The organism is Serratia sp. DFXYC6, from assembly GCF_057196085.1.
Genome location: NZ_JBXUNV010000002.1, coordinates 567,804 through 619,955 on the forward strand (window position 1 = coordinate 567,804; position 52,152 = coordinate 619,955).

37 protein-coding genes, 1 rRNA gene and 1 riboswitch (1 of these 39 cut by a window edge) are annotated in these 52,152 nt (G+C 62.0%); of the genes, 18 read left to right on the top strand and 20 right to left on the bottom strand.

Features of this window, described 5'->3' with window-relative positions:
• Both ubiA and ubiC read right to left on the bottom strand, forming a co-directional pair.
• Nucleotides 1–340: the beginning of a 4-hydroxybenzoate octaprenyltransferase gene (gene ubiA, locus AC2CGQ_RS16130; RefSeq protein ID WP_004936728.1), read on the bottom strand. It extends 533 nt beyond the left edge of the window; 340 of the gene's 873 nt are visible here — the first part of the coding sequence; its start codon is at nt 338–340; its stop codon lies beyond the left edge, outside the window.
• Nucleotides 341–357: 17 nt separating this feature from the next.
• Entirely contained in the window at nt 358–873 is a 516-nt protein-coding gene (gene ubiC, locus AC2CGQ_RS16135) for a chorismate lyase (protein ID WP_015379228.1), read from the bottom strand.
• A gap of 392 nt (nt 874–1,265) precedes the next feature.
• Between ubiC and AC2CGQ_RS16140 the strand changes: the two genes are divergently transcribed.
• The 3 genes from AC2CGQ_RS16140 to AC2CGQ_RS16150 are packed head-to-tail and all read left to right on the top strand — an operon-like array spanning nt 1,266 to nt 4,680.
• Entirely contained in the window at nt 1,266–2,648 is a 1,383-nt protein-coding gene (locus tag AC2CGQ_RS16140; RefSeq protein WP_015379229.1) for an MFS transporter, read from the top strand.
• 24 nt (nt 2,649–2,672) lie between these two features.
• Nucleotides 2,673–3,674, top strand: coding sequence for a LacI family DNA-binding transcriptional regulator (locus AC2CGQ_RS16145; RefSeq protein ID WP_015379230.1), 1,002 nt, complete (start codon nt 2,673–2,675; stop codon nt 3,672–3,674).
• Between the two features lie 22 nt (nt 3,675–3,696).
• Nucleotides 3,697–4,680, top strand: a complete 984-nt coding sequence (locus AC2CGQ_RS16150) for a nucleoside hydrolase (protein WP_088381960.1) — start codon at nt 3,697–3,699, stop codon at nt 4,678–4,680.
• A gap of 55 nt (nt 4,681–4,735) precedes the next feature.
• Here the strand turns inward: AC2CGQ_RS16150 and malM are convergent, their stop codons facing one another.
• The 4 genes from malM to AC2CGQ_RS16170 form a co-directional block, all read right to left on the bottom strand.
• Entirely contained in the window at nt 4,736–5,641 is a 906-nt protein-coding gene (gene malM, locus AC2CGQ_RS16155) for a maltose operon protein MalM (RefSeq protein ID WP_021505144.1), read from the bottom strand.
• 97 nt (nt 5,642–5,738) lie between these two features.
• Entirely contained in the window at nt 5,739–7,028 is a 1,290-nt protein-coding gene (locus AC2CGQ_RS16160; RefSeq protein ID WP_015379233.1) for a maltoporin, read from the bottom strand.
• A 32-nt stretch (nt 7,029–7,060) separates the two neighbouring features.
• Nucleotides 7,061–8,170: a maltose/maltodextrin ABC transporter ATP-binding protein MalK gene (malK, locus tag AC2CGQ_RS16165; protein ID WP_004936708.1), complete on the bottom strand. Its 1,110-nt coding sequence runs from the start codon at nt 8,168–8,170 to the stop codon at nt 7,061–7,063.
• Nucleotides 8,163–9,134, bottom strand: a complete 972-nt coding sequence (locus AC2CGQ_RS16170) for an alpha-amylase family glycosyl hydrolase (protein ID WP_015379234.1) — start codon at nt 9,132–9,134, stop codon at nt 8,163–8,165. Before AC2CGQ_RS16170 ends, malK begins: the two co-directional genes overlap by 8 nt.
• Before the next feature lie 358 nt (nt 9,135–9,492).
• Between AC2CGQ_RS16170 and malE the strand changes: the two genes are divergently transcribed.
• From malE to malG, 3 genes are read left to right on the top strand one after another with little or no spacing between them, the layout of a single operon-like run.
• Nucleotides 9,493–10,686, top strand: coding sequence for a maltose/maltodextrin ABC transporter substrate-binding protein MalE (gene malE / locus AC2CGQ_RS16175; RefSeq protein WP_004936701.1), 1,194 nt, complete (start codon nt 9,493–9,495; stop codon nt 10,684–10,686).
• Nucleotides 10,687–10,743: 57 nt separating this feature from the next.
• Complete coding sequence (gene malF, locus AC2CGQ_RS16180) at nt 10,744–12,321, top strand: maltose ABC transporter permease MalF (protein ID WP_085337205.1); 1,578 nt, start codon at nt 10,744–10,746, stop codon at nt 12,319–12,321.
• An 11-nt stretch (nt 12,322–12,332) separates the two neighbouring features.
• Complete coding sequence (gene malG / locus AC2CGQ_RS16185) at nt 12,333–13,223, top strand: maltose ABC transporter permease MalG (protein ID WP_015379237.1); 891 nt, start codon at nt 12,333–12,335, stop codon at nt 13,221–13,223.
• Between the two features lie 211 nt (nt 13,224–13,434).
• Here the strand turns inward: malG and psiE are convergent, their stop codons facing one another.
• Entirely contained in the window at nt 13,435–13,842 is a 408-nt protein-coding gene (gene psiE / locus AC2CGQ_RS16190) for a phosphate-starvation-inducible protein PsiE (protein WP_015379238.1), read from the bottom strand.
• A gap of 224 nt (nt 13,843–14,066) precedes the next feature.
• On the opposite strand from psiE, the gene AC2CGQ_RS16195 reads away from it, so the two are divergent.
• Complete coding sequence (locus AC2CGQ_RS16195) at nt 14,067–15,503, top strand: capsule assembly Wzi family protein (RefSeq protein WP_033631963.1); 1,437 nt, start codon at nt 14,067–14,069, stop codon at nt 15,501–15,503.
• Between the two features lie 62 nt (nt 15,504–15,565).
• Here AC2CGQ_RS16195 and pgi read toward each other — a convergent pair whose 3' ends face one another.
• On the bottom strand, nt 15,566–17,212 hold the full coding sequence (gene pgi / locus AC2CGQ_RS16200; RefSeq protein ID WP_172574990.1) for a glucose-6-phosphate isomerase: 1,647 nt from the start codon (nt 17,210–17,212) through the stop codon (nt 15,566–15,568).
• 229 nt (nt 17,213–17,441) lie between these two features.
• Between pgi and AC2CGQ_RS16205 the strand changes: the two genes are divergently transcribed.
• The 5 genes from AC2CGQ_RS16205 (at nt 17,442) to AC2CGQ_RS16225 (ending at nt 28,968) form a co-directional block, all read left to right on the top strand.
• Nucleotides 17,442–19,250 (top strand): cation:proton antiporter, encoded by a 1,809-nt coding sequence (locus AC2CGQ_RS16205; RefSeq protein ID WP_004936687.1) that lies wholly within the window; start codon nt 17,442–17,444, stop codon nt 19,248–19,250.
• A gap of 52 nt (nt 19,251–19,302) precedes the next feature.
• Nucleotides 19,303–19,497: riboswitch (Lysine riboswitch) on the top strand.
• Nucleotides 19,498–19,604: 107 nt separating this feature from the next.
• The gene (gene lysC / locus AC2CGQ_RS16210; RefSeq protein ID WP_004936686.1) at nt 19,605–20,972 is read left to right on the top strand and encodes a lysine-sensitive aspartokinase 3; all 1,368 of its coding nucleotides are present in this window, start codon (nt 19,605–19,607) and stop codon (nt 20,970–20,972) included.
• Nucleotides 20,973–21,116: 144 nt separating this feature from the next.
• A complete protein-coding gene (gene panS / locus AC2CGQ_RS16215; RefSeq protein ID WP_160125800.1) occupies nt 21,117–22,034 on the top strand; it encodes a ketopantoate/pantoate/pantothenate transporter PanS in 918 nt (305 codons plus the stop codon).
• 385 nt (nt 22,035–22,419) lie between these two features.
• Nucleotides 22,420–24,099, top strand: a complete 1,680-nt coding sequence (locus AC2CGQ_RS16220; RefSeq protein ID WP_021505153.1) for a ShlB/FhaC/HecB family hemolysin secretion/activation protein — start codon at nt 22,420–22,422, stop codon at nt 24,097–24,099.
• Nucleotides 24,100–24,144: 45 nt separating this feature from the next.
• Nucleotides 24,145–28,968, top strand: coding sequence for a hemagglutinin repeat-containing protein (locus tag AC2CGQ_RS16225; protein WP_484593752.1), 4,824 nt, complete (start codon nt 24,145–24,147; stop codon nt 28,966–28,968).
• A 45-nt stretch (nt 28,969–29,013) separates the two neighbouring features.
• On the opposite strand, the gene AC2CGQ_RS16230 is transcribed toward AC2CGQ_RS16225, so the two are convergent.
• From AC2CGQ_RS16230 to AC2CGQ_RS16255, 6 genes are all read right to left on the bottom strand, one after another.
• A complete protein-coding gene (locus AC2CGQ_RS16230) occupies nt 29,014–30,663 on the bottom strand; it encodes a Na/Pi cotransporter family protein (protein ID WP_004936675.1) in 1,650 nt (549 codons plus the stop codon).
• Between the two features lie 207 nt (nt 30,664–30,870).
• Nucleotides 30,871–31,863, bottom strand: a complete 993-nt coding sequence (locus tag AC2CGQ_RS16235) for an ABC transporter ATP-binding protein (RefSeq protein WP_033631956.1) — start codon at nt 31,861–31,863, stop codon at nt 30,871–30,873.
• A 4-nt stretch (nt 31,864–31,867) separates the two neighbouring features.
• Nucleotides 31,868–32,653 carry an ABC transporter permease gene (locus AC2CGQ_RS16240; RefSeq protein WP_004936668.1) on the bottom strand — a complete coding sequence of 262 codons (786 nt, stop codon included), beginning with the start codon at nt 32,651–32,653 and terminating at the stop codon, nt 31,868–31,870.
• A 17-nt stretch (nt 32,654–32,670) separates the two neighbouring features.
• Nucleotides 32,671–33,516, bottom strand: coding sequence for an ABC transporter permease (locus AC2CGQ_RS16245; RefSeq protein ID WP_004936665.1), 846 nt, complete (start codon nt 33,514–33,516; stop codon nt 32,671–32,673).
• Complete coding sequence (locus AC2CGQ_RS16250; RefSeq protein WP_484593753.1) at nt 33,513–34,322, bottom strand: alkaline phosphatase family protein; 810 nt, start codon at nt 34,320–34,322, stop codon at nt 33,513–33,515. The genes AC2CGQ_RS16245 and AC2CGQ_RS16250 overlap by 4 nt, the downstream gene beginning before the upstream one ends.
• 11 nt (nt 34,323–34,333) lie before the next feature.
• A complete protein-coding gene (locus AC2CGQ_RS16255) occupies nt 34,334–35,395 on the bottom strand; it encodes an ABC transporter substrate-binding protein (RefSeq protein WP_033631954.1) in 1,062 nt (353 codons plus the stop codon).
• A 193-nt stretch (nt 35,396–35,588) separates the two neighbouring features.
• On the opposite strand from AC2CGQ_RS16255, the gene AC2CGQ_RS16260 reads away from it, so the two are divergent.
• Nucleotides 35,589–36,299, top strand: a complete 711-nt coding sequence (locus AC2CGQ_RS16260) for a UTRA domain-containing protein (RefSeq protein ID WP_197776035.1) — start codon at nt 35,589–35,591, stop codon at nt 36,297–36,299.
• Nucleotides 36,300–36,337: 38 nt separating this feature from the next.
• Here the strand turns inward: AC2CGQ_RS16260 and metH are convergent, their stop codons facing one another.
• Nucleotides 36,338–40,033 (bottom strand): methionine synthase, encoded by a 3,696-nt coding sequence (gene metH, locus AC2CGQ_RS16265; protein WP_208020760.1) that lies wholly within the window; start codon nt 40,031–40,033, stop codon nt 36,338–36,340.
• A 196-nt stretch (nt 40,034–40,229) separates the two neighbouring features.
• Between metH and iclR the strand changes: the two genes are divergently transcribed.
• From iclR to AC2CGQ_RS16290, 5 genes are all read left to right on the top strand, one after another.
• Nucleotides 40,230–41,060, top strand: a complete 831-nt coding sequence (gene iclR, locus AC2CGQ_RS16270; protein WP_021505158.1) for a glyoxylate bypass operon transcriptional repressor IclR — start codon at nt 40,230–40,232, stop codon at nt 41,058–41,060.
• Nucleotides 41,061–41,312: 252 nt separating this feature from the next.
• Nucleotides 41,313–41,852, top strand: a complete 540-nt coding sequence (gene gntK, locus AC2CGQ_RS16275; protein WP_004936645.1) for a gluconokinase — start codon at nt 41,313–41,315, stop codon at nt 41,850–41,852.
• Entirely contained in the window at nt 41,849–43,186 is a 1,338-nt protein-coding gene (gene gntU / locus AC2CGQ_RS16280) for a gluconate transporter (RefSeq protein WP_015379253.1), read from the top strand. Before gntK ends, gntU begins: the two co-directional genes overlap by 4 nt.
• Nucleotides 43,187–43,284: 98 nt before the next feature.
• Nucleotides 43,285–45,099, top strand: a complete 1,815-nt coding sequence (gene edd / locus AC2CGQ_RS16285; RefSeq protein WP_484593754.1) for a phosphogluconate dehydratase — start codon at nt 43,285–43,287, stop codon at nt 45,097–45,099.
• 54 nt (nt 45,100–45,153) lie between these two features.
• Nucleotides 45,154–45,795 (top strand): bifunctional 4-hydroxy-2-oxoglutarate aldolase/2-dehydro-3-deoxy-phosphogluconate aldolase, encoded by a 642-nt coding sequence (locus AC2CGQ_RS16290; RefSeq protein ID WP_004936635.1) that lies wholly within the window; start codon nt 45,154–45,156, stop codon nt 45,793–45,795.
• Between the two features lies 1 nt (nt 45,796).
• Here AC2CGQ_RS16290 and aceK read toward each other — a convergent pair whose 3' ends face one another.
• From aceK to rrf, 5 genes are all read right to left on the bottom strand, one after another.
• The gene (aceK, locus tag AC2CGQ_RS16295; protein WP_033631950.1) at nt 45,797–47,551 is read right to left on the bottom strand and encodes a bifunctional isocitrate dehydrogenase kinase/phosphatase; all 1,755 of its coding nucleotides are present in this window, start codon (nt 47,549–47,551) and stop codon (nt 45,797–45,799) included.
• A gap of 69 nt (nt 47,552–47,620) precedes the next feature.
• A complete protein-coding gene (gene aceA / locus AC2CGQ_RS16300) occupies nt 47,621–48,928 on the bottom strand; it encodes an isocitrate lyase (RefSeq protein WP_004936630.1) in 1,308 nt (435 codons plus the stop codon).
• Between the two features lie 41 nt (nt 48,929–48,969).
• Nucleotides 48,970–50,568, bottom strand: a complete 1,599-nt coding sequence (aceB, locus tag AC2CGQ_RS16305) for a malate synthase A (protein WP_015379256.1) — start codon at nt 50,566–50,568, stop codon at nt 48,970–48,972.
• A 374-nt stretch (nt 50,569–50,942) separates the two neighbouring features.
• The gene (gene metA, locus AC2CGQ_RS16310) at nt 50,943–51,872 is read right to left on the bottom strand and encodes a homoserine O-acetyltransferase MetA (RefSeq protein WP_004936623.1); all 930 of its coding nucleotides are present in this window, start codon (nt 51,870–51,872) and stop codon (nt 50,943–50,945) included.
• A 200-nt stretch (nt 51,873–52,072) separates the two neighbouring features.
• A 5S ribosomal RNA gene (gene rrf / locus AC2CGQ_RS16315) occupies nt 52,073–52,152 on the bottom strand; the annotation flags it as partial.

A 52,152-nucleotide genomic window follows, 5' to 3' on the forward strand; every position in this document is an offset into this window, starting at 1 on the left:
GCGTCAACACCAGGCAGAACGAGATCAGCACCAGCACCACGAACAGCACCTTGGCCTCTTTCGCGCTCACCCGGCCGCTCGGCATCGGCCGCCCGGCGGTGCGTTTCACGTAGCCGTCCACCGCGCGATCGGCATAGTCATTCACCACGCAGCCGGCGGCGCGCATCAGGAACACGCCGAGCACGAACACCAGCAAAATCGACAGCGGCGGCACGCCTTTTCCGGCCAGCCACAGTGCCCACAGCGTCGGCCACAACAGCAACAGCGTGCCAATCGGTTTATCAATGCGCATCAAATGGCTGTAAGCCCGCCATTTACTTTGAGTCACGCTTCCCTCCAACGTCTTGCTCTCCTCTCTTATGCGGGGACCGCTGAATACAGCGGCGAAGCCGGTAAAAACAGTTCGGTCAGCAGCAGCGGCTTGCCCGCCAGCCGCAACCGTGAACGACGCGCCCACAGCGCATCCTGTCGGCCGATATGGATATAGTCGCGGGTCAGATCGCCGCTGCTGAACAAATAGCGCCCCAGCGGCAGCGTCCCCAGATCCACCAGCGCCTGGTCGGGGCCGGTCAGCGTATGTTCCGGGATCACCGTGCGCCCCAGCAGCCAGGGCTGGCCGTCGCCCAGCAGCACCACTTCGCGCAGCCAGTAGCGCGGGCTATCGGGCAGGTGGTTCGCCTCGTCGCCCAGCGCCTCGCGCGTGACGAAGCATTCGCGCTGCGGTTCAACGCGCACCTGGGCGCAATGGCGTTCAAATCGTCGGGTCATGGAGCCTAACTCCATCAGCCAGTCGCTGACGGCGGCGGGCGCCGGAGGATCCTGTTCGGATAACCACTCCAGCGGCGGCAGGATGGAATCCCTGATGCCAGACATTGCTTTACTCCTCGCCTGAACCGCAGCCGGTACGGCGCGCCAGACGATACAAACTGTTAACAGGCCCCCATTGTAGCGCAGAAATGCGAAAGCGGCAGGCTGATTCGTGGCGAAAACGGCAGGTCTGTCGGCCGGAAAAACCGGGGTTCTGTCATCTTTTTGCCATCCGCATTCTCTATCTTCATTTCCCGGCGCGCTGACGATTCTGTGATCGCCCGCAAAGTTTCAGCTTCCTCGCGTTGTGTTATCTACGCGCGTAGATACCCTGATACGGCAGCGTTGAATCGCCATGCGTCCGACATGATTTGTCGGCACACCTTTGTTGCCGGCACCAGGGAAACCATCTTTAACCGCGCCCCTCCAGGCGCAGAATAAAAGAGGATAGCACTGCCATGAGCGAAACAACGCTTGCCCCTTCACAGACCGCCGACGCCGCGCTGGCGGCCGATGAACGCCTGGCAACCAAAGAGGGGCGCAGCCAATTTTGGCGCGCCACCTTCTCCTGCTGGCTCGGCACCGCCATGGAATACGTCGACTTCGCGCTGTACGGCCTGGCGGCCGGCATGGTGTTCGGCGACGTGTTCTTCCCCGAAGCCACGCCGCTGGTGGCGTTGCTGGCCAGCTTCGCCACCTACTCCGTCGGCTTCGTCGCGCGGCCGATCGGCGCGCTGGTGTTCGGCTGGATCGGCGATCGCAAAGGCCGCCGCGTGGTGCTGATCACCACCGTGGCGCTGATGGGCCTCTCCACCACATTGATCGGCCTGATCCCGCCCTATGCGCAAATCGGCGTCTGGGCGCCCGCCTGCCTGGTGATCCTGCGCTTCGCGCAGGGGTTCGGCGCCGGTGCGGAGCTGTCCGGCGGGGCGGTGATGCTGGCGGAATACGCGCCGGCCAAGCGGCGCGGGCTGGTGGCGTCTATCATCGCCATAGGCTCCAACAGTGGCACCCTGCTGGCGTCGCTGGTGTGGCTGCTGGTATTGCAGCTCGACAAGGAAGACCTGATGAGCTGGGGCTGGCGCATTCCGTTCCTCGCCAGCATCCTGATAGCCGGGGTGGCGCTGTATCTGCGCCGCCACGTGCGGGAAACGCCGGTGTTCGAACGCGAGCTGCAGCAAAACCACCAGCGCATGCTGGACGCCGCCCAGGCCGCGCCGGATACGCGCAGCTACCTGCAGCGCACCAAGGCGTTCTGGGTGATGCTCGGCCTGCGCATCGGCGAAAACGGCCCCTCCTACCTGTGCCAGGGCTTTATCGTCGGCTACGTCGCCAAGGTGCTGATGGTCGATAAATCGGTGCCGGCGCTGGCGGTGCTGATCGCCTCACTGTGCGGTTTTCTGGTGATCCCGCTGGCCGGCTGGCTCTCCGATCGTTTCGGCCGCCGCATCACCTACCGGTGGTTCTGCCTGCTGCTGGTGCTGTACGCTTTCCCGGCGTTCTGGTTGCTCGACAGCCGTGAGCCGGCGATCGTCATCTCGGTGATCGTGGTCGGCATGTGCATCGCATCGCTGGGGATCTTCGGCGTGCAGGCGGCCTACGGCGTCGAACTGTTCGGCGTGAAGAACCGCTACTCCAAAATGGCGTTCGCCAAGGAGCTCGGGTCGATCCTCTCCGGCGGCACCGCGCCGCTGATCGCCACCGCGCTGCTGTCCGGTTTCGGTCACTGGTGGCCTGTCGCCTGCTATTTTGTTGTAATGGCGGCCATCGGCTTAATCACCACCTTCTTTGCTCCCGAAACCCGCGGCCGCGATCTCAACCTGCCGCAGGATGCCGCGTAGCGGGAAGGCGAACAGGACCTCAATTTGGATAATCACTCCGCGCGCCGCGTTACCCGCGCCGACGTGGCTCGCATAGCGGGCACCTCCGTCGCCGTGGTCAGCTATGTGATCAACAACGGTCCGCGCCCGGTGGCGGAAGCCACCCGGCTACGCGTGCTGGCGGCGATCGAGCAGACCGGCTACCGGCCGAACGACATCGCGCGAGCGCTGGCCTCCGGCAGCACGCAAACCTACGGGCTGGTGGTGCCGGATATTTCCAACCCGTTCTTCGCCACGCTGGCGCGGGCGCTGCAGCAGGAGGCCTTCAGCCGCGGCCGCGTGCTGCTGCTGGGCGACGCCGGCGACGACCGGCAGCGCGAATATGAGCTGATCAACAACCTGCTGCGCCGCCAGGTCGACGGCCTGCTGTACACCAGCGTCGATCGCCATCCGTGGTTCGATCTGATCCGCGCCTCCGGCACGCCCTGCGTGATGATAGATACCATCGACAGCCAGGCCGGCGTCTGCGCCATTCGCGTCGACGAGCGCGACGCCGCCTGCCAGGCGACCCGCCATCTGCTGCAGCACGGCTATCGCGATATCGGCATTTTTATCGGCCCGCTGACCATGCTCAACGCACAGGATCGCCTGAACGGCTGGCGCGATGCGCTGCTGGAAGCGGGCATCGCGCCGCGCGACGAATGGATTTTCGAGGTGCCCTACACCCGCCAGGGCGGTTACCAGGCCACCCAGCGCCTGGTGCAAGGCCCGCGCCCGCGCGCCGTTTTCACCTCTAACGAGCAGCAGGCGCTCGGCTGCCTGTCGGCGCTGGCGGAACATGGGCTGCGCGCGCCGGGCGATCTGGCGCTGATCTGTTTTAACGGCACGCAGCAATCCGAATTCAGCGTGCCGCCGCTCAGCGCGGTCGAGCAGCCGATCGACGCCATGGCCAAGCGGGCCATCGCCATGCTGGCCGCCGGCGCCGCGCCCGCCGAGCTGCATGAATTCGCTTTTCAACTGCGCATCCGCCACTCGTGCGGCTGCTAGCGGTTTTTCAGGACACCTTACTATGCGTTTAATCATTGATTGCGATCCCGGCAACGGCGTTCCCGGCGCCAACGTCGATGACGGTCTGGCGCTGGCTCTGGCGCTGGCGGCCAAACCGCAGCTGCAACTGGAGCTGATCAGCATCGTGGCCGGCAATACCCCGCGTGAAGTGGGCTTCGCCGTCGCCTCCGATCTGCTGGCGCAGAGCGGCTACCGGGTACCGGTCGCCCTCGGCGCGGCGCGCGCCCTGAGCGAGCCGCCGGAGCCGTGGCGCGCCCATCTGGACCGCCCGATCGCCGATCCGCAGCTGGCGGCGCTGTGGCGCGACTTGCCCGCCCCCTCGCTGGCCAACGCGCCCGCACCGGACGCCGCCATCGCCATCGGCGAACTGATCTGCCGGCATCCCGGCGAGATCACGCTGGCGGCGATCGGCCCGCTGACCAACGTTGCGCACGCCATGCAGCTTTACCCGCAGATGGCGCAGGCGGTGAAAGAGATCGTGATCATGGGCGGCGTGTTCAACGTCGAAGGATACATCAAGGACACCAATTTTGGTTTGGATCCGGAAGCGGCGCGGCTGGTGTTGAACAGCGGTGCCAATATCACGCTGGCGCCGCTGGACGTCACCACCCAGACCATGCTGACCCAGGCGGATCTGGCCGCGCTGACCCAGCCGGATACCCCGCTATGCCGTTATTTGCGCGCCACCACGCAGCCGTGGATCGACTATTCGCGCCATACGCGGCGCCTGCCGGGCTGCTGGATCCATGATGCGCTGGTGATCGCCTGGCTGCTGGAACCGCAGTTGGTCACGACCGAAATGTTCCATGTGGATGTGGCGCTGGAAGGGGCGTTGACGCGCGGCAGCTCACGCCGTTGGCGGCCGGGCGGCCTGCGCCTGACGGTCGGTATGCCGCCGCCGCAGGGCAAGCCGGTGCGCATCATGCAGCAGGTGGACAACGCCCGTCTGCTGGCGTTGATCGGCGCAACGCTGGCGCGCGGATGAAAAAAGGTGCGCCAAGGCGCACCAATCATCGAGCCAGCATCGGCAGCGCCGGGTGTTACCCCTTGCCTTTAACGCTGCTGATAAACGTTTTACGCGCAGTGGTAGAGCCCAACTTCTCGGCCTCATTCATCAGCTTCAGCGCCTTATCGATATCGCCCGCCTTCACCGCCTGCTTGATGCCGTTATTAAAGTAGCTTTCGGTATCGTTGAGCATCGGCTCCGCCGGTTTCTCCGGCGTCGGCATCGGTGCCGCCGCCGCGGCCGGGGTGCTCGACCCCACCACCACCGGCGCCACGGTCGGCGCAGGCTGCAGCATGCCGATCATCACGTTGCCGGTGCCCTGTTCAGCGGTGACCTTAAGCTTCAGCGTGCCGGTCGTCGCGTGGCCGGCGATCGGATCCGGGATATCCGGCACCGCGTTGCCCACCCCCTGCGCATAGGCCTTGGCCGGGTTGGTCAGCTGCGTAGTTTTCACCAAATCCTGGCGAGTGGTGTACACCAGCAGGTAAATCTGTTTTTGACCGAGCGCCGGCGTCAGCTTCAGCGTGCCTTCGAGACGATCGGAGGACATCGCCCCCGGCGGCTGGTAAGGGAAATAGCTGCTCGGGTAATACGCCGCCGGGCGCAGATGCTCGTCCAGCACCAGCACGCTCGGCGCGTACAGCGAATTGTTTTTGGCGAGGCTGCTCAGCGTCACTTCCAGCGAACCGCGATCGGCCGGCAACGTATAGGCGGCGATCGCCCCCTGGATCTCGCCCTGATTGAGCTGCGGGCTGACGGCGTCGAGCTTCACCTCTTGCGACACCGGCGGCTGCAACGGCTGCCACGGCAGGCTTTGCAGCGTGGCGGCGCTGATGGCCGGCGCGACGGAAACGTTGGCCGGCGTATCGGCATTGGCCGCCAAAGGCGCGCCGACGGTCAGCGCCAGCGACAGGCAGAGTGACAGCAGATTCTTTTTCATCGTTATATCCTCTTTCAGCGCCGCGATGGTTCAGGCAAGAGATCCGGCCGCGGCGAATGCGATTGGGGGAGAGCCTGCGGCCCTCCCCGTCCTGTCGTTACCACCAAATTTCCATCTGGGCGCCGAAGGTGACTTCGTCATCCTTGCCGCGGCTGAAGGTATGCATGCTGGTGTCGTTGTAAGCGGTGCCGGCGTTATACCCGGTATCATCGCCGGTGGCGTAGCCCCACTTCTCATCCCACTTGGCGTAGGTGGCGAACAGGCGGATGGCCGGACGCGACCAGATGCTGTTGCCCGCCTGCCATTGCTGCGCCAGGGTCACTTTATACTGGCCGTTGCGATCGCCGGTGCGCTGGGATTTGACGTTGTCATAGCCGGCTTCCAGCAAGGTGCTCATGATCGGCGTCCATTTGTACATCGGGCGTACGCCCACGGTGTACCAGGTGGTGCCGTTGTTGTTGTCGCGGTCGATGTCCTGGAACATGGCGACGTACATCAGCGCCCATTGATCGTTGAAGTCGATGGCGCCGTGATCCAGCACGCGGATCATCTTGCCGTTGTTATCGATGGTGGCGCCTTCGTTGCGGCCGTTGTTCTGCGAGGTCATCGAGTCGGTGGCGTACTGCAGCACGAACTTGTTGTAACCGTTCAGGATGCTCTGCGTGTGTTCCGCGGTGAACATCCAGCCGTCTTTGCTGGCGCCGTCCGCCAGGCGGTAGTTATCCTGCGCATTGGCGCGGCCGTAGTCCACGCCCAGCTCCAGGGTGCCGCCCGGGTTCAGCTCCAGGCCGGCCAGACGCAGGTCGAAGGTATCGTTGACGGTCGGACGCTGTTTCCATTCGTTATCCAGATAGCCGTAAGAGCCGCCGGATTCGGAGTTGCGGGTCACGGCGGCGGACAGCTTGCCGAAGCCCAGATCGATGTTTTCCAGACCGGCGCCCGGGCCGGAGATATCCCAGTAGTAGAAGTCGATCATGTGAACGTCATGACGCTGATAGAAACGCTTACCGGCCCACAGCGTGGAGCCCGGCAGCCAGTCGATCAGGTTTTTACCCTGCACGTTGACTTCGCGGAAGCCCGGCGTCACGTCTTCCCAGTCGGAACGTTGCGAGACCGAATAGGCCAGGTTGGTGTCGAAATAGAAGCTCTTGTCGCCTTCTTTCCACACTTCCTGCCCCAGTTTCAGTTCGGCGTAGGTTTCACATTCGTTGCCGAGACGGTATTTGCTCGCGGCGCCGGTGGCCTTGAAGCACTGTTGCTCACCGCCGCTGCCGGTCCAGCCGATGCCGGAACGGGCGTAACCGTGAAAATCCACGGCCAGCGCCTGAGTAGAGAGAACACCGGCGGCGACAGCCAGTGCCAGAGGAAGTTTGCGCAGAGTAGTCATCATTATTCTCCTGTTATACCGACTTTGATGCTTTAAACGCCCGGCTCCTGGTGCAGCCGTTTACATGCCGTACCGTCTTCACGGAACAGGTGGCAACGATGAGGCGGCAGGCCGATGGCGAATGTGGCACCTTCTTCTACCAGCACCACGTCGTTCTGGCGGTACACCAGGTTTTGACGGATGGCCGGGATTTGGATGTGGATTTGCGTCTCGTTGCCGAGCTGCTCCACCACCTGTACGTCGCCGGTAAGCCGCACTTCAGAGGCTTCGCCGGGCAGCAAATGTTCGGGGCGAATGCCCAGTGACAGGTTGGCGCCGGGCTGAACGCCCGCGCCTTCCACCGGCAGCCAGACCAGTTGACGGTTGGGCAGTTCGACCTGCACCTGTTGCGGCTGCGCAGCGGTCACCTTGACCGGCAGGAAGTTCATCTTCGGCGAGCCGATAAACCCGGCGACGAAGCGGTTGGCCGGGTAGTGGTACAGTTCCAGCGGCTTGCCGACCTGCGCCACGCGACCGGCGTCGAGCACCACGATCTTGTCGGCCAGCGTCATCGCTTCGACCTGATCGTGAGTGACGTAAATCATGGTGCGCTGCAGGCGCTTGTGCAGACGGGAGATCTCGATGCGCATCTGCACCCGCAGCGCGGCATCGAGGTTGGACAGCGGTTCGTCGAGCAGAAACACGTCCGGCTCGGCCACCAGCGTGCGGCCGATCGCCACGCGCTGACGTTGACCGCCGGACAGCGCCTTCGGCCGCCGATCGAGCAGGTGCGCCAGCTGCAGCACCTCGGAGACCTGGTTCACCCGTTGATTGATTTCCGCTTTCCTGGCGCCGGCCAGCTTCAGGCCAAACGACATGTTGTCCGCCACCGACAGGTGCGGATACAGCGCGTAGGACTGGAACACCATGCCGATGCCGCGCTCGGAAGGCGGCACCTCATTCATCCGTTTCTCGCCGATCAGCAGGTCGCCGGAGGTGATGTCCTCCAGCCCGGCGATCATGCGCAGCAGCGTCGATTTGCCGCAGCCCGACGGCCCGACGAACACCACAAACTCGCCGTCTTCGATGGTCAGATTGACGTCTTTGGAAATCACGGCCTCACCGAAGGCCTTATAAACGCTGCGCAGTGTCACGCTAGCCATGCGTTACTCCCCTGCTTTCGCAGTTAACATGTCGTGTGAAAATGGCGGAGGCAAAGCCCGCCAAAACCCATTGATGACCCTCTTGCTGCGCGCCGTGCTGCCATGCCAACGGCAAGGTCGCCTCAGACGGCGCGGCCGCCTGAGTATAAGGCTGCAGGTTTATCAGCGCTTCAAGGCATTGATCCTGATGGGTAATAAGTAAGCGCACCACGCCGTCCCGCTGGCTGACCGCGTTCAGCTCGCCGCGCTGGATGAGCGGCGAACGGCGCAGAGCCAACAGCGCCTGGCAGTAACGTAAGGTGGAGTGGCTGTCGTGCTGTTGGCGGCTGATGGCCAATGCGCGGTGTTCGATCGCCACCTGCTGATACCAGCTGATCTCCCCGGCGGTGACCTGTTCGGGGGCTTCATGCCACGGCATCGGCGTTTGCGCGCCGCGCGGATCCTGCAGGCCGGCGGCATGCGGCAGCCCCAGCTCTTCGCCCTGATACAGGCAGATCGGCGCCGGCAACATCGCCAACAGCGTCAAAAAGGCGGCGGCGGAACGCAGATCGCCTTGCCCCCAGCGGCTGACCACTCTTGGCTGCTCGGCGTCCCCGGTGCTCCACAGGCTGTCCGCCAACGTGGCGCGGCGGGCGTGCAACACCGCCGCCAGCTTCTCCGCGCTGAACGGCATCACGTCCAGCGCCAGCGCGCCGTGGGCGAACCGCTGCGGCGCGACGGCATTGCGAACGCGGTTGGCTTCATCGCCGTACCACAGCGTCAGCCCTTCGCCCGTCACCGTCGCCTCGGCCTCCGGCGCCAGCGTCTGCGGCAGCAGCAGGCCGTCGATCGACAGCGCTTTCAGGTACGGCAGCGCCGCCAGCATGCCGTGCGCGTCGCCCACGCCGTCCCCGTTTCCGTCACGGAAACTGGCCGGATGGATCCGGTACAGGGTGGGCTGAGTGGCGATAGGCATTGACGACATAAATCCGGTATCCCTGCTGCGCGTGGCGTTAAAAATCGATGTGCCGATAGTGCGGGAGTCACCGGAAAGGGTAATCATCCGTAACAGGATTTTTCATGGGGGAGGAGGCGGGAGGATGAGAGAACGACCGCGGCGATGAGAAGTTCCGCGCTTAAGGCAAATCTGTGATCCGGCTGGCAAAAATCGCCCCCCTATTGTGTGCCTGACGCCACAGAATAGAGCACAACGTTAACTGGATCACACTCCTCATCTCAGGGGCGTAGAGGGGGGGAGGATGAGAATATGTCGCGTTGTGACCCACTATTACCGCGAAACGTCTCTCCTTGATTTATGTGCCCACAAAAAGAAGGACTGGATTATGACTCGCAGCATTACCCTCGCCCGCACGCTGGCGCTCTCGGCACTGGCCACCCTGGTGCTCTCTTCTTCCGCCTTCGCCAAGATTGAGGAAGGCAAACTGGTTATCTGGATCAACGGCGACAAGGGCTATAACGGCCTGGCGGAAGTCGGCAAGAAATTCGAAAAAGACACCGGCATCAAGGTCACCGTCGAGCACCCGGACAAACTGGAAGAAAAATACCCGCAGGTGGCCGCCACCGGCGACGGTCCTGACATCATTTTCTGGGCCCACGACCGCTTCGGCGGCTATGCGCAGTCCGGCCTGTTGGCCGAAATCCACCCGTCCAAAGCCTTCCAGGACAAGCTGTTCCCGTTCACCTGGGACGCCGTGCGCTATGACGGCAAGCTGATCGGCTACCCGATCGCCGTCGAAGCGCTGTCGCTGATTTACAACAAGGACTTGGTCAAACAGCCGCCGAAGACCTGGGAAGAGATCCCGGCGCTGGACAAACAGCTGCGCGCCGCCGGCAAGAGCGCCATCATGTGGAACCTGCAGGAACCCTACTTCACCTGGCCTATCATCGCCGCCGACGGCGGTTATGCCTTCAAGTATGAGAACGGCAAATACAACATCAAGGATGTCGGCGTCGCCAACGCCGGTTCGCAGGCCGGCCTGCAGTTCATCGTCGATCTGGTGAAAAACAAGCACATCAACGCCGATACCGATTACTCGATCGCCGAGGCCGCGTTCAACAAAGGCCAGACCGCGATGACCATCAACGGCCCGTGGGCCTGGAACAACATCGAGCAGAGCAAAATCAACTACGGCGTGACGCTGCTGCCGACCTTCAAAGGCAAACCGTCCAAACCGTTCGTCGGCGTGCTGACCGCCGGCATCAACGCCGCCAGCCCGAATAAGGAGCTGGCGACCGAGTTCCTCGAAAACTACCTGCTGACCAACGAAGGGCTGGCGGACGTCAACAAAGATAAACCGCTGGGCGCGGTGGCGCTGAAGTCCTACCAGGAAACGCTGGCCAAAGATCCGAAGATCGCCGCCACCATGCAGAACTCGCAAAACGGGGAGATTATGCCGAACATCCCGCAGATGAGCGCCTTCTGGTACGCCGAACGCAGTGCAGTGATCAACGCCGTCAGCGGCCGTCAGACGGTGAAAGCCGCGCTGGACGACGTGCAGACCCGCATCACCAAGTAACGACGTCGTGCGGGGTGCCGTGGCGCCCCGCCATTGCTTCACAGAAAGGAACGCCCTATGCAATTCGCTCACGCCGGGACGCCTGCGCGTAAAAAATCGAAGTGGTGGCAAAGCGACGCGCTGAAATGGCTGTTGGTCGGCCTGTTCAGCCTGGTGACCTGCTACCTGATTGTGTTGATGTATGCACAGGGTGAATACCTGTTCGCCATCCTGACGCTGATCCTGGTCAGCGCCGGACTTTACGTCTTCGCCAACCGCCGCGCCTACGCCTGGCGCTATGTGTATCCCGGCGTCGCCGGCATGGGATTGTTCGTCCTGTTCCCGCTGATCTGCACCATCGCCATCGCCTTTACCAACTACAGCAGCACCAACCAGCTGACCTTTGAGCGCGCGCAATCGGTGCTGATGCAACGCCAGTTCCAGAGCGGCAAAACCTTCACCTTCGGCCTCTACCCGGCGGAAAATCAGCAATGGCGCCTGCAATTAACCTCGCCGGACAGTGAACAGCCGTTGATTTCCGAGCCTTTCCACCTCGACGCCGCTGCGCCGCAAACCCTGACATTGACCACGCAGAGCGCCGCGCCGCAGGGCGAACGCGCCACGCTGCGGGTGATCACCCAGAACCGGCAAGCGCTGAGCCAGCTGGTGGCGCAACTGCCCGACGGCGGTGAATTGCGCATGAGCTCCCTGCGCCAGTTCTCCGGCACCCGCCCGCTGTATGCGTTGGACCAAGACGGCAGCACGCTGACCAATAACCAGACTCAGGTGCGCTACCGGCCGAACGGCGACATCGGCTTCTATCAGGCGATCAACGCCGACGGCGGCTGGGCGCAGGAAACCCTGAGCCCCGGCTATACCGTCACCACCGGCTGGAAAAACTTCCTGCGGGTGCTGCAGGACGAAGGCATCAAGAAACCGTTCGTATCGATCTTCATCTGGACCATCGTGTTCTCGGTGATGACGGTGATCCTCACCGTGGCGGTCGGCATGGTGCTGGCCTGCGTGGTGCAGTGGGAGGCGCTGAAAGGCAAGGCTATCTACCGCGTGCTGCTGATCCTGCCCTATGCGGTACCGTCGTTCATCTCGATCCTGATCTTCAAAGGCTTGTTCAACCAGAGCTTCGGCGAGATCAACATGATGCTCAGCCACCTGTTCGGCATCAAACCGGCCTGGTTCAGCGATCCGCTCACCGCCAAGAGCATGATCCTGATCGTCAACACCTGGCTCGGCTACCCGTACATGATGATCCTGTGCATGGGGCTGCTGAAGGCGATCCCGGACGATCTGTACGAGGCCTCGGCGATGGACGGCGCCAACCCGTGGCAAAACTTCTTCCGCATCACCTTCCCGCTGCTGATCAAGCCGCTGACGCCGCTGATGATCGCCAGCTTCGCCTTCAACTTTAACAACTTCGTGCTGATCCAGCTGCTGACCAACGGCGGCCCGGACATGATCGGCACCACCACGCCGGCCGGCTATACCGATCTGCTGGTCAGCTACACCTACCGCATCGCCTTCGAAGGCGGCGGCGGGCAAGACTTCGGCCTGGCGGCCGCCATCGCCACGCTGATCTTCCTGCTGGTGGGCGCGCTGGCGATCCTGAATTTGAAAGCCAGCAAGATGAACTTCGATTAGGGAGAATAACGATGGCCATGGTTCAACCCAAATCCCAGCGCTTGCGCCTGTGGATCACCCATATCTTGATGCTGTGCTTTATCGCCCTGATCATGTTTCCGCTGCTGATGGTGGTCGCCATCTCGCTGCGCGCCGGCAACTTCGCCACCGGCAGCCTGATACCGGAAACCCTCTCTTGGGATCACTGGCGGCTGGCGCTCGGCTTCAGCGTCACCCACGCCGACGGCAGCGTGACGCCGCCGCCGTTCCCGGTGCTGCTGTGGCTGTGGAACTCAGTCAAAATCGCGGCGATCACCGCCATCGGTATCGTGACGCTGTCCACCACCTGCGCCTACGCCTTCGCCCGCATGCGTTTTCGCGGCAAGAGCACGCTGTTGAAAAGCATGCTGATCTTCCAGATGTTCCCGGCGGTGCTGTCGCTGGTGGCGCTGTACGCCCTGTTCGACCGCCTGGGCCAGTACATTCCGTTTATCGGCCTGAACACCCACGGCGGCGTGATTTTCGCCTACATGGGCGGCATTGCGCTGCACGTCTGGACTATCAAAGGCTATTTCGAAACCATCGACAATTCGCTGGAAGAAGCGGCGGCGCTGGATGGCGCCACGCCGTGGCAGGCGTTCCGTCTGGTGCTGTTGCCGCTGTCGGTGCCAATTCTGGCGGTGGTGTTCATTCTGTCGTTTATTGCCGCCATCACCGAGGTGCCGGTGGCGTCGCTGCTGCTGCGCGATGTGAACAGCTACACGCTGGCGGTGGGGATGCAGCAATATCTCAACCCGCAGAACTACCTGTGGGGCGACTTCGCCGCTGCTGCGGTGCTGTCGGCGATACCGATTACCGCCGTGTTCCTGCTGGCGCAGCGCTGGCTGGTGGGCGGCCTGACGGCCGGCGGCGTGAAGGGGTAATTTGTGCCACTGCAGTGCGTTTGATGTTTTTCCTTATCTTTTACCCTATGGATTTCAAGTTACAGCTAGGCGACCAGCTCGCTAAGCCCAGGCGCTTACTTCAGTAAGTAACTGGGGTTAGCGAGTGCAGTCAACAACGCTGTCGCTTGAAAGATGACGGGTAATTATATCCTGTGTCTTTGGCGGCCTTTGGCCGCCATTTTTATCTCAGCTACTCCCGTTTCAGCCGGTCGGTGTTGGCCAGATAGAGCGTCACCACCAGCACCAATATCGCCGCGGCGTAGATCAGGGTGTCGATGGGATTTTTGTGATCCACGATAATCAAACGAATAATCGCGGTAATGCCGATATAAATAAAATAGCGCAGCGGGAAATGATAACCCGACTCAAAATACTTGACGATCAAGGCGATAAATTCAAAGTACAGAAAATAAATCACGATGCCTTCAATCAACAGGTAAGAGGACGACTCTTCGCTGTTAATAAATAACACCTTCGCCAGATGGATGGTCTCCTTGACCAGAAACACCACCAGAATTGCCGCCAGCAGCAACAAGCCCACGTTCAGCACCCGCTGCAGCCCCTTCGCTATCATGATCGAACGCGACGTTTTTGCCATAAAACCTCTCCTGAATACCGCTTATATGATTCAACCGTGCCAATATAGGCATTGTCCTAAAAATTCCGCCCTTCGCGAAAGCACTTTAAACCCCATTTAATTCATCACGTTATAATAAGATGTTTCTGGCTTATAGATTTGTAGCAAATCGAAATGTCAACTATCATGGGTCACAGAGATCTTTACATAAAACCAATAACCTCGAATTAACAAGGGAATTCTTTATGCGCGCTAAACTTAACGGACTGGTCGCTGCAGGCCTGTTTACCTGTGCATTGTCCGGCCACGCCGCCGGCCTGGTAGCCCCTGACAACGATCTGCGTAACGATCTCGCCTGGTTGTCTGACCGCGGCGTCATCAACGTCAGCCTGTCCACCTGGCCGCTGAGTCAGGAAGAGATCAGTTCCGTTATCGCGCAGGCCAAACCGGTGACCAACACCGAGAAAAACGTCATCGACCGCGTGCAACGCCGCGTTGACGCCCTGAAAGCCAACATCCGCGTCAGCGGTTACGCCTCGACCGATAAACCCGGCACCCCGCAGGGCTTCGGCCAAAACGAGTACGCCGACGATCGCCTGACCATCGGCGCCGGCGCCAACGGCGAGTTCTGGGACGTGCGTCTGCAGGGCTCGGTGGAAGGCGATCAGCGTGTCAGCGACGGTTCCAAATTCAACATGAACGGCTCCTACGGCGCGGTGAAGATCTGGAACCAATGGCTCTCCTTCGGCGAGGTTTCCCAGTGGTGGGGCCCGGGTTACGACGGCAGCCTGATCCGCTCCGACGCCGCGCGCCCGGTCGCCGGCTTTATGCTGCAGCGCGCCGACCAATCGCCGTTTGAAACCCCGTGGCTGTCGTGGATCGGCCGCTGGCAATACCAGCTGTCCGCCGGCCAGCTGTCGCAGTACAGTTCTGTACCGCACACCAAACTGATCGGCGGCCGTTTCACCATGATGCCTACCGACTTCGTCGAGCTGGGCGCATCGCGCATCATGCAGTGGGGGGGGAAAGGCCGTCCGCAGTCATGGAGTTCATTCTGGGATGCCTTTAGCGGTAACGATAACGATGACTCAGGTCAGGGCAACGATCCGGGCAACCAGCTCGCCGGTTTCGACTTCAAGCTGAAAATGCAGCCGCTGATCGGCCTGCCGGTCAGCCTCTATGGCCAGTTGGTCGGCGAAGATGAAGCCGGCATGTTGCCGTCGAAAAACACCTATCTGCTCGGTCTGGAAGGTCACCCGGAATGGGGCCCGACCACCATCAACTGGTATATTGAAGGTTCCGATACCCGTTCGGATATGAGCCGTAAAAACTACGTGTACAACCACTACATCTACAAAGGCGGCTACTATCAGCAGGGCTACCCGCTGGGTCACGCGATGGGCGGCGACGGCCAGATGCTGTCCGGCCGCGTCGAGCTGGTGCTGGACGACAGTCAGCGCTGGAGCACCCGTCTGGTATACGCCAAGGTGAACCCGCTGAGCCAAAGCATCAACCAGGCGTTCCCGAAATCCGATACGCTGAAGGGCGTCCAGGTCGGTTGGGGTTACACCTTCCCGTCCCAGGTTAAGTTCGATACCAGCCTGTGGTACACCGACAACGATCACAGCACCGCCGACGACGTGGGCGCTGGCGTCAGCTTCGAAGTGCCGATCAACCTGTAATTTTTTGCAGACGTAAAAAAACCCGCCGCGGCGGGTTTTTTTATTGGCTTCAGCTCAGACGCTTAGCGCCATTCCTTGAAGCGGTTGATCAGCGCATTGGTCGAGCTGTCGTGACTGCTGATTTTCTCGCTGCCCGCCAGCTCCGGCAGGATGCGGTTAGCCAGCTGTTTGCCCAGCTCCACGCCCCACTGATCGAAGGTGAAGATGTTCAGGATCGCGCCCTGGGTGAAGATCTTGTGCTCGTACAGCGCGATCAGGCTGCCCAGGCTGAACGGGGTGATTTCACGCAGCAGGATCGAGTTGGTCGGCCGGTTGCCTTCAAACACCTTGAACGGCGCCACGTGCTTGACCTGCTCAGGGGTTTTGCCCTGCGCCGCGAACTCGGCTTCCACCACTTCCAGCGATTTGCCAAACGCCAGCGCTTCGGTCTGAGCGAAGAAGTTGGACAGCAGTTTGGCGTGATGATCGCCCAGCGGGTTATGGCTGATGGCCGGCGCGATGAAATCGCACGGCACCAGCTTGGTGCCCTGGTGGATCAGCTGGTAGAACGCGTGCTGGCCGTTGGTGCCCGGCTCGCCCCAGATGATCGGGCCGGTCTGGTAATCCACCGGGTTGCCGTTGCGATCGACGTACTTGCCGTTGGATTCCATGTTGCCCTGCTGGAAGTAAGCGGCAAAACGGTGCATGTACTGATCGTACGGCAGAATGGCTTCGGTTTCGGCGCCGAAGAAGTTGTTGTACCAAATACCGATCAGCGCCAGCAGAACCGGCAGGTTTTTCTCCGCCGGCGTTTCGGCGAAGTGCTTGTCCATAGCGTGCGCGCCGCTCAACAGCTGCTCGAAGTTGTCATAACCGATGGACAGCGCGATCGACAGGCCGATCGCCGACCACAGGGAGTAACGGCCACCGACCCAGTCCCAGAATTCGAACATGTTGTCGGTATCGATGCCGAACTCGGCTACCGCTTTGCCGTTGGTGGACAGCGCGGCGAAGTGCTTGGCCACGTGCTGTTGATCGGCGGCGCTGCTCAGGAACCAGTCGCGCGCGCTGTGGGCGTTGGTCATGGTTTCCTGAGTGGTGAAGGTTTTGGAGGCCACCAGGAACAGCGTGGTTTCCGGATTCAGCGGCTGCAGCGTTTCGGCGATGTGGGTGCCGTCGACGTTGGAGACGAAGTGCATGTTCAGGTGGTTTTTATAAGGGTGCAGCGCTTCGGTCACCATGTAAGGGCCGAGATCCGAACCGCCGATGCCGATGTTCACCACGTCGGTGATCGGCTTGCCGGTGTAGCCTTTCCACTCGCCGCCGATGACGCGCGCGCAGAACTGTTTGATCTTGGCCAATACCGCGTTCACTTCCGGCATCACGTCTTTGCCGTCGACCAGAATCGGGCTGTTGCTGCGGTTGCGCAGGGCAATGTGCAGCACCGCGCGATCTTCGGTGCGGTTGATCTTCTCACCGGCGAACATCGATTTGATGGCGCCTTGCAGATCGGTTTCTTTCGCCAGCGCCTGCAGCTTCTCCAGAGTTTCCTGCGTGATGCGGTTCTTGGAATAGTCCACCAACATTTGGTCATTGAAGGTCGCGGAGAACCTGGAGAAACGATCGCTGTCCTCGGCGAACAGGTCAGCGATCCGTACGTCTTTCATCTGTGCATAATGTTGCTGCAGGGCTTGCCAAGCAGCGGTTTGACTAGGATTGATATTTTTCATAGCAACACTCTTAGGCTTGAGAATAAAAATGACGCGTTTGTCCGATTGTAGCCTGTTCGACTGTGATTATGATCGCTTTTCTTGCGATAGGCGCTAACTGTCAACGCATTGCCGCCTCGTTTCAGCTTTCACTCTATACTTTTGGCTAACGGCCTGTTATCGGGGTTGCCGAATTGTCATCAGGCTGTGTCATCGTCGTTTATTTCGTCATTTGAAAGGGATCTCGCTTATGGAATTATCCGCCCCGCTCATGTTGGTGCTTATCGGCCTGGCGTCGCTGCTGGCGCAGTGGCTGGCCTGGTTGCTGCGCCTGCCGGCCATCTTGCCGCTGCTGCTGTTCGGCATCGTGCTCGGCCCGACGGTGCATCTGGTGCAGCCGGATCTGCTGTTCGGCGATCTGCTGTTTCCGCTGGTGTCGCTGTCGGTGGCGATCATCCTGTTCGAGGGGGCGCTGACGCTGCGTTTCGAGGAGATACGCGGCCTCGGCGGCGTGGTGCGCAACCTGGTCACCGTCGGCATGCTGGTCACCTTTCTGGTCATCAGCCTCGCCAGTTGGTGGCTGCTGGATTTCCCGCCGGAGCTGGCGGCGTTGATCGGCGCGGTGACGGTGGTGACCGGGCCGACGGTGATCGCCCCGCTGATGCGCGTGGTGCGGCCGAACGCCAACATTAACCAGGTGTTGCGCTGGGAAGGGATCGTCATCGATCCGGTCGGCGCCATCTTCACCCTGCTGGTGTTCGAGTTTATCGTGCTGAAGCAGAATGCGGAGTCCTATACCCACCTGTTTTGGACGCTGGGCGTGACCGCCGCCGTCGGCCTGATCGCCGGCGCGCTGTTCGGCTACCTGCTCGGCCTGGCGCTGCGCCGCGTTTGGCTGCCGCGCTACCTGCAGAACCTGGCGGTGCTGGCTATTATGCTGACCGCCTTCGGCGTCTCCAACGCCATCGCCGACGAATCCGGCCTGCTGACCGTCACGGTGATGGGCATCTGGCTGGCCAACATGCGCGACGTGGACACCAGCGATATTCTGGCGTTCAAAGAGGAGCTGTCGGCGATCCTGATCTCGGCGCTGTTCATCATTCTGGCGGCGCGGCTCGACATCCAGGCGCTGTGGAACATGGGCTGGCCGCTGCTCCTGTTGCTGCTGGCGGTGCAGTTCATCGCCCGGCCGCTGTGCATCGCGGTGTCGACCTGGCGCTCTTCCCTGCACTGGCGCGATCGGCTGCTGCTGTGCTGGATCGCCCCGCGCGGCATCGTGGCCGCGGCGGTCAGTTCGCTGTTCGCGCTGACGCTGCAGCGCAGTGGCTATCAGGGCGCCGACCGGCTGGTGACCGTGGTGTTCGCCATCATCATCGGCACCGTGGTGTTGCAAAGCCTGACCAGCGGCATGATGGCGCGCTGGCTGCGGGTGCAGCAGCAGAAACCGCGCGGCGTGCTGATCGTCGGCGCCAACAGCGTGGCGCGCATGCTGGCGCAGGCGCTGATCAAGCTGAACGTGCCGGTGATCGTCACCGACAGCAGCTGGGAATACTACCGTCAGGCGCGCATGGACGGCATTCCGGCCTACTATGGCCACGCCTACTCCGAACACGCCGAGAACTACCTCGATCTGAGCAATATCGCCCAGGTGCTGGCGCTGTCGCCCAATCGCCACCAGAACGCGCTGGCGGTCTACCACTTCGGCCATCTCTTCGGCGAAGATCACGTGTTCGCCATCCGTTCGGGGGCGCCGTTGAAAGGACGCGGCGCCAGCGCGGAAAGTTCGCGTTTCCGCCGGCATGAAATTTTATTTAATCAGGAAGCCACCTACGGCCGCCTGAGCAGCCTGCTCGCCAGGGGAGCCACCATCAAAGCGACCAAATTGAACGAAAATTTCGGTTGGCTGGAGTATTTGGAGAAACATCAGGGCGTTATTCCGCTATTCAGCCAAAAGGAAGACGGTTCTCTGCAACCGATTGGCGCCGGTTCCACGCCCGCGATGCCCTGTACGCTTATCGCGCTGGTGCAAGATGAAAATCCCTCACCGTCTGTACGTTGACAGAATGGCGATAACCGGCTATTCCTAACAGCCTACTTGCGCACCCGGTGCGCAAGCCAGAAGAGGCGCGTCGCCCAGGTAGAGTGTCAGAGGAGCCGTTTCTCCGTTGACGGCACCCGAGGGGGAGCGACGCCGAGGTAGGGTAATGGCCGGCCATTATCGTATCGACTACAGGGGCTGAATCCCCTGGGTTGTCACCAGGGGATCGCCCGCAGGGCGATCGACAAGGTGGGGCGCTTCTGGGTGTATCGTAGCCTGACCTCTACGCCTGCCCCCTGTTTACCGCTCTCCCCTTGTGCCAAGGCTATGGAATTACAGTGCCCCAAACGGGCATCCCTGACACGAGGTTTCTAGATGAACCAAGCAGCACCCCAGAATTCCACCGTGGTAGCCAAGTTCGGCGGCACCAGCGTCGCCGACTTTGAAGCCATGAACCGCAGTGCCGACGTCGTGCTGGCCAACCCGCAGGTCCGCCTGGTGGTGTTGTCCGCTTCGGCGGGCGTCACCAACCTGTTGGTCGCCCTGGCCGAGGGTTGCGAGGCCGACAAGCGCAATTACCAGCTTGATGAAATCCGGCGTATCCAATACGCCATCCTCGATCGCCTCGCGGCGCCGGCGGTGATCCGCGACGAAATAGACCGCCTGCTGGAAAACATCGCCATGCTGTCGGAAGCCGCGTCGCTGGCCACCTCGACGGCGTTGACCGACGAACTGGTCAGCCATGGGGAGCTGATGTCCACCCTGCTGTTCGTTGAAATCCTGCGCGCCCGCAACGTGCAGGCCGAATGGTTCGACGTGCGCAAAGTGATGCGCACCGACGATCACTTCGGCCGCGCCGTGCCGGACAGCGCCGCGCTCAGCGAACTGGCCCGGGCGCAGTTGCAGCCGCGCCTGCAGGAAGCGCTGGTGGTCACCCAAGGCTTTATCGGCAGCGAGCCGAAGGGCCGCACCACCACGCTCGGCCGCGGCGGCAGCGACTATACCGCCGCGCTGCTCGGCGAAGCGCTCGGCGTCGGCCGGGTGGATATCTGGACCGACGTGCCGGGCATCTACACCACCGATCCGCGCGTGGTGCCGGCGGCCAAGCGCATCGACAAAATCGGTTTCGAAGAGGCGGCGGAAATGGCCACCTTCGGCGCTAAAGTGCTGCATCCGGCCACCCTGTTGCCGGCGGTGCGCAGCGATATTCCGGTGTTCGTCGGTTCCAGCAAGGATCCGGCGGCCGGCGGCACGCTGGTGTGCAACACCACCGAGAACCCGCCGCTGTTCCGCGCGCTGGCGCTGCGCCGCAAGCAAACGCTGCTGACGCTGCACAGCCTGAACATGCTGCACGCGCGCGGTTTCTTGGCCGAGGTGTTCAACATCCTGGCGCGCCATAATGTCTCCGTCGATCTGATCACCACTTCGGAAGTCAGCATCGCGCTGACCATGGACACCACCGGCGCCACCTCCGTCGGCGGCAGCCTGCTGACCACCTCACTGCTGACCGAACTGTCGTCGCTGTGCCGGGTGGAAGTGGAAGAAAACCTGGCGCTGGTGGCGATCATCGGCAACCAGCTGTCGCGCGCCTGCGGCGTGGGCAAAGAGGTGTTCGGCGTGCTCGATCCGTTCAATATCCGCCTGATCTGCTACGGCGCCAGCAGCTATAACCTGTGCTTCCTGGTGCCGGGCGAAGAAGCCGAGCAGGTGGTGCGTACCCTGCATCACAACCTGTTCGAATAAGTCATTATCCCTGATTGCGGGCGCAGCATGCTGCGCCCCTGCGTCTAAAAAATCCGTTCAAAACCTGCAGGGGTTCAGCATGTTGAGCCCGCAATAAAAACACAACCACATCCACCGTTCTCAATCTGGCTAAGGAAAACCTGCATGCTGGCACTACTCACGCGCTTATTCCCCCTCTGGGCGATACTGCTGTCCGTCGCCGCTTATTACACGCCGACCACCTTTACCGGTATCGGCCCCTACGTCAGCCCGCTGCTGATGCTGATCATGTTCGCCATGGGCGTCACGCTGCGGCTCGACGACTTCAAACGCGTGCTGGCGCGTCCCGGCCCGGTGGCGGCAGGCATCTTCCTGCATTATCTGATCATGCCGCTGGCGGCCTGGATCCTGGCGATGCTGTTCCGCATGCCGCCGGATCTGTCCGCCGGCATGGTGCTGGTGGGCAGCGTGGCCAGCGGCACCGCCTCCAACGTGATGATCTATCTGGCCAAGGGTGACGTGGCGCTGTCGGTGACCATCTCGGCGGTCTCGACGCTGGTGGGGGTGTTCGCCACGCCGCTGCTGACCCGTCTGTACGTCGACGCCAAGATCAGCGTCGATATCATGGGCATGCTGTTGAGCATTCTGCAGATTGTGGTGATCCCGATCGGCCTGGGCCTGATCGTCCACCATACCCTGACCAAGGTGGTGAAACGCATCGAGCCACTGTTGCCGGCGTTGTCGATGGTGTGCATTCTGGCGATCATCAGCGCGGTGGTGGCGGGCAGCCAAAGCCATATCGCTTCGGTCGGCCTGGTCGTTATCATCGCGGTGATCCTGCACAACGGCATCGGTCTGCTGAGCGGCTACTGGGGCGGTAAACTGTTCGGTTTCGACGAGTCCACCTGCCGCACGCTGGCGATCGAAGTCGGTATGCAGAACTCCGGGTTGGCGGCCACGCTGGGCAAAATCTACTTCTCGCCGCTGGCCGCGCTGCCAGGCGCGCTGTTCTCGGTCTGGCACAACCTCTCCGGTTCGCTGCTGGCAGGTTATTGGTCCGGCCGCCCTATCAAGAAGAAATAAACCGCCTGTAGGGACGCAAACAATTGCGTCCCTTTTCTTTCCTGCGAAATTTCGTATTTCCCACTGGTCGGATTGTCATAATTCCCCTCATCCCCTATCATCCGTGAAAAATAAAAATTCAGATTCTTCCTATCAATGCCGATAATGTTGGCAAGAGGAAGAGACGCTCCACTTTTTTTAATTAATTAAGTCACCAGGGTTGCCCGCCATAAAAGAAGCAGCCTAATTATTATTTAGATATATACCCACCGTCTTATTTGCTGCGGCAAATCAAGATACCTCGCAATGTGCATGTCGCTCATTATTTCGGGCCGGCCGTCGGCCGCCCGTGGTTAACCTCATGGATTGGGCTGGCTGCCCCGGCGGCCTCTCAGAATGGATTACAATGATAAAAAAAATCACCGCCTTGACACTGCTGGTCAGCACGGCCCTTTCCGCCGAAACCCTGCCGGACTCCCACATGATGATGGACATGTCGATGGGGGAATCACGGCGCGCGTTGCAAGACAGCACGCGTGAAGTCAACCAGTTGATTGAGCAACGCCGCTACCAGCAGCTGAAGCAACAGCGCCTGCTGGCGGAACCGGAACCGGCCGCGCCCGCACTGCCGCAGTCCGCGCAGTGCCTGCCGATCGCCGGCGTTTATCTGCAAGGCATTACCCTGCTCTCACCGGGTGATTTATCTGCGCTGAGCGCGCTGCCGGAAAACTGCATCAGCAGCAACGATATCAATCGCTTGACCCGTGAATTAACGCGCCTTTATGTGCAAAAGGGCTATATCACCGCGCGCGTGCAAATTGTTCGCCCTAATTCACAAGGAGAATTGGGGTTAAGCGTGACGGAAGGATTTATCGAGAAAATAGAAGGCGGCGATCGCTGGGTCAACAGCCGTTTATTATTTCCGGGGCTGGAAGGCAAGCCGTTGAAATTAACCGAGCTCGATCAGGGATTGGATCAGGCCAACCGTTTGCAATCAAATACCACCAAGCTGGATATATTGCCCGGCCGCCAGGTTGGCGGTTCGGTTATTCGTTTGCGCAATCAGCATGCCAAGCCCTGGCTGATTACCGCCGGCACGGATAATTACGGCCAAAAAAGCACCGGCCGGTGGCTGGCGCGCGCCACTGCCACGTTGGACAGCCCGTTTGGCCTGTCGGACTTTGTCAGCCTGAACGCCAACAGCACGCTGGAAAACCCGGCTCACCGCTATAATCGCGCCTACACCCTGCTCTATTCGCTGCCGTACGGCGCGTTCACCTTCAGCGGGTTCGCCAGCTTCTCGTCCTATGAAAACCACCAGCAGCTGCCGCACAACGTGGTCAAACTGCACGGCCAGACCCAACAGTACGGGCTGCGCAGCGACTACGTGTTTTATCGCGATCACGATCAGATAGACAGCCTGAGCGGCCAGCTGACCTACAAGCGCATCGACAACTACTTCGAAAGCGTGCGCCTTGAGGTCAGCAGCCCAACGCTGACCCTGGCCGAACTGAGCGCCAGCCACCTGCAAATTCTGCCCCATGGCGTGTTCAGCGCCAACCTCAGCGTCGAGCAGGGCCTGCCCTGGCTGGGCGCCGATCGCCACCCGAGTTCGGTGCACCTCGACAGCCAGTTCACCAAGGGCAAGCTGTTCGCCAACCTGAGCCAGCGCCTCAAGCTGGGTGATGCCACCTATCAGCTCAACAATCTGTTCTACGGCCAGTACAGCCGCGACCCGCTGCCCGGCGTGGAGTGGCTTAGCCTCACCGATCGCAGCGCCGTACGCGGCTTTAGCCGCAGCACCCAGTCCGGCGACAACGGCTGGTATCTGCAGAACACGCTGTCGCGCAGTTTCAATCTGGGCGCCACCACGCTGACGCCGCGCCTTGGCGCCGACGTTGGCCGCATTCTGCCGCGTCAGGACAACTCGGGCTGGCGCAGCAGCGCCGGGGTGAGCAGCGGCGCCACGTTACGTTACCGCCAGGCGCTGGTCGATCTCGAGGTCAGCCGCGGCTGGATTTTGTCTAACCACGCTACGCCGGAAGATCCCGTTCAGGTGTTGGCCCGCTTTTCTTACACCTTTTAATCAACAGTTTTGCAGGACCCCACGGCAATATACGGAGATACATGGATGAAAAATAATAACTTCAGACTTTCGGCGGCAGGCAAACTGGCCGCCGCGCTGGCGATTATTCTCGCCGCTTCCGCCGGCGCCTACGCCGCAGAGATCGTTGCGGCCAACGGCGCCAACGGCCCCGGCGTCTCCACCGCCGCCACCGGTGCGCAGGTGGTCGATATCGTCGCGCCGAACGGCAACGGGCTGTCGCACAACCAATATCAGGACTTCAACGTCAACCAGCCCGGCGCGGTGCTGAACAACTCCCGCGAGGCGGGACTGTCGCAGTTGGCCGGCCAACTGGGCGCCAACCCCAATCTGGGCGGGCATGAAGCCAGCGTGATCCTCAACGAGGTGATCGGCCGTAACCCGTCGCTGCTGCATGGCCAGCAAGAGATCTTCGGCATGGCGGCCGACTACGTGCTGGCCAACCCGAACGGCATCAGCTGTCAGGGCTGCGGATTCATCAATACCAGCCATTCCTCACTGGTGGTCGGCAACCCGCTGGTGGAAAACGGCGTGCTGCAGGGTTACAGCACCTTCGGCAACCGCAACACGCTGAGCCTCAATGGCACCCTGAACGCCGGCGGCGTACTGGATCTGATCGCGCCGAAGATCGACAGCCGCGGCGAAGTGATCGTGCAAGATTTCAAACATTCGAATGGTAAAGTGACCTCGGCGACGATCAACGCCATCAGCGGCCTTAACCGGGTAGCGCGCGACGGCACGGTGCAGGCCAGCCAACAGACGCCGACCGCGCTGGACAGCTACTACCTCGGCAGCATGCAGGCCGGGCGCATCAACATCATCAACACCGCGCAGGGCAGCGGCGTGAAACTGGCCGGCTCGTTGAACGCCGGCGATGAACTCAAGGTGAAAGCCTATGATATCCGCAGCGAAAGCCGCGTCGACGACGCCAGCAGCAACAAAAACGGCGGCGATAACTATCAAAATTACCGTGGCGGCATCTACGTCAACGATCGCAGCAGCAGCCAGAAGCTGACCCGCACCGAGCTGAAAGGCAAGAACATCAGCCTGGTGGCGGATAATCATGCGCACCTCACCGCCACCGATATCCGCGGCGAAGACATTACGCTGCAGGGCGGTAAGCTGACGCTCGACGGCCAGCAGTTGAAGCAGACGCAAGGCCATACCGACGATCGCTGGTTCTACTCCTGGCAATACGACGTCACCCGCGAACGCGAGCAGCTGCAGCAGGCGGGCAGCACCGTCGCCGCCAACGGCAGCGCCAAACTCATCAGCACCCAGGAAGACGTGAAGCTGCTGGGCGCCAATGTCAGCGCCGAGCGTGCGCTGAGCGTCAAAGCGGCGCGCGACGTACACCTTGCCGGGCTGGTGGAGAAGGATAAATCCAGCGAGCGCGGCTACCAGCGCAATCACACCTCCAGCCTGCGCACCGGCAGATGGAGCAGCAGCGACGAAAGCGAAAGCCTGAAGGCCAGCGAACTGCGCAGCCAGGGCGAACTGACGTTGAAAGCCGGTCGCAATGTCTCGACTCAGGGCGCCAAGATCCATGCCCAGCGCGATCTGACGATCGATGCAGACAGCCAGATCCAGGTCGGGGTGCAGAAAACCGCCAACGCCAAAGCGGTACGCGATGACAAAACCTCCTGGGGCGGCATCGGCGGCGGCGACAACAAAAACAACAGCAATCGCCGCGAGATCAGCCACGCTTCCGAGCTGACCAGCGGCGGCACCCTGCGCCTGAACGGCCAGCAAGGCGTCACCATTACCGGCAGCAAGGCGCGCGGCCAGAAAGGCGGCGAAGTCACCGCCACCCACGGCGGCCTGCGCATCGACAACGCGCTGAGCACCACCGTGGACAAAATCGACGCGCGCACCGGCACCGCCTTCAACATCACCAGCAGTTCGCACAAGGCCGACAACAGCTACCAGAGCAGCACCGCCAGCGAGCTGAAGTCCGACACCAACCTGACGCTGGTCAGCCACAAGGATGCCGACGTGATCGGCAGCCAGGTCACCAGCGGCGGTGAGCTGAGCGTCGAGTCGAAGACCGGCAACATCAACGTCAAGGCGGCCGAGCGGCAGCAGAACATCGACGAGCAAAAGACCGCGCTCACCGTTAACGGCTACGCCAAAGAAGCCGGTGACAAGCAGTACCGCGCCGGTTTGCGCATCGAGCACACCCGCGACAGCGAGAAAACCACCCGCACCGAGAATAGCGCCTCAAGCCTCAGCGGCGGCAGCGTGAAGCTCAAGGCGGAGAAGGACGTGACCTTCAGCGGTTCTCAATTGGTCGCCGACAAAGGCGACGCCAGCGTCAGCGGCAACAAGGTTTCGTTCCTGGCGGCCGACGACAAAACGGCCTCAAACACCGAGCAAACCAAGATCGGCGGCGGTTTCTATTACACCGGCGGCATCGACAAACTCGGCAGCGGCGTGGAAGCCGGCTACGAGAACAGCAAAACCCAGACGCAAAGCAGCAAGGCGATCACCTCCGGCAGCGACGTCAAAGGCAATCTGACGATCAACGCCCGCGACAAGCTGACCCAGCAAGGCGCGCAGCACAGCGTCGGCGGCGCCTATCAAGAAAACGCCGCCGGCGTCGATCACCTTGCCGCTGCCGACACCGCCAGCACCACCACCACCAAAACCGACGTCGGCGTGAACATCGGCGCCAACGTCGATTACAGCGCCGTGACCCGTCCGGTCGAGCGCGCGGTCGGCAAGGCAGCCAAGCTGGACGCTACCGGCGTTATCAACGACATCGGCGGCATCGGCGCGCCTAACGTCGGCCTGGATATCGGCGCACAGGGCGGCGGCAGCGAAAAACACAGCAGCAGCTCGCAGGCGGTGGTCAGCTCGGTGAAAGCCGGCAGCATCGACATCAATGCCAAAGGCGAAGTGCGCGATCAGGGCACGCAGTACCAGGCGAGCAAAGGCGCGGTCAACCTGACGGCGGACAGCCACCGCAGCGAAGCCGCGGCAAACCGTCAGGACGAGCAGAGCCGCGACACCCGCGGCAGCGCCGGCGTGCGCGTCTACACCACCACCGGCAGCGATCTGACCGTGGACGCCAAGGGCGAAGGCGGCACCCAGCGCAGCAACAGCAGCGCCAGCCAGGCGGTGGCCGGCTCGATCGACGCGGCCAACGGCATCAACGTCAACGTGAAAAAAGACGCGGTCTATCAGGGTACCGCGCTGAACGGCGGCAGCGGTAAAACCGCCGTCAACGCCGGCGGCGATATCCGCTTCGATCAGGCCAGCGACAAACAGAGCGAGAACCACAGCGGCTTTAACGTCAAAGCGTCCGCCAAAGGCGGCTTCACCGCCGACAGCAAAAACTTCGGCGCCGGTTTCGGCGGCGGCACCAACAACGGTGAAAGCAGCAGCAGCACCGCGCAAGTCGGCAACGTCAACGGCCAGGGTGTGGCGCTGAAGGCGGGCCGCGATCTGACGCTGCAGGGCACCAACGTCAAGAGCCAGGGCGACGTCAGCCTGAACGCGGGCAACAAGGTCGCGCTGCAGGCGGCGGAATCGACCCAAACGCGTAAGGAAAGCAAGCTGTCCGGCAATATCGATCTGGGCGCCGGCAGCAGCGACAGCAAGGAAAAAACCGGCGGCAGCCTCTCCGCCGGCGGCGCCTTCGACATCGCCAAGGTCAATGAGTCCACGACAGAACGCCAGGGCGTCACTATCGCCTCAGACGGCAAGGTCACCCTGTCCGCCAACGGCAAAGGCGATGACGCGCTGCATCTGCAGGGGGCCAAAGTCAGCGGCGGCAGCGCCGCGCTCGAAGCGAAAAACGGCGGCATCCTGCTGGAATCCGCCAAGAACGAGCAGCATAAGGACAACTGGAATCTGGGCATCAAAGCCAACGCCAGAGGCGGTCAAACCTTCAACAAGGACGCAGGCGGCAAGGTCGATCCGAACACCGGCAAAGACACCCACACGCTGGGCGCAGGTCTGAAAGTCGGCGTGGAGCAGCAGGATAAAACCACCCACGCCAATACCGGCATCACCGCGGGCGACGTGGCGCTCAACAGCGGCAAAGACACCCGCCTTGCCGGCGCGCGCGTCGACGCCGACAGCGTACAGGGCAAGGTGGGCGGCGATCTGCGCGTTGAAAGCCGCAAAGACGTCGAGACAGGCGTGAAGGTGGATGTGGATGCCGGTCTGAGCCACAGCAACGATCCGGGCAGTAGCATCACCTCCAAGCTGTCGAAGGTCGGCACGCCGCGCTACGCCGGTAAAGTGAAAGAGAAACTGGAAGCCGGGGTTAACAAAGTGGCCGACGCCACCACCGACAAGTACAACAGCGTGGCGCGTCGCCTCGATCCGCAGCAGGATACCACCGGTGCAGTCAGCTTCAGCAAGGCTGACGGCAAAGTCACGCTGCCGGAAACGCCGGCCGGCGAAAAACCGCAGGGCCCACTGTGGGATCGCGGCGCACGCACCGTCGGCGGCGCGGTGAAAGACAGCATCACCGGGCCGGCGGGTCGCCAGGGGCAGCTCAAGGTCAATGCCGACGTGGTGAACAACAATGCGGTCGGCGAGCAATCAGCGATTGCCGGTAAGCACGGCGTGGCGCTGCAGGTCGGCGGCCAAACCCAGCTGACCGGCGGCGAAATCCGCAGCCAGCAGGGCAAGGTGGAACTGGGCGGTAGCCAGGTCAGCCAGCAGGACGTCAGCGGCCAGCGCTATCAGGGCGGCGGCCGCGTCGATGCGGCCGCCACGGTAGGTGGACTGTTAGGCGGCGCGGCGAAGCAAAGCGTCAACGGCAACGTGCCGTTCGCCAGCGGCCATGCCTCAACTCAGCAGGCGGACGCCAAAGCCGGCGTGTTCAGCGGCAAATAACGCGCCTCCCCTACACAACGCCCCCGGTTTTCCGGGGGCGTTTTTTTACAGCGTGCTCGGGGTGTCTTCCCAGTCGCGATCGTCGTCTTTCGCATCCTGATCCAACACGTTGTAGGCCACGGCGCAAAACAGCGAGTTCAGGCGCTTCATGTCCCCCAACAATCCCAAATGCAGCGAACTGGTCTCGATGCTCTGCACGTTTTGCTGATGCAAACGATCGACGTGCGCATGCGCATAGCGGCGATCCAGAATGCGGAAGCGGTGCTTGGAACGGCGCAGGCGTTTGGCGCTGGTGACGTCGCCGGACAGGAACACCGACAACCCCAGACGCAGGTTGCCGATCAGCCGTTCGTGCAACCCGTCCAGTTCCGCCAATCCTTCCGCCGAGAAGGCGCGGCGCGCGGCGTGCGATTTGGCGCCCACGTCGCCGGCCATGCGCTCGATGATGTCGCCCGCCTGTTCCAGGTTGAGCGCCATTTCGATGATTTCCGCCCAGCGGCGCGAATCTTCCTCGCCCAGATCTTCCTTCTGGATCTGTGCCAGATACAGCTTGATGGCGGTGTACAGCACGTCGACGTCATCGTCGAGTCGCCGCACCTCTTTATCCACGCCTTGCTTACCGTGCAGCACTTCGCGCTGCAGGATCATCATGTGTTCCACCACGTCGCCCATGCGCAGCGTTTCGCGCGCCGCGTTGGCCAGCGCCAGCGTCGGCGTATCCAGCGCACTGGCGTCCAGATGACGCGGCCGCATGCGCGGGTCGTCGGCCGCCACGTCGACGATCAGCCGCTCGCACAGCGTCGCCATCGGACCGGCCAACGGGATCATCACCAGACAACGGATCAGGTTGTAGAACACGTGGAAATAGATCACCAGCTCTTCGCTGCCGCCCGGCAGTTGAGCCATCACATCCGCCAGATAGGAGACGAACGGCAACACCAGGATGCAGCCCACCAATTTGAACAGCAGGCTGCCGAGCGCCACGCGCCGCCCGGCGGCGTTCTGGCCGCTGGCGTTGATCATCGCCAGCAGGCCGCTGCCGAGGTTGGCGCCGATCACCAGACAGAGCGCCACCTTCAGCGAAATCACGCCGGTGGCGGTCAGGGTGGCGGTCAGCAGCACCGCGGCCAGGCTGGAATAGCTGACGATGGCGAACAGCGCGCCGGTCAGGGCGTCCAGCATCACATCGCCAGTCAGCGACGAGAACAGCACTTTCACCCCTGCCGCCTGGGTGATCGGCGTGGCGGCGGCCACGATCAGTTCCAGCGCCAGCACGATCAGCCCCAGACCGATCAGAACGCGCCCGATCTGGCCGATCCGCATCTGTTTGCGGCTGAGGAACAGGAAGACGCCGACCAGGATCAGCAGCGGCGACAGCCAGGAAAGATCGAAGGTCAGCACGCGCGCCATCAGCGCGGTGCCGACGTCGGCGCCCAGCATGATCACCAGCGCAGGCGCCAGCCCCACCAGCCCCTGCGCGACGAAAGAGGTCACCAGCAGCGCGGTGGCGTTGCTGCTTTGCACCAGCGCGGTCACGCCGATGCCGGAAACGAACGCCAGCGGTTTTTTCTCAACGCTGTCGCTCAACACGCGCCGCAAATTGGCGCCGTAAACCCGCATGATCCCGGTGCGCACGATGTGGGTGCCCCACACCAACAGCGCCACGGACGAAAGCAGGTGAAGAAGGGTCAGCACGGAAGATACGCTCCATTAACGCCCGGCCAAAGGAGGCTGATACCCGATGCCTGTCACGCGACGCAGAGAGGCGAGCCAAAGGATGACGGGTACAGCGCGCGGTCCCGCCTGCCGGGCGTGGGTCTGGCAGGACAGCGGGCGGGCGGCAGACCGCAGAAGAGAAGGGTTAAGGCGGCGGTGGGAGAGCCCCGGCGCCACGCTGCGAAGTCATGCAACTTCCCGCAATACAACAGGTTCCAAGTGTAGCCCAATTTCCGCGCCGTCGGGCCGCAGATCGGCCACCGAACGGTTGAGCACGTCAACCAGCAACTCTACCTCGCGAACCTGAATCCGATAGCGTACCACATTCCCGAGCAAACTGTGGCCAAGGATCACCCCGCCGATCCCCTGTCCGGCCGGCAACAGCCCGATAGACTCTGGGCGGATCGCCACCTTGCCGGCATAGCTGCGCCCGGTCAGCCGGCCGGCCTGTTCGGCGCTCAGCAGGTTATAGTTGCCGATAAAACCGGCGGCGAAGGCGTCCGCCGGCTGGGTATACAGGGTTTCCGCATCACCGCTCTGCACGATCTGCCCCTTGTTCATCAGGACGATGCGATCCGACAGGGTCAGCGCCTCTTCCTGATCGTGGGTGACGAAGATCGCCGTCAGGTTCAGCTCGCGTTGAATGCGCCGGATCTGCTCGCGCAGATGTTTGCGGATGCGCGCGTCCAGCGCCGACAGCGGTTCGTCGAGCAGCAGCAGACGCGGGCGAGTGACCAGCGATCGCGCCAACGCCACGCGCTGACACTGGCCGCCCGACAGCTGATGCGGATAGCGCTTCGCCAGATCGCTCAGCTCCACCAGCGCCAGCACCTCCTGCACCCGCTGGCCGATCTGCCCGGCCGCCAGCTTCTGCATTTTCAGGCCGAAGGCCACGTTGCCTTCCACCGTCATATTGGGAAACAGCGCATAGCTTTGGAACACCATGCCGATGCCGCGCTTTTGCGGCGCCAGCGGCACCAGATCCTGGCCCTGCAGTAAAATTTGCCCGCTGTCGACCGGAGTCAGGCCGGCCAGACAGCGCAACAGCGTCGACTTGCCGCAGCCGCTCGGCCCCAGCAGGGTGACGAACTCCCCCTCTTCGGCAGTGAAATCGATATCCTGAAACACCTGGGTCTGGCCATAGTGTTTGTTCAGGCGAGTGACGTTGAGATAAGCCATCGGGTTAACCCTTGTTTTTATTCAGCAGGTTCGCCAGCCAGGTGACGAGCAGCACCACGGCGAAATAGGAGATGACCAGCGCGCTGGTGAAATGCCCGCTGCCGTTGCGCATGTTGAACAGATAGACCTGCAGCGTTTCATACTGGCTGCCCACCAGCAGGTTGGCGAACACGAACTCGCCGATCAGGAACGAAAACGACAGCAACACAGCGATCGTTCCGCCCTTGCGCAGGTTCGGCAGCACCACCCACAGCGCCGCCTGCCAGGTGCTGGCGCCGAGCAGGTGCGCAGCGTCCATCAGATCGCGCAGGTTGATCGCCTGCATGTTGTTGCTGATGGCGCGGTAGATAAACGGCAGCGCGATGGTGAAATAGCAGCCCACCAAAATCCAGGGGGTGCCGAGCAGCGGCAGCGGATCGGCGGCGAACAGCTGCATCAGCCCCACCGCCGACACCACCGGCGGCACGGCGAACGGCAGCAGGATCAGCACGTTCATCACCGCGTCAAGCCTAGGGAAGTAGTAAGCGATTACAAACATCGCCGGCAGGATCACCACCACCGACAGCAGCAACGTGCCAAAGCAGATCAGCAGCGAGTGCCACAGCGCCTGCAAAAAGCGCGGGTCGCTCCACAGCGCCGTCAGCCACTTCAGGGTAAAACCGTCCGGCAAAATGGTGGCGCCCCACTGGGTAGCCAGCGCGTAAATCAGCGTCGCCGCCAGCGGCAGCAGCAGGATCAACAGCAGCAGGCCGGTCACCGTGCGGTGGTACAAGCGTTCAACACGCGACATAAGCATTCTCCAGCCGGTTATGAGCGCGCATTGAGGTAGCTCCTGCGCAGCATCCATTGGTGGATCACCGTGATAAACGCCATCATCACCACCAGCAGCATCGCCAGCGCGCTGGCCAGGTTCGGATCGAGGGAGATGTCCCCCGCCACCAGCGCCGAGATGCGGATCGGGATCACGTTGAAGTTGCCGGTGGTCAGCGCATACACCGTGGCGTAGGCGCCCAGCGCGTTGGCCAGCAGGATGACGAAGGTGCCCATCAGCGCCGGCGCCAGCACCGGCAGGCCAATATGCCGCCAGTAGCGCCAGGGGCCGGCGCCGAGCAGCGCCGCCGATTCGCGCCAGTCGGCGCGCAGCGCGTCGAATGCCGGATACAGCAGCAGCACCCCGAGCGGGATCTGGAAGTAGGTATACAGCACGATCAGGCCGCTCTTCGAATAGAGGTTGAAGCTCTCCATCAGGCCGTATTTGCGCAGCAGCAACGTCAGGCAACCGTTCAGCCCCAGCAGAATGACGAAGGCGAACGCCAGCGGCACCCCGGCGAAGTTGCTGGTCATGTTGGTGAACGACATCACGAAGTCATGAAACCGGGTCTGGCCGAGCTGGCGCAGTGAGTAACTGCCAACTAATGCGATCAGCAAGCCGTAGACGCTCGACCATAGCGAGATCTCCAGCGAGAACTGAAACGCCTGCAGGTAGAACGGCGAGGTGAGGATATCGACATAGTTGCCCCAGCCCCAGCCGCTGGTCTCGCTGAAAAAGCTGTGAATGGCGATCCACACCAGCGGGGCGATCTGAAACGCGCCGAACAGCACGATAAACGGCAGCAGGCACAGTGCGGCGATCCATTTGGTTTTGCTGTTCATCGCGCATCCTGCGCCAGCAACGCCCGGCAGCGCGGCTTGTCGTGCGGCGCCTGCAGCAGATCGCAGATCGTGCCGCACAGCTCGGTTTGCTGCGGATCGGCGTCGTCCAGGCTGAAGCCCGCGCCGAACACGAACAGCGGCACCTGGCGCTCTTCCGGCAACACCCCGCCGTGGCTGCGATCGTCGTTCATGCCGTGGTCGGCGGTAACCAGCACCTGATAACCGGCCGCCAGCCACTCGGGCAGGTAGCGCGACAACGAGCCGTCGGCGTGCCGCGCCGCGTTGCGGTACTGCGGCGAAGAGAGGCCGAAGCGGTGGCCGGCGTCGTCGATGTTCATCGGATGGATCAGCAAGAAGTCCGGCTGATGACGCTGGCGCAGGCTTTCGGCGTCGTCGAAAAGATGGCTGTCGGGATAGCCGTCGTCGTAATAGAAATGCCCGTGCTGGATCGGCAGCTCGGGGGCGTCGGTATGGCGGTCGCGCGCGGCGTCGAACGGCGTGCGGTTATACAATTCGCTGAACCAATGATACGCGGCAGCGGCGGTGGTCAGCCCGGCGGCGCGCGCGTAATGAAACACGCTTTGTTGATGAGAAAGGCGCGAGACGTGATTGTGCACCACGCCGCTCTCCACCGGCGTGACGCCGGTGAGGATGCATTCATACAGCGGCCGGGAGAGCGAGGGCAACTCGCTCTCCAGCAGGTACAACCGCCCGCGTCCCGCCGCGCATTCGGCCTGCAGATAACCCATGGCGTCGTGCGCCACCCGGTAGTTGAGGCCGTCCAGCAGCACGAGGATCGTTTTCATGGTGCGTTAACTCACTGCTGCATAAACATAATGACGTTTTCCTGCCACAGGCGCGGCAGCGCTTTGGCGCTCTGTTCCCAGGCCGCAGGATCGGCGATCGGGTGCGCATTCTTGTACTGCTCGGCCGGCAGCAGCTTGGCCTTGACGTCGTCCGGCAGCGTCAGATGTTCGGCGCGGATCGGGCGGGCATAGCCGCGCGCCAGGTTGATCTGACCGGCGTCGGAGAAGATGTATTCGCGCGCCAGCTTGGCGGCATTCGGGTGCTTGGCGTATTTGTTGATGATGGTGGTGTAGCCGGAAGTGATCGAACCGTCCGACGGGATCAGCACTTCAAAGCGGGTTTTGTCGATCTGATCGCGGTAGTTCAGGCCGTTGAAGTCCCACACCACGCCAACCTGCACTTCCCCTTTCTCCAGCGATGCGATCACCGGGTTACTCAGGCTCAGGCGGCCGGCCTTGGCCAGCTTGCCGAAGAATTCCAGGCCCGGCTTGAGGTTTTTCTCGTTGCCGCCCATGGCGTAGGTGGCCGCCAGCACGCCGCTGGCCGCCTGCGACGCGGTGCCGACGTCGCCGATGGTGACCTGATAGCTGCCCTTGAGCAGATCGGCCCAGCTGTGCGGGATGTCTTTCACCTGCTGCTTGTTGATGATGAAGGCGATGGTGCCGGTGTAAGCCAGCGCCCAGTGGCCGTCTTTGTCTTTCGCCCACTCCGGCACCTGATCCCAGGTAGACGGTTTGTACGGCTGCGTTACGCCCTTCTGCACCGCCACCGGGCCGAAGGCCGCGCCGACGTCACCGATGTCCGCCGTGGCGTTGTTCTTTTCCGCATCGAATTTGGCGATCTCCTGTGCGGAGCTCATGTCGGTATCGACATGCTTCAGGCCGTACTTGCTCAACAGATCTTGCCAGGTGCCTTTCCAGTTGGCCCAGCTGTCCGGCATGCCGACGCTGTTGACTTCGCCTTCTTTCTTCGCGGCCTGCTCCAGCGCCGCCAGATCGGTATCCGCGGCCCAGCTCATCTGGCTGGATAACACGATGGCACTGGTTAACACAGAAGCGCACAAACGTTTCATAACTGATGCTCCAGGTGGTAGTGTGGGGATGGCTGGACTAGTCCAGCAAGGACCAAACCAATCTAACGGACGAATGTGATAATTATATGTCAGCTTAAAAAAGCGACAGTTTTATCACCCATTGCAACGGCGAAAACGCGACGCTGGTCTACCTTAAGGAAGGCCAAACGCACTGAAACGGGACACCCGCTGTATGAGTGAAGCACCGACGACCGTCGCCACCATCTGCCAAACGCTGAGCGCCCGCATCACCGCCGGCGAGTTCGCCGCGGGCGGCAAGCTGCCCTCCGAGCGCGCCCTGAGCGAACAGTTCGCCACCACCCGCATTACCTTGCAGGAGGCGCTCGGCCAGCTGGAGGCGCAGGGCGTCATCTACCGCCAGGTGCGGCGCGGCTGGTTTATCTCGCCGCCACGTTTGATCTACAACCCGTTGCAGCGCAGCCATTTTCACGCCATGGCGCAGCAGCAGGGGCGCGCCGCCCATACCGAAGCGATCGACAGCGCGGTCGTCACGCTCGACGCGCCGCTGGCCGGCCGCCTGGCGCTGCCCTCCGGCGCCGAAGCCTATCGCATTCGCCGGCTGCGCTACATCGACGGGCGCGCGGTGCTGTACTGCGAGCACTACCTCAATCCGGCCTATTTCCCCGGTATTCTGGACGAAGATCTGACCCAGTCGCTGACCGCGCTGTACGCCGCACGCTACGGCATTCACTACGGCCGGGTACGTTTCGACATGCTGCCCACCCTGCTGCCGCAGCAGGCCGCCGCCATGCTGAAGGTGACCTACGGCAGCCCGGCGCTGTTCATTACGCGGGTGAATCGCGATCAACATGACCGGGTGATCGATTGCGACCTGGAGTATTGGCGGTACGACGCGCTGCACATCGATGTGGAAGCGCTGTAAATGACAAGGGCGCATCGCTGCGCCCTTAAAGAGGAAAGTCAGTCGGCGTCGTAGCCGAGGTTTGGCGCCAGCCAGCGTTCGACCTCGCTCACGCTCATCCCTTTACGCGCCGCATAGTCTTCCACCTGATCGCGCTGGATCTGCGCCACCGCGAAGTACTTGCTCTCAGGATGGCTGAAGTACCAGCCGGACACCGCCGCCCCCGGCCACATGGCGAAGGACTCCGTCAGTTCCATGCCGGTGTGGCGATTGACGTCCAGCAGCTGCCAAATGGTCGCTTTTTCGGTGTGCTCCGGGCAGGCCGGGTAGCCCGGCGCCGGCCGGATGCCCTGATAGTTTTCGCGGATCAGTTCTTCGTTGCTCAGATTCTCGTCGGCGGCATAACCCCAGTGCAACTTGCGCACCTGTTCGTGCAGGTATTCGGCGAAAGCCTCCGCCAGACGATCCGCCAGCGCCTTGACCATGATTTTGTTGTAATCGTCGTGCTGTGCGTCGTACGCCGCCGCCAGCGCGTCCTCCTCCAGCCCGCCGGTCACCGCGAAGGCACCGAAGTAGTCGGCCTTGCCGCTGCTTTTCGGCGCCACGAAGTCCGCCAGGCAGTAGTTCGGGAAGTCGGTTTTTTCCGTCTGCTGGCGCAGATGGCAGCTCACCGCCAGCACCTCGCTGCGCTGTTCGTCGCGGTACACTTCCACGTCGTCGCCGACGCGGTTGGCCGGGAACAGGCCGTAAACGCCGCGCGGGTTGAGGCTGCGCTCGGCGGCCAGCCGATCCAGCATCTGATTGGCGTCGTGGAACAGGCGCTTGGCCTCTTCCCCCACCACCTCGTCTTCCAGGATGCGCGGGTATTTGCCCGCCAGCGACCAGGTCATGAAGAACGGCGTCCAGTCGATATAGTGGCGCAGCGTCTCGATGCCGGCCGACACCGGGAATACGCCAAGCTGCCGCGGCGCCGGCGGCTGATAGTCGGCCCAGTCCAGCGCCATGGCGTTGGCGCGCGCCTTGTGCAAATCGACCGGCGGCGTGCGCGGTTTTTTGCGCGCGTGCTGAATGCGCACCGTCTCATACTCTTTGCGGGTGCGCGCCACAAACTCGTCGCGCTGGGTGGCGGACAGCAGCGCCGACACCACGCCCACGGTGCGCGAGGCGTTTTGCACGTAGGTGGTCGGGCCGCTGTAGTTCTGCTCAATTTTCACCGCGGTGTGCGCCTTGGAGGTGGTGGCGCCGCCGATCAGCAGCGGCAGCGTAAAGCCCTGGCGCTCCATCTCTTTGGCCACGTTGACCATCTCGTCGAGCGACGGCGTGATCAGCCCCGACAGGCCGATGATGTCGACGTTCTCCTCGCGCGCGGTGCGCAGGATTTTCTCCGTCGGCACCATCACGCCCAGATCGACGATTTCATAGTTGTTGCACTGCAGCACCACGCCGACGATGTTCTTGCCGATGTCGTGCACGTCGCCCTTCACCGTCGCCAGCAGGATTTTCCCCGCGGAGGTGCCCTGCTGCTTGCTGGCCTCAATGTACGGTTCCAGGTAGGCCACCGCCTGCTTCATCACGCGGGCGGATTTCACCACCTGCGGCAGGAACATCTTGCCCTCGCCGAACAGATCGCCGACCACGTTCATCCCCGCCATCAGCGGCCCTTCAATCACTTCGATCGGCCGTTCGGCCTGCTGCCGCGCCTCTTCGGTGTCCAACTCGATAAACTCGGTGATGCCCTTCACCAGCGAATACTCCAGCCGCTTTTCCACCGGCCAACCGCGCCACTCCGCCTGCTGCACCGCCGCTTCGCCGTCTTTGCTGCCGCGGTACTTTTCCGCCAGCTCCAGCAGGCGTTCGGTGCCGTCCTCGCGACGGTTGAGGATCACGTCCTCTACCGCCTCGCGCAGCTCGCCAGGCAGATCGTCGTAAATCGCCAGCTGCCCGGCGTTGACGATGCCCATGTCCATGCCATTGCGAATGGCGTGATACAGGAACACCGCGTGGATCGCTTCACGCACCGGATCGTTGCCGCGGAACGAGAACGACACGTTGGACACGCCGCCGGAGATCATCGCGTGCGGCAGGTGGGTTTTGATGTCGGCGCAGGCTTCGATAAAGTCGACGGCGTAGTTGTTGTGCTCTTCGATGCCGGTGGCGACGGCGAAGATGTTCGGGTCGAAAATGATGTCTTCCGGCGGGAAACCGACGCGTTCGGTCAAAATTTTATAGGCGCGGCGACAGATCTCGAACTTGCGCTCGCGGGTGTCCGCCTGGCCCACTTCGTCGAACGCCATCACCACCACCGCGGCGCCATAGCGGCGCACCAGCCGGGCGTGGTGGATAAAGGCCTCTTCGCCCTCCTTCATCGAGATCGAGTTGACGATGCCCTTGCCCTGAATGCACTTCAGGCCTTTCTCGATAACGGACCACTTGGAGGAGTCGATCATGATCGGCACCCGGGCGATATCCGGCTCGCCGGCGATCAGGTTGAGGAAACGCACCATCGCCGCTTCGGCGTCGAGCATCCCCTCGTCCATGTTGATATCGATGACCTGCGCGCCGCTCTCCACCTGCTGGCGCGCCACGTCGAGCGCCTCGTTGTATTTCTCTTCTTTGATCAGGCGTTTGAAACGTGCCGAACCGGTGACGTTGGTGCGCTCGCCGACGTTAACGAACAGGGTGCTGGCGTCAATGGTCAGCGGTTCCAGACCGGCCAGGCGGCAGGCGACCGGGAGCTCTGGCAGCCGGCGCGGCGGCACGCCCTCGACCGCCTTGGCCATCGCGGCGATATGTTCCGGCGTGGTGCCGCAGCAGCCGCCGATGATATTGAGGAAGCCGGCCTGCGCCCACTCCCCGACCTGGCGCGCCATCTCGGCCGCATCCAGATCGTATTCGCCGAAGGCGTTCGGCAAACCGGCGTTCGGGTGCGCGGTGACGTAGGTCTCCGAGATGCGCGCCAGCTCGGCGACGTACTGACGCAGCTCATCCGGCCCCAGAGCGCAGTTCAGGCCGAAGGTCAGCGGCTTGACGTGGCGCAGCGAATTGTAAAACGCTTCGGTGGTCTGGCCGGACAGGGTGCGGCCGGAGGCGTCGGTGATGGTGCCGGAAATCATGATCGGCAGTTCCACCCCCAGCGCTTCGAATTCGGTTTCCACCGCAAAAGCGGCGGCCTTGGCGTTGAGGGTGTCGAAGATGGTTTCGATCATGATCAGATCGACGCCGCCCTCCACCAGCGCGCGGGTCGATTCGCGGTAAGCCGCCACCAGTTCATCGAACGAGATGTTGCGGAACGCCGGATCGTTGACGTTCGGCGAGATGGACGCGGTGCGGTTGGTCGGCCCCAACACCCCGGCGACGTAGCGCGGTTTTTCCGGCGTGCGCGCCGTCCATTCGTCGGCGCAGGCGCGCGCCAGGCAGGCGGCCTGATAGTTAATCTCGGCGGACAGCGACTCCATATGGTAGTCGGCCATGGCGATAGAGGTGGCGTTGAAGGTATTGGTCTCAAGGATATCGGCGCCCGCCTCGAGATAGGCGTAATGAATGGCGGTGATCACTTCCGGCTTGGTCAGCACCAGCAGATCGTTATTGCCTTTCAGATCGCTGCGCCAGTCGGCGAAACGCTCACCGCGGAAATCGCGCTCATCCAGACGGTAGCTCTGGATCATGGTGCCCATGCCGCCGTCCAACACCAAAATGCGCTGCGCTAACTGGCGGCGCAGTTGTTCTACTCGATTCGTCACTGTAACCCCTTCCATTGCCATCCAGCCCATTGCTCAACTGCCGCAAACACCAACGAGTCATCCTAGCACAGCTTGTAAGGACAAAGGGCCAGGCAACAATTGAGAGTTTTTCAGGTTGTGCGCCAACACCTCCGATGAGCTGACGGCGGCTTGCAATTCATCGGCAAAAAACGAAAATGAATTCCATCATACGGAAAAAGGAATCTCACCCATGGCCACCCCTGCTCCCGCCAAGCGCGGCAAGAAGCCCCGCGCAGCAGCCCCCGCCGCCAGTGCGGCGACCGGTCAGGTACAATCGTTGACCCGTGGCCTGAAACTGTTGGAATACATTTCGGAAGCCCAGGGCAACGTGGCGCTGACCGATCTGGCCCAGCAGGCCGGCCTGCCGAACTCCACCACTCACCGCCTGCTCACCACCATGCAGCAGCAGGGATTCGTGCGCCAGGTCGGCGATCTCGGCCTGTGGACCATCGGCTCGCACGCCTTTGTGGTCGGCAGCAGCTTCCTGCAAAGCCGCAACCTGCTGGCGATGGTGCATCCGACGCTGCGCCGCCTGATGGAAGAGTCCGGCGAAACCGTCAACCTGGCGGTGCTGGATACCAGCGAGTACCAGGCGATCATCATCGATCAGGTGCAGTGCACGGCGCTGATGCGCATGTCGGCGCCGATCGGCGGCAAACTGCCGATGCACGCCTCCGGCGCCGGCAAAGCGTTCCTCGCCACCCTGCCGGACGATCAGGTGACCAAACTGCTGCATAAGAAAGGCATGCACACCTACACGCCGCATACCCTGACGCCGCACAACCTGAAAGAGGGGCTGGCGCAGATCCGCAAACAGGGCTTCTCCTTTGACGACGAAGAGCACGCGCTCGGCCTGCGCTGCGTGGCGGCCTGCATCTTCGACGAACACCGCGAAGCCTTCGCCGCCATTTCCATCTCCGGCCCGGTGTCGCGCATCACTGACGATCGCGTGATCGAGCTGGGCGCGCTGGTGATCCACGCGTCGAAAGAGATCAGCCTGGCCTACGGCGGCGTGCGCTAATCCTGTCCATCCGAGGGGCGCCGCAGCGCGCCCTTGTTCCCCCGCTCTGTTCTGTTGTCAGCATGTAACAGGCTGTCGGCATCCTGTTTAGCGCACAGGAAAAAAGCTTGAAGCCGATCACAGTTAACGATCCTCACGGCGAAAGCCCATTGCAACCGCTCAAACTTCCTTCGACAATGTTACCGATAACATGTTACCGGTAACAATCAAGCTGAACGAAGGTAACGTCACCCGGTGTTTTGGAGCCAAGCCATGACCAACAATCAAAATCGCATTTACGTCGTTATGGGCGTTTCCGGCAGCGGCAAGTCCGCCGTCGCCGCCGCCGCGGCCCGCCAACTCTCCGCCGGCTTCCTCGACGGCGACTTCCTGCACCCGCGCAGCAACATCCTGAAGATGGCCGCCGGCGAGGCGTTGAACGACGACGATCGCGCGCCGTGGCTGGCCGCGCTCAACGACGCCGCCTTCGCCATGCAGCGCACTAACAACGTGTCGATCATCGTCTGCTCGGCGTTGAAAAAGCAGTATCGCGACCGCCTACGCGCCGGCAACGGCAACCTGTCGTTCATCTATCTGCACGGCGAGTTCCCGGTGATCGAATCCCGCCTGGCGGCGCGCAACGGCCACTTCTTCAAGCCGCAGATGCTGGTCACCCAGTTCGCCGCACTGGAGCAGCCGGGCGCCGACGAGAACGACGTGATGGCGATCGACATCAATCAGCCGCTGGACGCGGTGATCGCCGATACCGTACGCCATATCCAGAGCTTCCTGCCGCAGGACGTGTGCGCGTGAGTACCGTAACGCTGGTCGGTACCGCAGTCGGCTCGGTTTTACTGCTGCTATTCCTGGTGATGAAGGCCCGCATGCACGCCTTCGTCGCGCTGATGCTGGTGTCCATCGCCGCCGGCATTTTCTCCGGCATGCCGCTGGAACACATCGCCGACACCATGCAAAAAGGCATGGGCGACACGCTGGGCTTCCTGGCGATCGTGGTGGCGCTCGGGGCGATGTTCGGCAAGATCCTGCATGAGGTCGGCGCGCTCGACCAAATTGCGGCGCAATTGCTGAAACGATTCGGACAAAGCAAGGCGCACTACGCGCTCGGCATCGCCGGGCTGATCTGCGCGCTGCCGCTGTTCTTCGACGTGGCGGTGGTGCTGCTGATCGGCATCGTGTTCGCCGTGGCGCGCCGCACCGACGGCAATATCGTCAAGCTGGCTATTCCGCTGTTCGCCGGCGTGGCCGCCGCCGCCTCCTTCCTGCTGCCGGGGCCGGTGCCGATGCTGCTGGCGTCGCAGATGAAGGCCGATTTCGGCTGGATGATCGCCATCGGCCTGGTAGCGGCGGTGATCGGCATGCTGATCGCCGGCCCGCTGTACGGCAGCTTTATCAGCCGTTTCGTCAACTGGCCGATGCCGCCGGAAGAGAATGAGCCGACGCTGACCAAGGGCAATCTGCCGTCGTTCGGCTTCAGCCTGGCGCTGGTGCTGTGCCCGCTGGTGCTGGTCGGCATGAAAACCATCGGCGCGCGGCTGGTCACCCCCGGCTCGCAGCTGCAGCAGTGGCTGGAGTTTATCGGCCACCCGTTCACCGCCATCCTGCTGGCCTGCCTGATCGTGATTTACGGTCTGGCGAAGCCGCGCGGCATGAGCAACGAACAGACGCTGGCCATCTGCTCCGCCGCGGTGCAGCCGGCCGGGATCATCCTGCTGATGACCGGCGCCGGCGGGGTGTTCAAGCAGATCCTGGTGGATTCCGGCGTCGGGCCGGCGCTGGGTGACGCCATGATCGGCGCCGGCCTGCCGATCGCCGTGGCCGCCTTTGCGCTCTCCGCCATGGTGCGGGTGATCCAGGGCTCGGCCACCGTCGCCTGCCTGACCACCGTCGGCCTGGTGCTGCCGGTCACCAGCCAGCTCGGGCTTAGCGGCGGGCAACTGGCCGCGCTGGCCATCTGCATCGCCGGCGGCTCCATCGTGCTGAGCCACGTCAACGATGCCGGCTTCTGGCTGTTCGGCAAATTCACCGGCGCCAACGAACTGCAAACGCTGAAAACCTGGACGGTGATGGAAACCATTCTGGGCAGCGTCGGCGGCGCCATCGGCATGATTGCATTCACGATGTTTTAAATCCTAAATCGCCCCCGGCCTTGCACACCAGGGCTGCAAATCACCCCCGGGGGCACCGCCACAGGCGGCGACTATAACAACAGCAATGTGAGGAAGGCATGATTAATCCAACCTTGTCCCGTGTCACACAGCGCATCATCGACCGTTCCCAGGCCAGCCGCGCCGCCTATCTGGCGCGTATCGAGGCGGCCCGCTCCCAAACCGTCCACCGCGCGCAGCTCGCCTGCGGCAACCTGGCCCACGGTTTCGCCGCCTGTCAGCCCGATGACAAGGCGTCGCTGAAAAACATGGTGCGCAGCGATATCGCCATCATCACCGCCTACAACGACATGCTGTCGGCCCACCAGCCGTACGAACATTACCCACAGCGGCTGAAACAGGCGCTGAAGGCGGTGGGTGCCGTGGGCCAGGTGGCCGGCGGCGTGCCGGCGATGTGCGACGGCGTGACCCAGGGGCAGGACGGTATGGAGCTGTCGCTGATGAGCCGTGACGTGATCGCCATGTCGGCCGCTGTCGGCCTGTCGCACAATATGTTCGACGGCGCGCTGTTCCTCGGCATCTGCGACAAGATCGTGCCGGGGCTGGTGATGGCCGCCCTCTCCTTCGGCCACCTGCCTGCGCTGTTCGTGCCGGCCGGCCCGATGAGCAGCGGCCTGCCGAACAAGGAAAAAGTGCGCGTGCGCCAGCTGTACGCCGAGGGCAAGGCCGACCGCCTGGCGTTGCTGGAAGCCGAGGCAGCCTCTTATCACGGCATCGGCACCTGCACCTTCTACGGCACCGCCAACACCAACCAGATGGTGATGGAAGTGATGGGTTTGCATCTGCCGGGCGCCTCCTTCGTCCATCCTGACACGCCGCTGCGCGACGCGCTGAACGACGCCGCCGCGCGCCAGGTGACCCGACTGACCGATACCGCCGGCAACTACCTGCCGATCGGCCGCCTGGTGGACGAGAAAGTGGTGGTGAACGGCATCGTCTCGCTGCTGGCGACCGGCGGCTCCACCAACCTGACCATGCATCTGGTGGCGATGGCGCGCGCGGCGGGCATCATCATTACCTGGGACGATTTCTCGGAGCTGTCGGAGGCGGTGCCGCTGCTGTGCCGCATCTACCCGAACGGCCCGGCCGACATCAACCAGTTCCAGGCCGCCGGCGGCGTGCCGCTGGTGGTGCGCGAGCTGCTGCAACACGGCCTGCTGCACAAAGACGTGCATACCGTGGCCGGTTTCGGCCTGCGCCGCTACACCCAAGAACCGTGGCTGGATAACGGCCAACTGGTGTGGCGCGAAGGCGTGGCCGGCTCGCTCGACGCCAGCGTGATCGCCAGCGTGGCCCAGCCGTTCGAACATCACGGCGGCACCAAAGTGATGGCCGGCAATCTGGGCCGCGCGGTGATGAAAACCTCGGCGGTGCCCGCTGATAACCAGATCATCGAAGCGCCAGCGGTGGTGTTCGACAGCCAGCACGATATCGTGCCGGCGTTCGAAGCCGGCAAGCTGGATCGCGATTGCGTGGTGGTGGTGCGCTTCCAGGGGCCGCAGGCCAACGGCATGCCCGAGTTGCACAAGCTGATGCCGCCGCTGGGCGTGCTGATGGATCGCGGCTTCAAAGTGGCGCTGGTGACCGACGGCCGCCTGTCCGGCGCCTCCGGCAAGGTGCCTTCCGCCATCCACGTCACCCCGGAAGCCTATACCGGCGGCCTGCTGGCGAAAGTGCGCGACGGCGATCCGATCCGCGTCAACGGCCGCAGCGGCGAGCTGCAGGTGCTGGTCGACGCCGAGGAGCTGGCGCGGCGCACGCCTTGCCAACCCGATCTGAGCGCGGAACACATCGGCTGCGGCCGCGAGCTGTTCGGCGCGCTGCGCAGCCAGCTGTCCGGCGCCGAACAGGGCGCCTGCTGCATCAAATTTTAATCGATAGCCTGGCCGCATCGCCGCCTGGCGGCGGCCACAGAGGAGAACGTCAGCATGAACAAGTGGACAACAAGCGCCGAGCAGATCCTGACGGCGGGGCCGGTGGTGCCGGTCATCGTGATCAACAAGCTGGAACATGCGGTGCCGTTGGCGAAAGCGCTGGTCGCCGGCGGCGTGCGGGTGCTGGAGGTGACGCTGCGCACCGCCTGCGCCATGGACGCCATTCGCGCCATCGCCCAAGAGGTGCCGGAAGCGATCATCGGCGCCGGTACGGTGATCAATCCGCAGCAGCTGCGGGAAGTGACCGAAGCCGGTGCGCAGTTCGCCATCAGCCCAGGCCTGACCGACGAGCTGCTCAAAGCCGCCACCGCCGGTTCCATTCCCTTGATCCCGGGCATCAGCACCGTTTCCGAACTGATGCAGGGCATGGATTACGGCCTGCGCGAGTTTAAATTCTTCCCGGCGGAAGCCAACGGCGGCGTAAAAGCGCTGCAGGCGATCGGCGGCCCGTTCCCGCAGGTGCGCTTCTGCCCGACCGGCGGCATCTCACCGGACAACTACCGCAGCTATCTGGCGCTGAAAAGCGTGCTGTGCATCGGCGGCTCCTGGCTGGTGCCGGCGGACGCGCTCGAAAGCGGCGACTACGCGCGCATCACTGAACTGGCGCGCGCCGCCGTCGCGGGCGCCGAGGCCTGATTTACATCGCAGCGGTGGCGGCCGGCAGCGCCGCCCCGCTGCGCTGGCTGAACCGCTGCTTCTTGCGATAAGCAAATACGTCTTCCACATGCCCTTCGCGGATGCGCTGCTGCAACCCGCGCCAATACTCCGCGGTAAACAGATCGCTGTGCAGCTCTTCAAACACCTGCCGAATGCGCCGATCGCCGCACAGAAAGTGGCGGAACTCTTCCGGGAACACGTCGTTGGGCGCGATGCTGTACCACGGCTCGCTGGCCAACTCATCTTCCGGATAACGCGGCGGCGGGATATCGCGGAAGTTGACCTCGGTCATGTAGCAAATCTCGTCGTAGTCATAGAACACCACCCGCCCGTGGCGCGTCACGCCAAAGTTCTTGAACAGCATGTCGCCGGGGAAGATATTGGCGGCGGCTAACTGCTTGATCGCGTTGCCGTACTCTTCAATCGCATCGCGCATCTGCTGGTCGTTGGCCTGCTCCAGATACAAATTCAGCGGCGTCATGCGCCGTTCCATATACAGGTGCTTAATCACAATGCGATCGCCGAGATCTTCCAGTTTGCCCGGCACTTCGCGCCGCAGCTCCGCCAACAGTTCCGGGCTGAGGCGCGCCTTGTCGACGACGAAATTTTCGTACTCCTGGGTATCCGCCATACGCCCGACGCGATCGTGCTCTTTCACCAGCTGATAGCAGGCCATCACCTGCGCCTGCGTCACCTCTTTTTGCGGGGCGAATTCGTCCTTGATCACTTTAAACACCCGATCGAAGGACGGCAGGGTAAACACCAGCATCACCATGCCCTTCACCCCCGGCGCGATGATGAACTGCTCCTGCGACTGCGCCATAAAGGTCAGATATTCGCGGTAGCATTCAGTTTTGCCGTGCTTCTGGCAGCCGATCGCCATGTACAGCTCGGCGGTGGTCTTGCCCGGCAGGATCTCGCGCAGCCACTCGACCATCGCCGCCGGCAGCGGCGCGTAGACCATGAAATAAGAACGGGCGAAGCCGAAGACGATGCTGGCCTCGGCCTTACCGGTCAGGCAGGCATCGATAAACAGCGCGCCCGACTCGCTGTGGTGGATCGGCAGCAAGAACGGGTAAACGCCGTCGGCCAGGCGCAGCTTGCCGACCAGCCAGGCGGCCTTGTTGCGATAGAACAGTTCGTTGGCGATCTGAAAGGTGGCCCCCGCCAGTTGCTGCGGACTGAAGGCGCGCTGCAGCGCCTGAGTGATGTAGCGAATATCGCGCGTCAAATCTTCCCACGGCAACCGCAGCGGCAGATCGCTCAGCACGCTGCGCAGCATCGCCGGCAGATCGCCATTGGAGGTGAAATCGCGCGCCAGCGGACGCGGAATGTCGCGAAAGCGCCGTTCCGGCTGCGAACTGAACACGAACAGCTTGTCCGGCGTCAGATCGCGATGCTTGAACAGCCGGCAGTAGACCGAGTTAAAAAAGCTTTCGGCGATCTCGAAACGCGGGTAGTCCGGCAGCAGATCGATATAAACCGCTTTGACCCGGCTGGGGAAGTCGGCGTCGAAATATTTCTGCCCGGTGATGCATTTGAGCTGCTCCACCACCAGGCCGACATGATGGTCATACAGATGGATGCGCTTTTTCATCGCCTGCTGCACCGCCGGCCAGTCCGCCTGCTCGAAGCGCTGCTGCGCGCCGGCGGTCACCTCCAAAAAGCGGCCGTACTGCGCATCGAAGCCCTGCAGGATCGTCTGTGCGATCAACAACTCCAGTTTTGCCGCCATCCTTACCCCCGCCAGAAAAAGAAGCCTGCGCATGCAGGCTCCGGGTGAAACGTCTTCAAGCTTGCCGCATCAGAACTGCTGTTCTTCCGTCGAACCGGTCAGCGCGGTGACCGAAGAGGCGCCGCCCTGAATGATGGTGGTGACCTTGTCGAAGTAGCCGGTGCCCACCTCCTGCTGGTGCGACGCAAAGGTGTAACCGCGATCCACCGCGGCGAACTCCGCCTGCTGCACCTTCTCGACGTAGTGTTTCATGCCCTCGCCCTGCGCATAGGCGTGCGCCAGGTCGAACATGTTGAACCACATGCTGTGGATGCCCGCCAGCGTGATGAACTGATACTTGTAGCCCATGTCCGACAGCGCCTGCTGGAAGCGGGCGATGGTCTGATCGTCGAGGTTCTTCTTCCAGTTGAACGACGGCGAGCAGTTGTAGGCCAGCAGCTTGCCCGGGTATTTGGCGTGAATGGCGTCGGCGAAGCGCTGAGCGGCATCCAGATCCGGCGTTGAGGTTTCGCACCACACCATATCGGCGTAAGGGGCATAGGCCAGGCCGCGGCTGATCGCCTGCTCGACGCCGGCATGGGTGCGGAAGAAGCCTTCCGCCGTGCGCTCGCCGGTGACGAAGGCGCTGTCATACGGATCGCAATCGGACGTCAGCAGGTCGGCCGCATCGGCGTCGGTACGGGCGATCACCAGCGTCGGCACGCCGAGCACGTCGGCGGCCAGGCGAGCGGCGACCAGCTTCTGGATCGCTTCCTGTGTCGGCACCAGTACTTTGCCGCCCATATGACCGCATTTCTTCACCGCCGCCAACTGGTCTTCGAAGTGCACCCCGGCGGCGCCGGCGGTGATCATCGCTTTCATCAGCTCGAAGGCGTTCAGCACGCCGCCGAAGCCGGCTTCCGCATCGGCGACAATCGGCAGGAAGTAATCGGTGTAGCCTTTGCTGCCCGGCTCAATCTGGTTCGCCCACTGGATCTGATCGGCGCGGCGGAAGGTGTTGTTGATGCGCTCGACCACCTTCGGCACCGAGTCCACCGGATACAACGACTGGTCAGGGTACATGGCCGCCGCGCTGTTGGCGTCGGCCGCCACCTGCCAGCCGGACAGGTAGATAGCCTCGACGCCGGCTTTAGCCTGCTGCAGCGCCTGGCCACCGGTCAGCGCGCCCAGGCAGTTCACGTAGCCTTTGCGCGCCTTGCCGTTCAGCAACGCCCACAGTTTGGCGGCGCCGTTTTGCGCCAGGGTACATTCCGGGTTGACCGAACCGCGCAGGTTGATCACGTCTTCGGCGCTGTAAGGGCGGGTGATGCCTTCCCAACGGGCCGATTTCCATTCCTGTTCCAGCTGCTGGATCTGTTGAGAGCGAGAGGTAGACATAATTTTTATCCTTTCAGTCATGTAGGGTTGATTGGGAAAGTTCAGGCCAGCAGCTCATAGCCGGGCAACGTCAGGAAATCGATTAATTCATCTTGCGTGGTGATGCGCTCCATCAGGCGCGCCGCCTCTTCGAACCGGCCGGCGTTAAAGCGCGCTTCCCCTACTTCTTCACGCACCACCAACATCTCTTCTTGCAACATCTGGCGGAACAGCGCCTTGGTGACCGGGCGCCCGTCGTTCAGGCTCTTCTCGTGGTGGATCCACTGCCAGATAGAGGTACGGGAGATCTCCGCCGTCGCGGCATCTTCCATCAACCCATAGATAGGCACGCAGCCGTTGCCGGAGATCCAGGCTTCGATGTACTGCACCGCCACGCGGATATTGGCGCGCATCCCCGCTTCGGTGCGTTCGCCGTCGCATGGTTCCAACAGCTGCGCGGCGCTGATTGGCGCATCCTGCTCACGCATCACGTCCAGCTGATTCTGGCGATCGCCCAATGCCTTGCCGAACACCTCCATCACCGTGTCCGCCAGCCCTGGGTGCGCCACCCAGGTGCCATCGTGGCCATTGTTGGCCTCCAGCTCTTTATCCGCCCGCACCTTGTTCAGCACCCAGGCGTTTTTCTCAGCGTCTTTGCTCGGGATAAACGCCGCCATGCCGCCCATGGCGAAGGCGCCGCGCTTATGACAGGTTTTGATCAACAGACGTGAATAGGCGCTGAGGAAAGGTTTCTCCATGGTCACCGACTGACGATCCGGCAGCACGCGATCGCCGTGATTCTTCAGCGTTTTGATGTAGCTGAAGATGTAATCCCAGCGGCCACAGTTCAGGCCGACGATGTGATCGCGCAGGTGATAGAGGATCTCGTCCATCTGGAACACCGCCGGCAGGGTTTCGATCAGCACGGTCGCCTTGATGGTGCCACGTGGCAGATCGAAACGATCCTCGGTAAAGCTGAAGACATCGCTCCACCAGGCCGCTTCCTCCCAGGACTGGGTTTTCGGCAGGTAGAAATACGGGCCGCTGCCCTTGGCCAACAGCTGACGATAGTTGTGGTAGAAGTACAGCGCGAAATCGAACAGGCCGCCGGGGATGGCTTCATCACGCCACAAGACGTGTTTCTCCGGCAGGTGCAAGCCGCGCACGCGAGCGATCAACACCGCCGGATTCGGTTTCAGTTGGTAGATCTTGCCGGCTTCGTTGGTGTAGGAGATGGTGCCGTTAACCGCATCGTGCAGGTTGATTTGACCATCGATGACTTTGTCCCAGCTTGGCGCCAGGGAGTCTTCGAAGTCCGCCATAAATACTTTTACGTTGGCGTTCAACGCATTGATCACCATCTTGCGTTCTACCGGCCCGGTGATCTCGACCCGGCGATCGCGCAGGTCTTGCGGGATGCCGCGGATCTGCCAGTCGCCCTCACGAATGGAATTGGTTTCCGAAATAAATCCAGGCAGCTCGCCGCGATCGATATTTTGCTGCCAGCGGGCACGCGCCGCCAGCAGCTCATTGCGCCGCGGCGTGAATTTCCCCACCAGTTCCGCCAGGAATTCAACCGCTTCATCCGTTAATACCTGGCGCTCCGCTGCGGCGAAACCCTGGGTAAACCTTAACTCCGTGCCTGCTATCTGTTGCGTCATGACCTTGCTCCTTCCCATCATTGCGCCCGAGCGACCGGCGCATTTTCATCAGAAATCACTGTGGATCAGGGCGGATGAAACGATCCTAAACTGGTCAGATCTCATCCCGATAGCTCTAAGAATACTCAACAAAAAATAAAAATCAAAAACCATTTCCATTTTATTATTAAATATTTTATTAACACTTTATTATCAATTAGTTAGAACAAATAACATAACCAACAGGTAAGGAAATTGGTTCCAATAGAATCGCAAAGATAGGCTAACGCGTTGTTGGCCAATGGTTTTTTGGGGAAAGTGACCGGTAAAAAGGGGATCGTGCGGAGGATCAACAGCGCGGCGGCCTCGATTCAGCCGCCGGCAGGCAGAAAAGATCAGTCGAGAGTCGGATTCATATGGCGCAGATCGTAAGGCGTGATCTGGTAGACGTAATAGTTGAGCCAATTGGAAAACAGCAGGTGGCCATGGCTGCGCCAGGTGGCTTTCGGTGTCAGTGCGGGGTTGTCATCGGGGAAGTAGTTGAGCGGTACGGCAGGATCGAGGCCAGCTTCGTTGTCGCGACAATACTCCCCGGCCAGGGTCAGGGCATCATACTCAGGATGGCCGGTGACAAACGCCAAGCGCTTATCCCTGCTGGCGAACAGGTAGGCGCCGGCCTGCTCGGATTCGGCCAGAATATCCAGGTCGGTATATTGGCGAATCACCTCGGTCGGGAAATCGGCATAGCGTGAGTGCGGCGCCAGGAAGCTTTCGTCGAAGCCGCGCGTCAGCAACGCATGCTGCTGCAGCGTTTGGTGCGGATAAACGCCGGAGAGCTTCACTTCGCGCGTCATCTTGGGAATACCGTACAGGATGTTCAACGCCGCTTGTACCGCCCAACACACGAACAGCGTGGAGGTGACGTGGTTTTTGGCCCAGTCAATCACCCGTTCGATCTGCGGCCAATAGGCAACATCGCAGAAATCAACCAGCCCCAGCGGCGCGCCGGTGACAATCAGGCCATCGAAGTTCTCATTCTGGATATCCTCGAAGTCGCAGTAGAAGTTGTTCAGATGCTCGGCCGGCGTGTTCTTCGATTCGCGGCTGTCGATGCGCAGCAGCTGGATATCAATCTGCAGCGGCGAGTTGGACAACAGACGCAGAAACTGGTTTTCCGTTTCGATCTTCTTTGGCATCAGGTTGAGGATCAGCACTTTCAGTGGCCTGATTTCCTGTGTTTTTGCCCGCGAGGATGTCATCACGAAGACATTCTCACCGCGCAAGAAATTGACCGCAGGTAACTCATCAGGAACACGAATCGGCATTGCTTAACCCTCACACATCCATTTATACGTTTAGACTTCTAGATGCCCGAAGATAGCGTTTTTTTTCGTCGCTGTCGAGCATTCAGCGGAAAGGTGAAAATGTTTCATTGCGCAGCCTGCGCCGGGATATAAGCAGAGGGAGTAAAGCGGATGAAAAGCAAAAAGGCCATCCTTTCGGATGGCCTCTTGGCTTATTTGATGCTTGGCAGTGTCCTACTCTCGCATGGGGAGACCCCACACTACCATCGGCGCTACGGCGTTTCACTTCTGAGTTCGGCAT

Bases quoted from the DNA above. Each gene is read 5' to 3' on its own strand.
- ubiC (WP_015379228.1), bottom strand. From the start codon at position 873: ATGTCTGGCATCAGGGATTCCATCCTGCCGCCGCTGGAGTGGTTATCC.
- AC2CGQ_RS16140 (WP_015379229.1), top strand. From the start codon at position 1,266: ATGAGCGAAACAACGCTTGCCCCTTCACAGACCGCCGACGCCGCGCTG.
- AC2CGQ_RS16150 (WP_088381960.1), top strand. From the start codon at position 3,697: ATGCGTTTAATCATTGATTGCGATCCCGGCAACGGCGTTCCCGGCGCC.
- malM (WP_021505144.1), bottom strand. From the start codon at position 5,641: ATGAAAAAGAATCTGCTGTCACTCTGCCTGTCGCTGGCGCTGACCGTC.
- AC2CGQ_RS16160 (WP_015379233.1), bottom strand. From the start codon at position 7,028: ATGACTACTCTGCGCAAACTTCCTCTGGCACTGGCTGTCGCCGCCGGT.
- malK (WP_004936708.1), bottom strand. From the start codon at position 8,170: ATGGCTAGCGTGACACTGCGCAGCGTTTATAAGGCCTTCGGTGAGGCC.
- AC2CGQ_RS16170 (WP_015379234.1), bottom strand. From the start codon at position 9,134: ATGTCGTCAATGCCTATCGCCACTCAGCCCACCCTGTACCGGATCCAT.
- malE (WP_004936701.1), top strand. From the start codon at position 9,493: ATGACTCGCAGCATTACCCTCGCCCGCACGCTGGCGCTCTCGGCACTG.
- malF (WP_085337205.1), top strand. From the start codon at position 10,744: ATGCAATTCGCTCACGCCGGGACGCCTGCGCGTAAAAAATCGAAGTGG.
- malG (WP_015379237.1), top strand. From the start codon at position 12,333: ATGGCCATGGTTCAACCCAAATCCCAGCGCTTGCGCCTGTGGATCACC.
- psiE (WP_015379238.1), bottom strand. From the start codon at position 13,842: ATGGCAAAAACGTCGCGTTCGATCATGATAGCGAAGGGGCTGCAGCGG.
- AC2CGQ_RS16195 (WP_033631963.1), top strand. From the start codon at position 14,067: ATGCGCGCTAAACTTAACGGACTGGTCGCTGCAGGCCTGTTTACCTGT.
- pgi (WP_172574990.1), bottom strand. From the start codon at position 17,212: ATGAAAAATATCAATCCTAGTCAAACCGCTGCTTGGCAAGCCCTGCAG.
- AC2CGQ_RS16205 (WP_004936687.1), top strand. From the start codon at position 17,442: ATGGAATTATCCGCCCCGCTCATGTTGGTGCTTATCGGCCTGGCGTCG.
- lysC (WP_004936686.1), top strand. From the start codon at position 19,605: ATGAACCAAGCAGCACCCCAGAATTCCACCGTGGTAGCCAAGTTCGGC.
- panS (WP_160125800.1), top strand. From the start codon at position 21,117: ATGCTGGCACTACTCACGCGCTTATTCCCCCTCTGGGCGATACTGCTG.
- AC2CGQ_RS16220 (WP_021505153.1), top strand. From the start codon at position 22,420: ATGATAAAAAAAATCACCGCCTTGACACTGCTGGTCAGCACGGCCCTT.
- AC2CGQ_RS16225 (WP_484593752.1), top strand. From the start codon at position 24,145: ATGAAAAATAATAACTTCAGACTTTCGGCGGCAGGCAAACTGGCCGCC.
- AC2CGQ_RS16235 (WP_033631956.1), bottom strand. From the start codon at position 31,863: ATGGCTTATCTCAACGTCACTCGCCTGAACAAACACTATGGCCAGACC.
- AC2CGQ_RS16240 (WP_004936668.1), bottom strand. From the start codon at position 32,653: ATGTCGCGTGTTGAACGCTTGTACCACCGCACGGTGACCGGCCTGCTG.
- AC2CGQ_RS16245 (WP_004936665.1), bottom strand. From the start codon at position 33,516: ATGAACAGCAAAACCAAATGGATCGCCGCACTGTGCCTGCTGCCGTTT.
- AC2CGQ_RS16250 (WP_484593753.1), bottom strand. From the start codon at position 34,322: ATGAAAACGATCCTCGTGCTGCTGGACGGCCTCAACTACCGGGTGGCG.
- AC2CGQ_RS16255 (WP_033631954.1), bottom strand. From the start codon at position 35,395: ATGAAACGTTTGTGCGCTTCTGTGTTAACCAGTGCCATCGTGTTATCC.
- AC2CGQ_RS16260 (WP_197776035.1), top strand. From the start codon at position 35,589: ATGAGTGAAGCACCGACGACCGTCGCCACCATCTGCCAAACGCTGAGC.
- metH (WP_208020760.1), bottom strand. From the start codon at position 40,033: ATGGAAGGGGTTACAGTGACGAATCGAGTAGAACAACTGCGCCGCCAG.
- iclR (WP_021505158.1), top strand. From the start codon at position 40,230: ATGGCCACCCCTGCTCCCGCCAAGCGCGGCAAGAAGCCCCGCGCAGCA.
- gntK (WP_004936645.1), top strand. From the start codon at position 41,313: ATGACCAACAATCAAAATCGCATTTACGTCGTTATGGGCGTTTCCGGC.
- edd (WP_484593754.1), top strand. From the start codon at position 43,285: ATGATTAATCCAACCTTGTCCCGTGTCACACAGCGCATCATCGACCGT.
- AC2CGQ_RS16290 (WP_004936635.1), top strand. From the start codon at position 45,154: ATGAACAAGTGGACAACAAGCGCCGAGCAGATCCTGACGGCGGGGCCG.
- aceK (WP_033631950.1), bottom strand. From the start codon at position 47,551: ATGGCGGCAAAACTGGAGTTGTTGATCGCACAGACGATCCTGCAGGGC.
- aceA (WP_004936630.1), bottom strand. From the start codon at position 48,928: ATGTCTACCTCTCGCTCTCAACAGATCCAGCAGCTGGAACAGGAATGG.
- aceB (WP_015379256.1), bottom strand. From the start codon at position 50,568: ATGACGCAACAGATAGCAGGCACGGAGTTAAGGTTTACCCAGGGTTTC.
- metA (WP_004936623.1), bottom strand. From the start codon at position 51,872: ATGCCGATTCGTGTTCCTGATGAGTTACCTGCGGTCAATTTCTTGCGC.